Annotated in this window: 47 protein-coding genes; 19 read left to right on the top strand and 28 right to left on the bottom strand. The window is 43.0% G+C overall.

The genetic code is table 11. The features are described 5' to 3' along the window. Positions 1-150: 150 nt before the first annotated feature. From HRU23_17590 to trmJ, 9 genes are all read right to left on the bottom strand, one after another. Entirely contained in the window at positions 151-1,860 is a 1,710-nt protein-coding gene (locus HRU23_17590; protein ID NRA55954.1) for a methyl-accepting chemotaxis protein, read from the bottom strand. Positions 1,861-2,507: 647 nt separating this feature from the next. After that, on the bottom strand, positions 2,508-2,846 hold the full coding sequence (gene fdx, locus HRU23_17595; GenBank protein NRA55955.1) for an ISC system 2Fe-2S type ferredoxin: 339 nt from the start codon (positions 2,844-2,846) through the stop codon (positions 2,508-2,510). 114 nt (positions 2,847-2,960) lie between these two features. Continuing rightward, positions 2,961-4,826 carry a Fe-S protein assembly chaperone HscA gene (hscA, locus tag HRU23_17600; GenBank protein NRA55956.1) on the bottom strand — a complete coding sequence of 622 codons (1,866 nt, stop codon included), beginning with the start codon at positions 4,824-4,826 and terminating at the stop codon, positions 2,961-2,963. A 17-nt stretch (positions 4,827-4,843) separates the two neighbouring features. Next, the gene (gene hscB, locus HRU23_17605; protein ID NRA55957.1) at positions 4,844-5,371 is read right to left on the bottom strand and encodes a co-chaperone HscB; all 528 of its coding nucleotides are present in this window, start codon (positions 5,369-5,371) and stop codon (positions 4,844-4,846) included. Positions 5,372-5,386: 15 nt separating this feature from the next. Further along, positions 5,387-5,710, bottom strand: a complete 324-nt coding sequence (gene iscA, locus HRU23_17610; GenBank protein ID NRA55958.1) for an iron-sulfur cluster assembly protein IscA — start codon at positions 5,708-5,710, stop codon at positions 5,387-5,389. A gap of 35 nt (positions 5,711-5,745) precedes the next feature. Beyond that, positions 5,746-6,123: a Fe-S cluster assembly scaffold IscU gene (gene iscU / locus HRU23_17615; GenBank protein ID NRA55959.1), complete on the bottom strand. Its 378-nt coding sequence runs from the start codon at positions 6,121-6,123 to the stop codon at positions 5,746-5,748. A gap of 52 nt (positions 6,124-6,175) precedes the next feature. Further along, positions 6,176-7,390, bottom strand: a complete 1,215-nt coding sequence (locus HRU23_17620; protein ID NRA55960.1) for an IscS subfamily cysteine desulfurase — start codon at positions 7,388-7,390, stop codon at positions 6,176-6,178. Between the two features lie 78 nt (positions 7,391-7,468). Then, on the bottom strand, positions 7,469-7,948 hold the full coding sequence (locus HRU23_17625) for a Fe-S cluster assembly transcription factor (GenBank protein NRA55961.1): 480 nt from the start codon (positions 7,946-7,948) through the stop codon (positions 7,469-7,471). A gap of 123 nt (positions 7,949-8,071) precedes the next feature. Further along, on the bottom strand, positions 8,072-8,833 hold the full coding sequence (gene trmJ, locus HRU23_17630) for a tRNA (cytosine(32)/uridine(32)-2'-O)-methyltransferase TrmJ (protein NRA55962.1): 762 nt from the start codon (positions 8,831-8,833) through the stop codon (positions 8,072-8,074). 216 nt (positions 8,834-9,049) lie between these two features. On the opposite strand from trmJ, the gene suhB reads away from it, so the two are divergent. The 9 genes from suhB to HRU23_17675 all read left to right on the top strand — a co-directional run bounded on the left by suhB (position 9,050) and on the right by HRU23_17675 (position 17,653). After that, positions 9,050-9,853 (top strand): inositol-1-monophosphatase, encoded by an 804-nt coding sequence (gene suhB / locus HRU23_17635; GenBank protein NRA55963.1) that lies wholly within the window; start codon positions 9,050-9,052, stop codon positions 9,851-9,853. A gap of 726 nt (positions 9,854-10,579) precedes the next feature. Continuing rightward, positions 10,580-11,476, top strand: coding sequence for an ATP phosphoribosyltransferase (gene hisG / locus HRU23_17640; GenBank protein ID NRA55964.1), 897 nt, complete (start codon positions 10,580-10,582; stop codon positions 11,474-11,476). 3 nt (positions 11,477-11,479) lie between these two features. After that, a complete protein-coding gene (gene hisD / locus HRU23_17645; protein ID NRA55965.1) occupies positions 11,480-12,769 on the top strand; it encodes a histidinol dehydrogenase in 1,290 nt (429 codons plus the stop codon). After that, positions 12,769-13,848, top strand: a complete 1,080-nt coding sequence (locus HRU23_17650; GenBank protein NRA55966.1) for a histidinol-phosphate transaminase — start codon at positions 12,769-12,771, stop codon at positions 13,846-13,848. The genes hisD and HRU23_17650 overlap by 1 nt, the downstream gene beginning before the upstream one ends. 14 nt (positions 13,849-13,862) lie before the next feature. Beyond that, positions 13,863-14,930, top strand: a complete 1,068-nt coding sequence (gene hisB, locus HRU23_17655) for a bifunctional histidinol-phosphatase/imidazoleglycerol-phosphate dehydratase HisB (protein ID NRA55967.1) — start codon at positions 13,863-13,865, stop codon at positions 14,928-14,930. Then, positions 14,927-15,547, top strand: coding sequence for an imidazole glycerol phosphate synthase subunit HisH (gene hisH, locus HRU23_17660; protein ID NRA55968.1), 621 nt, complete (start codon positions 14,927-14,929; stop codon positions 15,545-15,547). Before hisB ends, hisH begins: the two co-directional genes overlap by 4 nt. Next, positions 15,544-16,296: a 1-(5-phosphoribosyl)-5-[(5-phosphoribosylamino)methylideneamino]imidazole-4-carboxamide isomerase gene (gene hisA, locus HRU23_17665; protein ID NRA55969.1), complete on the top strand. Its 753-nt coding sequence runs from the start codon at positions 15,544-15,546 to the stop codon at positions 16,294-16,296. Before hisH ends, hisA begins: the two co-directional genes overlap by 4 nt. Continuing rightward, complete coding sequence (hisF, locus tag HRU23_17670; protein ID NRA55970.1) at positions 16,278-17,054, top strand: imidazole glycerol phosphate synthase subunit HisF; 777 nt, start codon at positions 16,278-16,280, stop codon at positions 17,052-17,054. Before hisA ends, hisF begins: the two co-directional genes overlap by 19 nt. Continuing rightward, positions 17,048-17,653 carry a bifunctional phosphoribosyl-AMP cyclohydrolase/phosphoribosyl-ATP diphosphatase HisIE gene (locus HRU23_17675; protein NRA55971.1) on the top strand — a complete coding sequence of 202 codons (606 nt, stop codon included), beginning with the start codon at positions 17,048-17,050 and terminating at the stop codon, positions 17,651-17,653. Before hisF ends, HRU23_17675 begins: the two co-directional genes overlap by 7 nt. Positions 17,654-17,796: 143 nt before the next feature. Here HRU23_17675 and HRU23_17680 read toward each other — a convergent pair whose 3' ends face one another. The 3 genes from HRU23_17680 to HRU23_17690 are packed head-to-tail and all read right to left on the bottom strand — an operon-like array spanning position 17,797 to position 20,942. Continuing rightward, complete coding sequence (locus HRU23_17680; protein ID NRA55972.1) at positions 17,797-18,843, bottom strand: GNAT family N-acetyltransferase; 1,047 nt, start codon at positions 18,841-18,843, stop codon at positions 17,797-17,799. A gap of 1 nt (position 18,844) precedes the next feature. Next, positions 18,845-19,885: a GNAT family N-acetyltransferase gene (locus tag HRU23_17685; protein ID NRA55973.1), complete on the bottom strand. Its 1,041-nt coding sequence runs from the start codon at positions 19,883-19,885 to the stop codon at positions 18,845-18,847. After that, positions 19,872-20,942 carry a DegT/DnrJ/EryC1/StrS family aminotransferase gene (locus tag HRU23_17690; protein ID NRA55974.1) on the bottom strand — a complete coding sequence of 357 codons (1,071 nt, stop codon included), beginning with the start codon at positions 20,940-20,942 and terminating at the stop codon, positions 19,872-19,874. The genes HRU23_17685 and HRU23_17690 overlap by 14 nt, the downstream gene beginning before the upstream one ends. A gap of 268 nt (positions 20,943-21,210) precedes the next feature. On the opposite strand from HRU23_17690, the gene HRU23_17695 reads away from it, so the two are divergent. After that, a complete protein-coding gene (locus HRU23_17695) occupies positions 21,211-22,275 on the top strand; it encodes a hypothetical protein (GenBank protein NRA55975.1) in 1,065 nt (354 codons plus the stop codon). Between the two features lie 27 nt (positions 22,276-22,302). Here the strand turns inward: HRU23_17695 and tadA are convergent, their stop codons facing one another. The 3 genes from tadA to guaB all read right to left on the bottom strand — a co-directional run bounded on the left by tadA (position 22,303) and on the right by guaB (position 26,050). Beyond that, entirely contained in the window at positions 22,303-22,845 is a 543-nt protein-coding gene (gene tadA, locus HRU23_17700) for a tRNA adenosine(34) deaminase TadA (protein ID NRA55976.1), read from the bottom strand. Positions 22,846-22,929: 84 nt separating this feature from the next. Beyond that, positions 22,930-24,501, bottom strand: a complete 1,572-nt coding sequence (gene guaA / locus HRU23_17705) for a glutamine-hydrolyzing GMP synthase (GenBank protein NRA55977.1) — start codon at positions 24,499-24,501, stop codon at positions 22,930-22,932. A gap of 79 nt (positions 24,502-24,580) precedes the next feature. Then, the gene (gene guaB / locus HRU23_17710) at positions 24,581-26,050 is read right to left on the bottom strand and encodes an IMP dehydrogenase (GenBank protein NRA55978.1); all 1,470 of its coding nucleotides are present in this window, start codon (positions 26,048-26,050) and stop codon (positions 24,581-24,583) included. A 259-nt stretch (positions 26,051-26,309) separates the two neighbouring features. On the opposite strand from guaB, the gene HRU23_17715 reads away from it, so the two are divergent. Continuing rightward, complete coding sequence (locus tag HRU23_17715; GenBank protein ID NRA55979.1) at positions 26,310-26,873, top strand: hypoxanthine phosphoribosyltransferase; 564 nt, start codon at positions 26,310-26,312, stop codon at positions 26,871-26,873. Positions 26,874-26,991: 118 nt separating this feature from the next. Continuing rightward, positions 26,992-28,338, top strand: a complete 1,347-nt coding sequence (xseA, locus tag HRU23_17720) for an exodeoxyribonuclease VII large subunit (protein ID NRA55980.1) — start codon at positions 26,992-26,994, stop codon at positions 28,336-28,338. A gap of 14 nt (positions 28,339-28,352) precedes the next feature. Here the strand turns inward: xseA and HRU23_17725 are convergent, their stop codons facing one another. Continuing rightward, positions 28,353-29,891, bottom strand: a complete 1,539-nt coding sequence (locus HRU23_17725; protein NRA55981.1) for a methyl-accepting chemotaxis protein — start codon at positions 29,889-29,891, stop codon at positions 28,353-28,355. A gap of 152 nt (positions 29,892-30,043) precedes the next feature. Next, a complete protein-coding gene (locus HRU23_17730) occupies positions 30,044-31,333 on the bottom strand; it encodes an NCS2 family permease (protein ID NRA55982.1) in 1,290 nt (429 codons plus the stop codon). Between the two features lie 299 nt (positions 31,334-31,632). On the opposite strand from HRU23_17730, the gene HRU23_17735 reads away from it, so the two are divergent. Then, positions 31,633-33,090 carry an aminoacyl-histidine dipeptidase gene (locus HRU23_17735; protein NRA55983.1) on the top strand — a complete coding sequence of 486 codons (1,458 nt, stop codon included), beginning with the start codon at positions 31,633-31,635 and terminating at the stop codon, positions 33,088-33,090. Positions 33,091-33,115: 25 nt separating this feature from the next. Here HRU23_17735 and dinB read toward each other — a convergent pair whose 3' ends face one another. Then, positions 33,116-34,168 carry a DNA polymerase IV gene (gene dinB / locus HRU23_17740; GenBank protein NRA55984.1) on the bottom strand — a complete coding sequence of 351 codons (1,053 nt, stop codon included), beginning with the start codon at positions 34,166-34,168 and terminating at the stop codon, positions 33,116-33,118. Positions 34,169-34,329: 161 nt separating this feature from the next. Here dinB and HRU23_17745 point away from each other — a divergent pair, with 161 nt between their 5' ends. Together HRU23_17745 and HRU23_17750 are read left to right on the top strand one after the other, a co-directional pair. Beyond that, the gene (locus HRU23_17745) at positions 34,330-36,090 is read left to right on the top strand and encodes an outer membrane protein assembly factor (protein NRA55985.1); all 1,761 of its coding nucleotides are present in this window, start codon (positions 34,330-34,332) and stop codon (positions 36,088-36,090) included. Further along, entirely contained in the window at positions 36,087-39,878 is a 3,792-nt protein-coding gene (locus tag HRU23_17750) for a translocation/assembly module TamB (protein NRA55986.1), read from the top strand. Before HRU23_17745 ends, HRU23_17750 begins: the two co-directional genes overlap by 4 nt. Before the next feature lie 96 nt (positions 39,879-39,974). Here the strand turns inward: HRU23_17750 and HRU23_17755 are convergent, their stop codons facing one another. Genes HRU23_17755 through HRU23_17770 form a run of 4 tightly spaced genes read right to left on the bottom strand, consistent with a single transcriptional unit; the run spans position 39,975 to position 44,420 of the window. Then, positions 39,975-41,063: a hypothetical protein gene (locus tag HRU23_17755; protein ID NRA55987.1), complete on the bottom strand. Its 1,089-nt coding sequence runs from the start codon at positions 41,061-41,063 to the stop codon at positions 39,975-39,977. Positions 41,064-41,068: 5 nt separating this feature from the next. Next, on the bottom strand, positions 41,069-41,707 hold the full coding sequence (locus HRU23_17760; protein NRA55988.1) for a DUF4956 domain-containing protein: 639 nt from the start codon (positions 41,705-41,707) through the stop codon (positions 41,069-41,071). Next, on the bottom strand, positions 41,704-42,504 hold the full coding sequence (locus tag HRU23_17765; GenBank protein ID NRA55989.1) for a polyphosphate polymerase domain-containing protein: 801 nt from the start codon (positions 42,502-42,504) through the stop codon (positions 41,704-41,706). Before HRU23_17765 ends, HRU23_17760 begins: the two co-directional genes overlap by 4 nt. Beyond that, the gene (locus tag HRU23_17770) at positions 42,492-44,420 is read right to left on the bottom strand and encodes a CotH kinase family protein (protein NRA55990.1); all 1,929 of its coding nucleotides are present in this window, start codon (positions 44,418-44,420) and stop codon (positions 42,492-42,494) included. Before HRU23_17770 ends, HRU23_17765 begins: the two co-directional genes overlap by 13 nt. Before the next feature lie 257 nt (positions 44,421-44,677). Between HRU23_17770 and HRU23_17775 the strand changes: the two genes are divergently transcribed. After that, entirely contained in the window at positions 44,678-45,172 is a 495-nt protein-coding gene (locus tag HRU23_17775; protein ID NRA55991.1) for a hypothetical protein, read from the top strand. A 38-nt stretch (positions 45,173-45,210) separates the two neighbouring features. Here the strand turns inward: HRU23_17775 and HRU23_17780 are convergent, their stop codons facing one another. The 4 genes from HRU23_17780 to HRU23_17795 form a co-directional block, all read right to left on the bottom strand. Then, positions 45,211-45,897, bottom strand: a complete 687-nt coding sequence (locus tag HRU23_17780; GenBank protein ID NRA55992.1) for a response regulator transcription factor — start codon at positions 45,895-45,897, stop codon at positions 45,211-45,213. 4 nt (positions 45,898-45,901) lie between these two features. Next, positions 45,902-47,362, bottom strand: a complete 1,461-nt coding sequence (locus tag HRU23_17785) for a HAMP domain-containing protein (GenBank protein ID NRA55993.1) — start codon at positions 47,360-47,362, stop codon at positions 45,902-45,904. 127 nt (positions 47,363-47,489) lie between these two features. Continuing rightward, a complete protein-coding gene (locus tag HRU23_17790; GenBank protein NRA55994.1) occupies positions 47,490-49,412 on the bottom strand; it encodes a DNA topoisomerase III in 1,923 nt (640 codons plus the stop codon). A gap of 254 nt (positions 49,413-49,666) precedes the next feature. Continuing rightward, entirely contained in the window at positions 49,667-50,551 is an 885-nt protein-coding gene (locus HRU23_17795) for a DMT family transporter (protein NRA55995.1), read from the bottom strand. Between the two features lie 187 nt (positions 50,552-50,738). Between HRU23_17795 and HRU23_17800 the strand changes: the two genes are divergently transcribed. Further along, positions 50,739-51,914, top strand: coding sequence for an endonuclease/exonuclease/phosphatase family protein (locus HRU23_17800; GenBank protein ID NRA55996.1), 1,176 nt, complete (start codon positions 50,739-50,741; stop codon positions 51,912-51,914). Positions 51,915-51,939: 25 nt separating this feature from the next. Here HRU23_17800 and truC read toward each other — a convergent pair whose 3' ends face one another. Then, the gene (gene truC / locus HRU23_17805; protein ID NRA55997.1) at positions 51,940-52,716 is read right to left on the bottom strand and encodes a tRNA pseudouridine(65) synthase TruC; all 777 of its coding nucleotides are present in this window, start codon (positions 52,714-52,716) and stop codon (positions 51,940-51,942) included. Next, positions 52,716-53,042 carry a YqcC family protein gene (locus HRU23_17810; GenBank protein NRA55998.1) on the bottom strand — a complete coding sequence of 109 codons (327 nt, stop codon included), beginning with the start codon at positions 53,040-53,042 and terminating at the stop codon, positions 52,716-52,718. The genes truC and HRU23_17810 overlap by 1 nt, the downstream gene beginning before the upstream one ends. A gap of 191 nt (positions 53,043-53,233) precedes the next feature. Here HRU23_17810 and HRU23_17815 point away from each other — a divergent pair, with 191 nt between their 5' ends. Together HRU23_17815 and HRU23_17820 are read left to right on the top strand one after the other, a co-directional pair. After that, positions 53,234-54,274 carry a DUF3549 family protein gene (locus HRU23_17815; GenBank protein ID NRA55999.1) on the top strand — a complete coding sequence of 347 codons (1,041 nt, stop codon included), beginning with the start codon at positions 53,234-53,236 and terminating at the stop codon, positions 54,272-54,274. Between the two features lie 6 nt (positions 54,275-54,280). Further along, the gene (locus HRU23_17820; GenBank protein ID NRA56000.1) at positions 54,281-54,589 is read left to right on the top strand and encodes a DUF3301 domain-containing protein; all 309 of its coding nucleotides are present in this window, start codon (positions 54,281-54,283) and stop codon (positions 54,587-54,589) included. The last annotated feature ends 357 nt before the right edge of the window (positions 54,590-54,946 follow it).

Consider the following 54,946-nt stretch of genomic DNA (forward strand, 5'->3'; position numbering starts at 1 on the left):
CTCATAATGTCACCTAAATTAATATGAGGTGAGTATATCACCTCTAGTTAGGTGGCCAAATTCACTGTACCACTACATATTCTTGTTGTTATTAACTATGGAAGACAACACCAGACCACAGATGTTGCAGTCTGGTGTTCTTGAAAATAGTTATACCTTAAATTGACTGACCACTCCTTCTATTTGTATCGCGAGATCTGTCATCAATTCGCTCTTTTGCGCGGTTTCCCGCGAGCCCTGAGCCGTCTTTTCGACTTGCACGTTGATTTCACTAACGTTAACTCTAATCTCATTAATTGCCGCATTCTGCTCTTCCGTCGCCGCCGCAATAATGTTATTTACATCGACAATAGCGCTCACCGCATGGTTTATCTGATGAAATGACTCCCCAAGCTTTTTCGTGTTATCAACACAGTCTTTGGTACGGGTTTTACTGCTGCTCATCGCATCGACAGCTTGTTCAGCACGCTGCTGCAAGCCCTCTATCATGCTTTGAATTTCAGAAGTAGAGTCTTGTGTACGCTTAGCCAATGTTCTTACTTCATCGGCCACTACGGCAAAACCTCGCCCCTGCTCGCCAGCTCGTGCGGCTTCAATTGCGGCATTAAGTGCCAACAAATTAGTTTGATCTGCTATACCACGAATAACATCTAACACTTTACCAATACTGTTGGTCTCATTAGCTAATTCATTGATCACGCCCGACGCATTATCGATATCGCTATCTAAGCGATCAATATCAAGAACTGCTATTTCGATTACTTTAGAACCATTATTTGTTTCACTGTACGATACGTTAGCATGTTCAACGGCAAGACTCGCATTAGTGGCCACCTCTTGAATTGCTGGCGCTAATTGCTCTACAGCCACCAACAGTTGTTGCAATCCATTTCGTTGCTCTAAGATCGCGTCATCGGTAATCATCGCAGTAGAGTTAACCTGCTTAGAAGAAATTGATATTTGGTTAATAGCCCCTCTTAGTTCGACAATAACCTGCTGCACGTTGCTGGCAAATAAATTAAACCCTCGCCCTAACGAAGATATTTCATCATTACTTGTGGTACTTAACCGCTTGGTTAAATCCCCCTCACCTTGGGCAATATCATCTAACGCATTAATTGCTTTATCCAGTGGCTTAAACAAAACCCTAATCATGTATACCGAAATGCATAGCACTAAGAATAGAATGACTATTTGGCTAGATAGACTGATGTTGAGCCAAAAACGTGCAGACTGCTGTGAGTCTGTGACTTGTCCTTGAGTACGGGTATTTAACACATCAAAAAATTGAGAGACTGGCTTCATGATGTTAGTGATTTCGTAGTGATATTTACTATCAAAAACAATTCGTAACGCAAAATCGGTGACACTTTCATTGGGCAATGGCTGATGAGGTCCTTGAGCAAATTGGCCGTTTTGGGCCGACACCATTGCTTGCGTTTCAGTTTCAATAAGAGCATTAGAATTGTCGCTGGCCTGTTTGATTAAGGCAAACTCTTGCGCGGAAAAATTTAACTCGCGCATGATGTCACTTTGCTTCTTTACTACTCCGGGATAGAGGCTGGCATGTACACTGCTTGGGCGAGCCACTTCACCATTACGCCATTTAACAATATTTAGATAAGCATCAAAATATTTATTGTCGCCCGTCGCAATAAAGGTCCGACAAAGTCGCGTAAGATCTAAGGATGACTGCATGAACTCATCTGCAATTAAATAAGATAGATAGCGAGTTTGAGCTTGATTGACTTGTTGTGTATTCTTATTTCTGGTTACCGTTTGCGAACTGATAGCCCCAATAATTAGTATGGTTACTACACCTAGTATACCTACTAGACGCGCCTTAATCGTTAATCCCATCTACACCCTCCTTGTGTTAATAGACAAATCGTAATCTACTAGATATAACGTACTTTGTATCATTTGGCTAGCACAGACACAAAGACACCACTCAACGAGGTTGATAAAAAATCATTCACACGCAAAAAATGAAAAGGGACACGCATAACAATATAATTGATATTCAAAGAGTTTAAGCATCATGTTCATTTTGTTAGGCAATTTTAACCATCAAATTGGTTATTCAAGAAACACTCAATCACATAGCTTTAGTGATAAAATAAAGAAATAAGGCTGATGAGGCATGCATTAGAAAAATACCGCGAATGATATTAATTACAGTTGGAATTCATCCCGTGCTATCTCTCTTTGGCACGAAAGGTCATGATTACAATCGAGCAAACTTTATTGTTTTTAAACGCTTATTATTGTTCAGTTAGACAACGCTTATGAGCCCTACCTAGATTATTTCACAACATGCCCATCGGGCCGCAGATGCTGTCAGTGCGAGGGCGACTTCGTCGTTGTTTACAGAACGCCATTACTTGTCATTTACCCACAAAAAAAGCCTCAAAATACTTGAGGCTTTTTTTCACAATATGTCCATCGGGCGGTAGTCGCTGACGCAGTCAGTGCGAGGGCGACTGCGTAGCCGCCACCGGAACGACTTAGTGCTGCTCGCTGGCTAAGTTAACTGTGTACTTAGGAATTTCTATTACTAGGTCTTCTTTGGCAACACAAGCCTGACAACCCAAGCGAGATTCGCTATCAAGTCCCCAAGCTTTGTCTAACATGTCGTCTTCAAGTTCGTCACTTTCTTCAAGTGAGTCAAAACCTTCACGAACAATTAAATGACAAGTAACACAAGCACATGATTTTTCACACGCGTGCTCAATATCAATGCCATTAGCCAGTGCGACGTCAAGAATGGTCTCACCTTCGTTCGCTTCAACAACAGCACCTTCTGGACATAGAACTTCATGTGGTAAAAAAATTACTTTTGGCATACTGCCGATCTCCGCATGCATTAGTACTCATCCTATAATGTAGTTTCGCTACGTTATAAAATGAGTAAAGAGTTAAAAACTTTGGTTTACCCAAATTAAGTAAACCAATTTAAATTAAATATTGTCGACCGACTGACCTGATAATGCCTGACGAATTGATTGGTCCATTCGACGAGCAGCAAAGTCTTGACTCACTTTGTCACAAAGCGCTATCGCATCTTTAATTGACTTAAGGTCACTGCCAGCTTGGGCGTTGGCTAATTGCGCCATTGCTTGTTCAATCAGTGATTTTTCATCGCCAGATAATAAATGAGCATCACCAAGCAAAGCACTAACCAAGCCTTCATGAACACGCGACGCTTCTACTTTTTCTTCAGCGAGCATTCGCGCTTGCATATCATCTTTGGCATAAGTCATTGAGTCTTTGATCATGTTTGCCACTTCATTGTCGGTTAAACCAAAAGATGGTTTAACTTCAATTGAAGTTTTCACGCCGCTGCTTTTTTCCATCGCGCTAACGCTTAGCAGGCCATCGGCATCTACTTGGAAAGTCACACGGATATGAGCAGCGCCGGCAGCCATTGGTGGAATGCCACGTAATTCAAAACGCGCTAGCGAACGGCAATCTTCAACCAGTTCACGCTCACCTTGTAAAATATGCAAAGCCATCGCAGTTTGACCATCTTTAAAGGTGGTAAATTCTTGCGCTTTAGCAACCGGGATCGTGGTGTTACGGCTAATGACTTTTTCAGTCAAGCCGCCCATGGTTTCAAGACCTAGTGACAGCGGTAACACATCAAGCAGTAACATATCGCTGTCGGGTTTGTTGCCCGCCAAAATATCAGCCTGAATTGCCGCGCCAATCGCCACGACTTTGTCAGGATCGATGCTGGTTAACGGCTGTTGCTCAAAGTATTGACCTACTTTGTCTCGTACTAAAGGTACACGAGTTGAACCACCCACCATCACAACTTTAAGAATGTCGCTGGTATTAATCTCAGCATCACGTACCGCACGGCGACAAGCCATTAAAGTACGTTTAACAATCGGCTGAATTAGGCTATCAAAAACCTCGCGTGACAACTGACCGTGCCAGTCATTACCACAAGGCAGGTTAAGTGTTAACTCGGTGTTGTGTTGCGCACTAAGCGATTCTTTGGCCCGACAAGCCAATTGCATAATTTCACGCTGTAGGGCCGGAGAATGGTCGCCGTCATAACCTGATTGCTCGATTATCCAATCAGCAATTATCTGATCAATATCGTCGCCACCCAGTGCAGAGTCGCCACCGGTTGCTAATACTTCAAATACGCCTTTATTTAGCCGTAAAATTGAAATATCAAACGTACCACCGCCGAGGTCATAAACGGCAATAATACCTTCTTGATCGTTATCTAGGCCATATGCAATCGCTGCGGCCGTCGGTTCGTTAAGCAATCGAAAAACTTTAACGCCTAATAATTCTGCGGCATCTTTTGTACCTTGACGCTGCGCATCATCAAAATAGGCCGGCACGGTAATGACCACGCCATCTAGTTCACCAGCTAAAGTCGATTTAGCCAGCTCAACCAGCGGTTTTAAGATTTCGCTCGAAACTTGAATAGGATTAACCACACCGTTGCGCGTTTCAATGGTCACTAAACCATTTTCAGAAGCACTGAGGTTATAAGGAAGTTCTTTATGACTCGCTTGAATATCTTTCAGGGTCCGGCCCATAAAACGCTTAACAGATACCACAGTATTAGTGGCGTCACTTACCGCATGCGCTTTCGCTTCAAGGCCAACTTTTATCTCGTGTTCACCGTAATGAACAATAGATGGGATAGAACCAACACCTTGATCATTGAGCAAGATAGTTGCTTGTCCACTGCGAACGCTAGCCACTAATGAGTTGGTGGTACCCAAATCAATGCCTACGGCTAATCGGTGCTGATGAGGGGCGCTACTTTGCCCAGGTTCTGAAATTTGTAATAGTGCCATTAGTCGATTCTTTCTAGTTAGAAACCAAGCAAACGCTCTTCAAGTTCACGAGCTTCCGCGGCCAATTTAAGCATGAATTTTAGCTTTCGAACATTATCGGCAGCCGTGTTCAATGAGGATTGATCGCCAGCGGCAAACAAATCAACGAATTGTTGCTCAAACTCGCTAATGTGTCGATCAATTTGTTGTTGGAAATCGATAATTTCTTGTTCTGGATCAGACGAAGTCGGAATGTCTTCCAGTGCTTCTCTCAATTCCATCTGCTCCATTAAAAACGTTGGGTCTTTAATGGTTTGATATTCATGAGCCAGTTCAATTCCCGCCAGCAAGAGCAAATATTCAGCACGATTAATCGGGGTTTTGAGCATGCCAAAACCATCGTTAATGCGTGCTGATTGTTGAACCGCTAACAAACGGTTCTGCTCACTAGCATTGGCGAATTTATCGGGGTGGACTGCGCGTTGCAGTTCGAGATACTTTGCCCTTAGCTCATTGGTATCTAATACATATGAGCGAGTAAGGGCAAACAATTCAAAATAATTCATAGATAAAAAAACAAATTAGACAGAAAAACTTTCACCACAACCACATTCGCCATCAACGTTAGGGTTACTAAATTCGAACCCTTCATTTAATCCGTTTTTGACAAAATCAAGTTGGGTACCATCGAGATAAACTAGGCTTTTTGCATCGACAATCACTTTAACACCGTATTGTTCAAATACCTGATCGCCTTCATCAAGCGAATCTACAAACTCGAGTACATAAGCTAAACCAGAACAACCCGAGGTTTTCACCCCAAGTCGTAGTCCGAGACCTTTACCACGATTTTCTAAAAAACTTTTAACCTGGTTGGCCGCAGACTCGGTTACAATAATTGCCATATTCTTCTTTACCTTTTTTACCATTGCCCAACGGGCTAACTTCTGCTTTTGTAATCTGCAATCGCTGCTTTAATTGCATCTTCAGCTAAGATTGAACAGTGAATTTTCACTGGAGGCAAAGCAAGTTCATCGGCGATAGTACGGTTAGTAATTTCACCCGCTTCGTCTAATGTTTTACCTTTAACCCATTCAGTTACTAATGAGCTTGACGCAATGGCGCTGCCGCAACCATAAGTTTTGAACTTTGCGTCTTCAATAATACCTTGATCATTGATTTTTAGCTGTAACTTCATTACGTCACCACAAGCTGGTGCGCCAACCATTCCGGTTGCAATTTGTGGGTCATTTTTGTCAAATGAACCAACGTTACGTGGGTTTTCGTAATGATCTAATAATTTTTCGCTGTAGGCCATGGTCGTATCTCCTAAATTGGCTAATGAGTTGCTGGTCTAAATATCAATTGCTCTAGTGAGCAACCCATTCGACACTATCTAAATCTACACCATCTTGAAACATTTCCCATAATGGTGACATTTCGCGCAACCGTTCAATTGAATTGGTCATATCGTTGATTGCGTGGTCAATATCGGCTTCGGTAGTAAAACGACCGATGCTAAAACGAATTGAGCTGTGCGCCATTTCATCGTTTAAACCAAGCGCACGTAATACGTATGAAGGCTCTAAACTGGCTGATGTACATGCACTGCCTGATGATACGGCTAAGTCTTTTAGCGCCATCATCAGTGACTCACCTTCAACGTAAGCGAAGCTGATATTGACGTTGCCAATATAACGCTGCTCTGCATCACCATTAAGGTAAGTCTCTTCAATTTTGAACATGCCAGTCATCAAGCGCTTGCTTAATGTCTCGATGTGCGCTTTGTCTTTCGCCATATCGACTTTAGCGATATGGAAAGCTTCGCCCATGCCAACAATTTGATGAGTAGCTAAAGTACCAGAACGCATACCACGCTCATGACCGCCACCGTGCATCTGTGCTTCTAAACGGATACGTGGCTTACGACGAACATAAAGTGCCCCAATGCCTTTAGGACCATAGATTTTATGGGCCGAGAATGACATTAAATCAACTTTCAACGTTGATAAATCAATGTCAACTTTACCTGCACTTTGCGCGGCATCAACATGAAAAACAATTTTACGGGCACGTAACATTTCGCCCATTGCAGCGATGTCTTGAATCACGCCAATTTCGTTATTAACGTGCATCACAGAAACCAAGATTGTGTCGTCACGCAAAGCGTCTTCAAGTTGCGCAACGCTCACTAAACCATTAGCTTGTGGATCAAGGTAAGTAACTTCAAAACCTTCACGCTCTAATTGACGGCAAGTATCTAAAACCGCTTTATGTTCAGTTTTTACGGTGACAATGTGCTTGCCTTTTTTAGCATAAAAGTGCGCAGCACCTTTAATCGCTAAATTATCAGACTCGGTCGCACCTGAAGTGAAAACGATTTCACGAGCATCGGCATTAATTAACTCTGCAACTTGGTTACGCGCGATATCAATCGACTCTTCAGCTTGCCAACCAAAACGGTGCGAACGCGATGCAGGATTGCCGAAGTTGCCTTCCATGGTTAAACAATCAACCATTTTTGCAGCAACACGAGGATCTACAGGTGTTGTCGCGGCATAATCTAGATAAATTGGAAATTTCATTTATTACTCCACACCAACCACTCGTTATGAGGTAGTTAGTATTGTCTATTGCTATTTATGGGGGGCAAACGCCCAGCACTAACCAAGTTGGTTGATGTGCAAAATATCACTTTGTAATTCTTGAACCATATTCTGTTTATTGGAGATTTCTTTAACCTCGGCATTTTCCATTAGCTCACCCAAGGTGATACTGTCCAGAAAATGCTGCATTTTTTTGCTAAAGTCATTCCATAAACTATGGGTTAAACAACGACCACTGGGTGAACAAGGTTTTTCACCTTTGCATTTCGTTGCAACTACTGAGTCGTTCACTGCCGCGATTACTGCGCCTACAGATATATCAAGCGCATCCTTCGCTAAGCGGTAGCCACCACCTGGTCCTCTGATACTGCACACCAGATCGGCTTTTCTCAACTTAGAGAACAATTGCTCTAAGTAAGATAATGAAATATGTTGCCGCGCTGAGATATCGGCTAAACACACCGGTCCAACTGACTGGTGAAGCGCAACATCAAGCATTGCGGTTACCGCATAGCGTCCTTTTGACGTTAATTTCATACTCAACCCTTGATACTCGGTATAATAGCGCCATTACAACAAACCCGACTAAACTAGTCAAGTATATGTTTGACTAAACTAGTCAAGTATATCGCATTGTACCATACGCGAATTTAGAACTCGCTAATCTTGCCGGTCATTCTTGGTTGAGCTGCGATTAGTGGCAGTTAAAATACCACGTAAAATATTAAGTTCAACCTCTTCTGGTCTTGCTCTGTTATATAAACGCCGTAATTTACTCATTATTTGACCAGGATGAGCCTTAACGATAAAACCAATCTCATTTAATGTCGTTTCAAGATGGTCAAAAAAACCATTCATTTGCGCTGAGCTTGGATATTGCTGCTGTTCATCAGTAACAGCAACTTTCTCCGTTTGGTTTAACCAAGCCATTCGAATTTCATAACAAATGGTCTGCACGGCCATCGCAAGGTTAAGCGAGCTATATTCTGGGTTAGCCGGAATGCATACATGATATTGGCATTGTTGCAGCTCTTCATTGGACAATCCGCTATTTTCACGTCCAAAAACGACGGCGACTGGGTAGTTAGGCACTTCATCCATCAGTTTTAACCCTGTTTGACGAGGATCTAACATTGGCCAAGGTAAAGTTCGCGATCGTGCACTCGCACCAATCACTAAACCACAATCCTCAATAGCTTGCGCTAAAGTAGGTTTGATAACTGCCTGCTTAAGAATATCTGCAGCTCCAGCGGCCAGCGCAACTGATTTGTCATCGATAGCGGTTTGCGGATCAACTAAGATAAGCTGTGACAGTCCCATGGTTTTCATGGCACGGGCAACACTGCCGATATTGCCGGGGTGGCTGGTACCCACCAGAATAACTTTAACCTGATCTAGGTTAGATTGGTTGGGGGTTTCTATCTTATTTTCTTGCACAAGCGATGTCCAAACAGCTAATTTTGGCGCTAGTGTAACAAACGTGCAAAAAAAAAATAGAGTAAAACTGTGAACGTGGCTCCATAAATGCACTAGTTTTACTTGCCAATTGAAAGGGCTCTGGTATTATACGCGCCGTATTTTGCTCACATTAATAACAATTATGAGCTTATCGTTCTTTAACATCCAAAGGTAAACACTATGCATCCGATGCTAAATATTGCAGTTCGGGCAGCTCGTAGCGCAGGCAAGATCATTATGCAGGCTACAGAGCAGCTAGACAAAGTTCAGGTAGAACAAAAAGGTTCAAACGATTTCGTAACTAATGTCGATCAAGAGGCTGAGCGCGCGATTATTGAAGTCATTGCTAAAGCATACCCTCATCACGGTTTTATCTGTGAAGAAAGCGGTAAATCTGGCAACGCAGACAGTGAATACCAATGGATTGTCGATCCACTTGATGGCACGACTAACTTCATTAAAGGCATCCCTCATTTCGCTGTTTCTATTGCCTTACAGGTTAATGGCAAAACTGAACAAGCTGTTGTGTTTGATCCAGTTCGTGACGAGCTATTCACCGCCACTAAAGGTGCTGGTTCACAACTAAATAATTACCGTACCCGTTCAACTAAAGCCAAAGATTTAAAAGGCACTATCGTTGCAACTGGTTTCCCGTTCAAATTAAAACACTTCAAAGATGCTTATTTAACAATCTTCTCTGACATGTTTGACGATACTGCTGATATGCGTCGTAGTGGTTCAGCTGCATTAGACCTTGCTTATGTTGCTGCTGGTCGTGTTGACGGTTTCTGGGAAATTGGCCTAAAGCCATGGGAAACTGCAGCCGGTGAATTACTGGTTAAAGAGTCTGGCGCTATTGTTACTGACTTTACGGGTGGCCACGGTTACGTAAAATCAGGCAACGTTGTTGCTGGTAACCCTAAAGTAGTTAAGGCTCTGTTATCTAAGATCCGCCCTCATCTAACACCTGCGCTTTCTCGTTAAGCTCTCAGGCCGCTAGATAAATAAAAAGCCGATGCAGCAATGCATCGGCTTTTTTTATGTTCAGGATGAAAGGTATATCGCGGTGCCAAGGCAGGAAATTAGTTCCAGACATTTCCTAAGTACCGTCTTCCATGGCGGCAATGGCAACGAGCGATGATGTTTACGACTAAAAAACACCCGAACAATATCCATTTTTGCACTTTAATTTAAGCCCGGGTGGCAAACTGTTAACATACCACCAAGTGGACTGTTCAAATAACAAACAACGCAATAGTCAGTGCTCATCAAGCTGCTACCAGCCTTTAAAAATACTTAACACAATCATCTTGTATATACAACAAAACACAAACCAAATATAATCCTACAAATCAACAAGTAACGTAATTGTTATTTTTTTTCATAACAAAGCGCCATACATTAGCTGTTTCGGGTCTAAAAAAGAGTTGCAATTAAATCAGCGGTAACTTAATGTACGCACCTATAAACGCAACGCTATCTAACAAGGTCATTACATTAATGAACAACTTCCTTCACCATCACCGCCATTTACATATTATCCGGTAACTTTCAGGAAGTTTAGCGCTGGAAGTTTACAAATATCTTCCAGGCGGTTTTGCATACTACAATCAAACCTCTGGAAGAACCCAGAGGTTTTTTTATGTTCAGGACGAACTTAATGCTGCTCAATCAGGATGAAGATAAGCAGCGATTTTAGGAGCAAAACAAGTGTCAACAAATCAAAGATTAAGAATCGCAATTCAAAAGAAAGGTCGTTTGTCAGATGAGTCAAAAAAATTACTCAAAGGCGGCGGCATCAAATTTAATACTAACTCACAGCGTTTAATTGCTCACGCCACTAATTTACCAATCGATTTATTACTTGTACGTGATGATGACATCCCGACTCTTATTATGGATGGCGTAGTTGATTTGGGCATTATCGGCGAAAATGAATTAGAAGAAATTTTTCTAGAACGCCAACAGTCTAACGCTCCGAGCGAGTATAAAACCTTAAAGCGTCTAGACTTTGGTGGTTGTCGCTTGTCATTAGCACTGCCAACTGAAATTGAATACACTGGCGTACAACAATTTTCAGGTATGCGCATTGCAACCTCTTACCCGCACTTGCTTAAGCGTTACTTAGACTCAGAAAATGTTAACTTCACAAGCTGTACCTTAAAAGGTTCGGTTGAAGTTGCTCCGCGAGCAGGCATTGCCGATGCCATTTGTGATTTAGTGTCAACGGGTGCAACCCTTGAAGCCAATGGTTTAACCGAAGCGCAAATATTCTTTCGCAGCCAAGCGGTATTAATTCAATCAGCTACCACGCTGAGCGATGAAAAGCAGAAATTATTAGATATCTTGCTAACACGTTTTAACGGCGTAATCCAAGCGCGTGAATCTAAGTACATTATGTTGCACGCACCTAAAGCCAATTTAGACAAAATTATTAGCTTATTACCTGGCGCTGAAAACCCAACTATTTTACCACTAGCTGATGCCGACAAAGTAGTCGTACACGCGGTTAGCAGTGAAACTCTGTTTTGGGAAACCATGGAAGAGTTAAAAACGCTAGGGGCCAGCTCAATCCTAGTAATGCCAATTGAAAAAATGTTGGGGTAAGACATGTTAAAACTCATATGGTCAGCACTTAGCGAACAAGAAAGACAGCAACAGCTGCAGCGCCCTGCCCTTGAAGATTCGGCGATGTTACATCAGCAAGTCGTCAATATTATCGACCAGGTAAAAAGCAACGGCGATGAGGCTTTGCGCGACCTAGCCCAGCGTTTCGATAACATCGAGATCACCGACATTGCCGTAACACCGGCGCAAATTTCTGCCGCATGTGACAATGTATCAGATGAGTTAAAACAAGCCTTAGCCATTGCTAAAGCCAATATTGAAAAATTTCACACTGCCCAGGTGGCAACACCAATTGCAGTTGAAACAAGCCCTGGCGTAAAATGTGAGCTACGCACTCAAGCATTACAAAGTGTTGGCTTATATGCGCCAGGTGGTACTGCACCATTACCATCTACGGTCTTAATGACCGCAGTACCAGCCCAAATTGCCGGTTGTGGTCGAGTTATTTTATGCTCACCACCTCCGATCTCTGACGTCATTCTATATACCGCACAATTGTGTGGTGTTGACACTATTTATCAAGTCGGTGGCGCTCAAGCTATCGCGGCCATGGCTTTTGGTAGCGAATCGATCACTAAAGTTGATAAGATTTTTGGCCCAGGTAATAAGTACGTGACCGAAGCTAAAAAACAAGTCGCGATGGTTACCGACGGCGCAGCTATCGATATGCCAGCTGGTCCATCAGAAGTATTAGTGATTGCAGACGCTGCGGCCAACCCGGCATTTATTGCCGCTGATTTACTATCGCAAGCTGAACACGGCACTGATTCACAAACGATCTTGTTAACGCCTTGCGATGCGTTAGCTCAGCAAGTATCACAGCAGGTGACCGAGCAACTGGCCACTTTGCCGCGCAAAGAAATAGCTGCTCAAGCGGTTGCGCACAGCCGAATTTTTGTCACTAAAGATTTGGCCCAAGCGATCGACATTAGCAATAGTTATGCCCCTGAGCACTTAATTATTCAGACCGAGCAACCGCGCGATGTCTTAGCATCTATTTACGCTGCAGGTTCGGTCTTTTTAGGCAAATGGAGCCCAGAGTCTGCAGGTGATTATGCCAGTGGCACCAACCACGTGTTGCCGACTTATGGTATGTGCAATAGCTATTCGAGCTTAAGCCTAGCCGATTTTACTCGCCGTTTTACGGTGCAAGAACTTAGCTATGACGGCCTTAATATCTTAGCCGCCAGCATTTGTCCGATTGCGATTGCCGAAGGCTTAGACGCGCACGCCCGCGCCGTGACGATTCGCTTAGAACAAGGAGCGAAATAATGACTGATGTTGCTGATGTCACCGTCACTTTAGCTCAGCGTTTAGCGCGACCAGAATTATTGGCGATGACGCCTTATCAGTCGGCCCGCCGTATTGGCGGCAGCGGTGATGTGTGGCTAAATGCCAATGAGTCACCTTTTGCCAATACTGCACCGGCTTATAATCGCTACCCAGAGTTTCAACCGACTGAGTTAATTAATAACTACAGCCGCTATGCCAACGTGACGACCGACCAAATTTTGGCTAGTCGCGGCGCCGACGAAGCGATTGAGCTATTAATCAGGACCTTTTGTGTATCTGGCCAAGACAGCATTAGCATTTGCACTCCAACATACGGAATGTATGCCATTAGCGCTGCTACCTGTAATGTTGCGGTAAATACCGTGCCTTTAATGGCCGACTGGCAGCTTGACCCGCAATTAGTTAATAAACTAAACGGCTCAAAAATGGTGTTTATTTGTAATCCAAATAACCCAACTGGCTCAACGCTAACCCCTGCAGAACTCGAACCTATCGTTAGCGCGCTGAGTGAGCAATGCCTAGTCGTCGTTGACGAAGCTTACATTGAGTTTTCACCACATTTAACCATGGCTGGTTTAATTGAGAAGTACGATAATCTTGTTATCTTAAGAACGTTATCTAAAGCCTTCGCGCTAGCAGGATTACGCTGTGGTTTTATGCTCGCAAATAGCGGTATTATAGACTTAGTCAAGAAAGTCATTGCACCTTACCCTGTGCCTGCGCCTGTCGGCGAAATTGCAGGTCAAAGTTTGAGCATTGCAGGGATCGAGAAAATGACTAGCCAAGTCGCCGAACTCAATCAACTTGGTGCACACTTTAGTGGCGTAGTAGGTCAATTGTCAGGCGTTAGCGAGGTATATCACTCGGGTGCTAATTTTGTCTTAATACGCTTTGACAATGATCGCTGGTTTAAGGCGTTAGGTGAAGCAGGTATCGTAGTACGTAATCAGTCGAGTGTGAAAACATTAGAAAATTGTTTACGTTTTTCAATTGGCAGTAGCAGTGAAATGGAGCGATTAATAAGCCAATTAATCAACATTTCAATGGCCATTAAATAGAGATAATTAGAGACATGAGTAATAAAATTTTATTTATCGACCGCGATGGTACGCTGGTTGAAGAGCCTGCCATCGACAAGCAATTAGACACCTTAGCTAAATTAGTGTTTGAACCAAATGTCATTCCAGTATTGCTGCAATTACAGCAAGCGGGCTACCAACTTGTGATGGTGTCTAACCAAGATGGTTTAGGTACCGACAGCTTCCCTCAGGCCGATTTTGATCTAGCACACGACAAAATGATGGACGTATTCGCCAGTCAAGGCGTGGTGTTCCAAGATGTATTAATTTGCCCACATTTTGACGAAGACAACTGCAATTGCCGCAAACCAAAACTTGGTTTAGTGAAAGATTACCTTCAGCAAGGCAAAGTCGATTTTACCACCAGCTTTGTGATTGGCGATCGCGATACCGACATTGGACTGGCAAATAACATGGGCCTTAAATCGCTGCGTTATGATCCTAAAACCTTAAACTGGAACGACATCGCACGCACTTTAACCACCCAGCCACGCATCGCAACAGTAGTCCGTAATACTAACGAAACTCAAATTAGTGTCAGCGTTGATTTAGACCAGCAAGGTGGCAGCAGCATTAGCACCGGCATTGGTTTTTTCGATCACATGTTAGATCAAATTGCGACGCACGGCGGCTTTAAGCTTGATGTTGCGGTAACGGGTGATTTACACATCGACGACCACCACAGTGTTGAAGATACCGCGATTGCCCTTGGCACCGCGCTTAAAAAAGCCTTAGGTGATAAACGTGGCATCGGCCGATTTGGTTTTACCTTGCCGATGGATGAATGTTTATGCCAATGTGCTCTCGATTTATCGGGTCGTGGTTGGCTTGAGTTTGATGCGACATTTGCCAACGAACGCGTTGGTGAGCTAGCCACTGAAATGGTCCGACACTTTTTCCACTCATTAAGCAGCGCCATGGCCGCGACATTACACTTGAGCGGTACAGGCCATAATAGCCACCACCTAGTTGAAGGCTTATTTAAAGTCTTTGGCCGTGCATTGCGCCAAGCAATCAAACTGCAAGGTAATGAAATGCCAAGCAGCAAGGGCGTGTTATGAGTCAGCAAGAACCCATTAACAACAAGCAACTAGTGATCATTGATACTGGCTGTGCCAATATCACCTCAGTGCGCTGTGCGATGGAACGTTTTGACATTGAAGTCATTGTTTCGCGCGAGCCTAGCGTGATTAAAAACGCCAGCCACGTCATCTTACCCGGTGTTGGCACGGCAGGTGCTGCAATGGCTAAGCTTGAACAATTTAAGCTGATTGAACTCATTCAAGGCCTAACTCAGCCGGTATTAGGCATTTGTCTTGGCATGCAGCTTTTAAGCAATGCTTCGGCCGAACGTGATGTCAATTGCTTGGGTTTAATCGACTCTAGTGTTACCCCGCTAAAGCCAACTGAAGGCTTGCCGCTGCCGCACATGGGCTGGAACACGTTGGGCGATTTAACCGGGCCATTATTTAACGGCTTAGACAGCGACAGTTATGTCTACTTCGTCCACAGTTTTGCGTTACCCATTGGTGATTTCACCCTAGCAAGCTGCCAATATGGTCAGAAATTTTCCGCCGCAATTGGCAAAGATAATTTCTACGGTGTGCAATTTCACCCAGAGCGTTCGGGCAAAGTTGGTGCACAAATTCTCAAAAACTTTTTGGAGCTTAACTCGTGATAATCCCTGCACTTGATTTAATTGACGGTGAAGTTGTTCGCCTATATCAGGGTGACTACGCCCAAAAAACTAGCTATGCCTTTTCGCCGGTAGAGCAATTAAAACTCTATGCAGAGCAAGGAGCAACGTGGTTGCACCTAGTCGACCTAACGGGTGCTAAAGAACCACAAAAACGCCAACTAAGCTTAATTAGCGACATGATGAATGCCGTTAGCTCAACCGGAAAAAGTGTTGGCTTGCAGGTTGGTGGTGGCATTCGTCAAGAGCAAGACTTAATTGACCTGTTCGATGCAGGTGCTTCACGCGTGGTTATTGGCTCATTAGCGGTTAAGCAACCAGAACTTATCGAGCAATGGCTGGCTAAATACGGCAGCGAAAAAATTGTGCTGGCTCTCGATCTTAATATCGATGACGCTGGCAACAAACACGTTGCGGTTCACGGCTGGCAAGAAAACTCAGGTGTAACAATTGAAGAGTTACTCAACCGCTTTATCCCACTTGGCTTAAAGCATGTGTTGTGTACCGACATCAGTAAAGACGGCACCCTAACCGGCTCAAATGTCTCTCTTTATACCGACCTAGTGCAAGATTGGCCCCAAATTCAATGGCAATCATCGGGTGGCATTGGCTCGCTAGACGATATCGCTGCACTTAACCCATGTAATGTCAGCGGCATAATTGTTGGCAGGGCGTTATTAGAAGGTAAATTTGACGTGGTGGAGGCTATCGCATGCTCGCAAAACGGATAATTCCTTGCTTAGACGTTAAAGATGGCGTGGTAGTTAAAGGCGTGCAATTTCGCAACCACGAAATCGTTGGTGAAATTGTGCCGTTGGCAAAACGTTATGCCGACGAAGGCGCCGACGAGTTAGTTTTTTATGACATTACCGCCTCAAGCGATAATCGCATTGTTGATAAAAGCTGGGTTGAGCGCATTAGCGAACAAATCAATATTCCATTTTGCGTCGCCGGTGGCATCAAAACCATCGCCGATGCCGCTAAAATTCTTGAATTTGGTGCCGACAAAATATCGATAAATTCACCGGCATTAGCCAACCCAAAGCTTATCTCTGAGCTGACCCATGAATTTGGCCAGCAATGCATTGTGGTGGGCGTTGACAGCTATTTCGACCAAGCCACTGGTTTATATCAGGTCAAACAATTTACCGGTGATGCGACAAAAACCCGCACCACGAAATGGCAAACCATTGATTGGATCCGTGAAGTTGTTGAGCGAGGCGCTGGTGAAATAGTGCTAAATGTGATGAACAAAGACGGCGTGCGTGACGGTTACGATATAGAGCAATTAAGCTTGGTCCGTGAGGCATGCTCGGTGCCTTTAATCGCCTCAGGCGGCGCAGGAACCATGGTACACTTTAAAGAAGTCTTTACCGACGCTAAAGTTGATGGCGCATTAGCGGCCAGCGTATTCCACAAAAAAATTATAGAGATTGCTGATTTAAAGCAATACCTCAGCCAACAAGGGATAGTAATCAGACCATGTTAAATATTGAACAACTAGACTGGGATAAAGTCAACCAACTGATGCCGGTCGTGGTGCAAGACGCCACTAACGGTAAAGTGCTAATGCTCGGTTACATGAACCGTGAAGCATTGACCAAAACCCTAGCGATTAAAAAAGTAACCTTCTATTCACGCACTAAACAACGCTTATGGACCAAGGGTGAAAGCTCTGGCAACCACCTTGAGCTAACCGACATCAGTAAAGATTGTGATAACGATACTTTGCTTATTATGGCTAAGCCAGTTGGCCCTACTTGCCACCTTGGCACCACCAGTTGTTTTGCCGATAGTGAAGGTTTTACCCTTGATTTTATCAGTCAGCTCGATGGCGTCATCAACCAACGTTACCTCAATCGCGATGACAAAAGCTATACCAGCTCATTGTTTGACAGCGGCGTAAAACGCATGGCTCAAAAGGTTGGTGAAGAAGGCGTTGAAGTGGCTTTAGCTGCGGCGACCGATGATCGTGCAGAATTAGTTAACGAATCATCAGATTTACTCTACCACTTATTAGTGCTGTTACGCGGTAAAGATGTGCCGCTAACTGAAGTGATTGAAAATCTTAAGCAACGCCATAAATAAAGCGTGTCATTATGCCAGACTCACAGCCTTGAGCCATGAGTCTGGTATAAGCAGTCATGATCTGTAAGTCTGGTATAAACAGTCTTGAACCATGAGTCTGTATAGACAGTCTTTAACCGTGATTCCCTATAGACAGTATTGAGCTAACAAGTACTTTTATTCCCGTGTAAACGAGTTTTTAACGTCGAAAAATGATGTCTTGCTCGCTGTAAATTACCATGCACAGTCTGCTTATTACAGCCAATCATCCGATACAAATTACGCTGCGATTGCATCCAATCTTTTTTATAATTGTCATCTCCGGTCAAAAAATCGATGCTACTTACCCGATCAACAGCGATCACCTGTTCGATTAACGCGGCCGTTAACACTGTGCCAACACTGGTTTTTCTATAACTGGTTCGATAGGCCAATTTAAAGATATAAGCCGTACCATTACTCACAAACCATATTTGTGCAGCGACTGGCACTTCTTGGTGATAAATCAAGCCCAACCTTAATTCATCTTTTTTCCAAGCATCAATGACAATGGCATCGATAAAGGCAGGAAAAGGCTCTATTATTTTCCAACTGTCGTAATAAACGTGATGATAGTGCGCTAAATGTTTTTTTAACGATTGCAATGATTTCGGTGCAACGATTTTTATTTGATAACCACCTAACTGTTCAAGCTTGCGCTGCTTTCTCTTGAGGGTATTGCGTAAAATACTCGGTCTGAGCGACCAATAATGATCTAAGTCTTTAATGTTATCGTGATACCAATTAACCGAATATGGATAAACAGCAGCACTAAAGCCGGTTGCCTCAAGGGCCTGCTGCCAAACCATTGCATCATTTTGATACAATGGAAAAAAATCAATCACATCAAATTTTTCGATCTCGGGCTTAGCCGCTAACATCGCAGCAACATGATCTTGATTAGATACAACTTGGTTGCCAGTCATTTTGAAATTTGGGCTGTAGTAATTGGTTAAACTGTTGAGAGTCTTCATGCCATGTACTTGACTGATCGCTAGCGGTAAAAAAAACTCCTTATTATGCTGTGAAAATACCAAGGTGGCGGGGGAAAAATTTTGATCACAAATGTGCTGTTCAAACCGCTTAACCCAATCAAGACGATTAAATAGTGATACGGTAGTTAGCTGGGCACAATTGGCTTCATTATTTGTTTCAAATAGTTGATAGTTCACTTTATTTCCTTGTGACGCCGTCACTTTTTTTCAATTTTTTTATTAAACCAATGCCTCGTTCAACCACCGGAAAGCGGTAACACGAACCGTTATACATTGAGCGCTGCTCAGTTGACCAATACAGCTGTTCCTTACTAGCATTGGTATAAAAATCAATGTACTTGCTAACTTTTTCAATAAACAAATATTCAATTAATTTATAACGATTAACATTGCCTAATGAATAGCGGCTGTATTGCTCGTCAAAAGTTGTTTTAAGGATAATCAAAGTCTGTTGATTAAAGATGCACAGCCGAGAAGCCACTAAGTTATCGTCGATATAACTCTCGAACACTAACGCTTGCTGGTTATGCGAAAAAAGCTCAAGCAATGCCCCATAAAATTGGCCCTGAGTATTGGCCGGATGTATTGCGGTACCATTGCGCCCTTTCCACCCTTGGCTTTCTAACATGCCATAACGGTCGACTGCAGCCGCAATTTCGTGCAGCTCAGTGGTTACTTTATTGCTTAAATTGATATTGCTTTTTACTAGTCGATTAAAGCTTTGAGCCATATCTTTACGCAGCCGTTTGGAACGGCTACGCCAATAGGTTTCAAAATCGTTTTCTAGTACTAACTTTATATTTTTAGCATGATGTTGTAACTGACTAATATTATTAATTGCGCCATGATGTTCTTGTGGATCTAAACTTAATAAATCGAGCTTAATCGCTTGACCACCCAACGCACTAATTAGTCCGGCGCTGTTAAAGTCGACCTCTGGGGCCAATAACAAAAAAGCAATTTGACTTTGGCTCGGCATATAGTTTTTCCAACAACCGAACCCTGTTTTTTGCAATAATAATATTGCCACCAGCTCAGAATCAACGTGACCAATAACAACGTCAATGTCCCCAGGGTAGTACTTAACTAAGGTCGATACAAACCGAGGATCTAACATCGGATTATGTGAATGAAACTGCTGATACAACGTTTGCCATTGCTGCCATAATTGATCTGAACATTGTGCTATCGGAGTGACCTTCCAATTAACTCGCTTCATCAAAATTCCCCTTTAAGCATGCAACAATGCAATCAAGATCTGCGGGTGATAAATCCTGATGGCAAGGCAATTGAACCAACCGAGAACGATAACTGCGGCTAATGCGGCACGCGCTTGGCATAAGCTCTTCCCACCGATATATTTGAATAGCTTGCTGCCTAATATGACTAAAACCTGCCTCACTATGTAATAAAAAAGGCACAACATAAGGCGTAACGTGATCACCAAGCTCAGGCATTAACAGCTCACCCCAACTACTATTCGCTAAATGAGTCGCCAAATATTGGTAATTACTGCGCCGAGCGCTGACGATTTTAGCCTTATCCGTTTGACAGATTTTCGATTTAGTAACGTCCGCGATATTTTTACTCATTTTGTCCTGATTAAAATAACGAAAACTGCTGACCTTTTTATCACTAAATTTATTGTATAGTCTGCGCCACCACTGCTTTACCTTACTAACTCGATAGTCTGGCAAACATGTTAATATTTGTTTGTATTGACCAATAGTTAAATTATCGGATCGAAGCAGTATTTCGGCGCCCTGCGTGACCGGATAAAATTTAATTAAACTCGTTACTGCAACATCACCATATAGTTGTTCAAAAAACGCAGCATGCGCTAAGTCTTCAATTAACAGTAAATTATGCTGGTGACAAAATTGTGCCAATCGCTTAATTTCACAATCAAAGCCAAAATATCGAATGCCTACGACCGCATCATTTACTTCGATATTTTGGCTTAAAAAATCAAAATCAGGCGTTAACAGCTTTGTTACCGGATAATATTTAAGCGTTTTATTGGCAGCTAGTAAGGGTTCAACTAGTGCTGGGCAATGATAACTGGGCAGCCAAACAGTTGCCGACGCTATCGCTTTCGCAATGACATACAGCCCAGTACGGGCATGGTCTAATAGGCCTAAACTAATAATGTTATCTGGTAAAAGACGAGTGTCGTTATTGGTCAATAAAAGCTCTGTTGGCTGCTGGGTTGGTAAAGCTAAGATTTTGGCCGCGACAAAATCCTTAGCGTCGGCCAGCGGCGATGAAAATTCCATTTCTTGACTCTCGATAAGTTAAACATTAATTGCTCATATAATTAATGTTATTGGTATTAATACAGTTTAGTAAAGTCCCGTCTTTAATGTTTTTTATTAAGCAGTTAATTTTATATATTAAAAAACAATTAACCAAAGGTTAAAATATCAGCGAGCATTTTGACTGAGAACGATGCAAAAAATTAGATTTACGACTAGTATATTGATTAATAGGGTCAGCATTAAAATAGTATATTGTCGACTCGACAACCATAAAAGGAATTATATTGTGTTAAGACAATGGAGTAGACAACTCGCCTCGAGTCATAAAATTAGCTTATTTAGTCAAATAAAAGCCATTTCCCATTGCCGTATGGTCAGCCGGATTGGAGTATCAGAGTATTTTGAACTTAAACTATTTGACCGGGCCACTTTCCCAGAGCCACAACGTTGTATTGGCCGGGTTCTCAGTGCAAAAATAGACAAAGTACTTAATAGCGATGCATGGCGGGCAACTGCTAACAATAAAATTCTCAATTATTCTTTGCTAGCCCATTACAATTTACCTATTCCAACCACTGTTGCCACATACAAAGCAATGCCTCTGGGCATAGCTAATGAAAAAAAACTAAATGACGCGCAGCAATTGAGCGATTTTTTTGCAACAAACACTGACTATCCTTTGTTTCTCAAACCAGTTCATGGAAGTTATGGCCAAGGCACTTTTTCGCTCACTGCGTTTAATCCCAACACCCAAAGCTTCACTAGTAAAGCGGGTGCAGACGTTGAGCTGTCGACTGTATTAGCGGTCGCTGACAATCCCAAACACCAAGGTTTACTGATCCAGCGTTGTTTAGTGCCCCACCCACGGGTTCTTGAAACAGTAGGGCCTAATACTAGCTGTGTTCGATTTATCTTAATTAAGGATGGTTCGGATGTATTCATTCATCGGGCATTTTGGAAAATAGCCACCAAAGGCAATATTACCGACAACTTTTCCTATGGTAAACATGGTAATTTATTAGCAGATATCGATGTTGATACAGGAAAAGTAACACGGGTTATCGGTGGCTTGTGGCCTGATACCACGCAGCATGTTAATCACCCCGACTCGGGGATGGCGTTGCTCGACTTTCAATTACCCGACTGGCAACAAGCAGTCGCACAGTGTATCCAGGCATCTAATATCTTTTCAGGTTTATCGTTGCAAAGCTGGGATGTTGCTTTTTGTGCAGACGGCCCGGTGTTAATGGAGCTCAATACCGAACCCAATTTGGAAGTACCGCAGATGTTATCCGAGCAAGCGTTTCTTGATGACCGTTTATTGGCCATATTAAAACAACGAGGCTGGTAAAGCAGCTAGTCCGCGCAGGTAGCGAGCTCAGTCATCGTGGTTAGGCTTAATCATTGGATGATTGAGTGCTTGTTGTTTAAGTGCTTTTTTTTCTTTGCGACGGCGGCTAAAAAAATCACTAATTTTATTGGCGCATATTTCAGCCATTAATCCAGATTCTAGTTCAACTTGGTGGTTCAATTGAGGATGAACCATGATATCGAACACTGAGCCACCAGCCCCAGTTTTTAGATCGCTAGCACCGTAGACAACCCGTTTAACCCGACTATGAACAATAGCACCCGCACACATTGCACAAGGCTCCAGCGTGACATAGAGCGTCGCATCAAGAATTCGGTAATTATTAATTGTTTTTCCGCCATCGCGTAACGCCATAATTTCAGCATGAGCACAGGGATCGTTTTGGTTGATTACCAAATTCCAACCTTGACCGATCACTTGATCATTTAAGACTAAGACTGCACCCACTGGTACTTCGCCCAACTGCTCGGCTTTATCGGCCAAGGTTAAAGCATACTCCATCCAATGCCGATCTTTTTGTGCGGCCGACATCTCGACTAAATTACTCATAACGTCCTTAAACTACGTTTCATCAATAAAAAAGCCTGCACACGGCAGGCTTTTTATCTACTTAATCAAAGTAAAATTAAGTATTTATTCCCACTCAATCGTTGCTGGCGGCTTACCACTGATGTCATAAACTACCCGAGAGATACCATCAATTTCATTGATAATTCGGTTAGAAACATGTCCTAACAATTCGTAAGGAAGATGCGACCAAATGGCCGTCATGAAATCAACAGTTTCAACACAACGTAGTGACACTACCCAGTCGTACTTACGACCGTCACCCATTACGCCAACCGACTTAACCGGTAGGAATACGGTGAATGCCTGACTTACTTTGTGGTACATGTCTGCTTTATGCAGTTCTTCAATGAAGATTGCGTCAGCGCGGCGTAATAAATCACAGTATTCTTTTTTCACTTCACCAAGTACACGCACACCTAAACCAGGCCCTGGGAACGGGTGACGGTATAACATGTCGTATGGTAAACCAAGCTCTAAACCAATGCGGCGAACTTCATCTTTAAATAACTCACGTAATGGCTCAACTAAGCCCATTTCCATGTCGTCTGGCAAACCACCAACGTTATGGTGTGATTTAATTACATGCGCTTTACCCGTGCCAGCAGCAGCAGATTCGATAACATCAGGGTAAATAGTGCCCTGTGCTAACCATTTAGCGTTTTCAAGCTTTTTAGATTCTTCATCAAAGATATCAACAAAGACATGACCAATGATTTTACGCTTAGCTTCTGGTTCGTCTTCACCTTTTAAGGCATCAAGGAAACGTTGCTCGCCTTCGATATGAATAATCTTTAAGCCGAAATGATCGCCAAACATGTCCATTACTTGCTCAGCTTCATTTAAACGTAATAAACCGTTATCAACAAAAACACACGTTAGCTTGTCGCCAATCGCGCGCTGAAGCAGCATAGCGGTAACAGACGAATCAACGCCGCCAGACAAACCAAGAATAACTTCATCATCGCCGACTTGCTCTTTAATGCGAGCGATAGCATCGTCAATGATAGAACCCGCAGTCCAGTTCTTTTCACAGCCACAAATATCAACCACAAAACGCTCTAATAAACGACCGCCTTGCTTGGTATGTGTAACTTCAGGGTGGAATTGAACCCCGTAGAAACGACGTTCTTCATCAGCCATTGCCGCATAAGGACAGCTATCTGTTTTAGCAATTGTTTGAAAGCTTGCTGGAATAGTCGCGACTTTATCACCGTGGCTCATCCAAACATCTAAGAAAGAGTTACCGTCGATAAGTTCGTCTTCAATATTTTTAAATAATGCTGACTCACCAACCAATTCCACTTTAGCATAACCAAACTCACGTTCATTTGATGTTTCAACGCTGCCGCCAAGCTGTGCTGACATGGTTTGCATGCCATAACATACGCCTAATACCGGTACACCAGCTTCAAAAACATAAGCAGGTGCAGCAGGTGAATCTTTTAGTGTTACTGATTCTGGGCCACCTGATAAAATGATACCGTTTGGATTAAATTCACGGATTTTTTCTTCCGAAACATCCCAGCCCCAAAGTTCACAATAAACGCCAAGTTCACGAATGCGGCGAGCGATAAGTTGAGTATACTGCGATCCAAAATCAAGGATTAATATACGATGGTCATGTATGTTGCTCATGAGAAACCTTTAAATTATTAAGTTAAAAGGCAGAGACCGCTAAAAACAGCCCCTGCCCTATCTGCTATGTACTTGGCGTTTAGCCCATGCGGTAGTTTGGTGCTTCTTTAGTAATGGTCACGTCATGAACGTGTGACTCACCCATACCTGCTGAAGTAATCTTAACGAATTCGGCCTTAGTGCCTAGCTCGACAATCGTGGCACAACCGGTTAAACCCATCGCGCTGCGGATACCGCCAAGCTGCTGATGAATAATCGCGGTCATTGGGCCTTTGTAAGCTACTCGGCCTTCAATGCCTTCAGGAACAAGCTTTGATGCTTCGTTACTGGTTTGGAAGTAACGATCAGATGAACCGTCACGTTGATCCATTGCGCCAATAGAACCCATACCACGGTAAGATTTGTAGTAACGACCTTGATACAGTTCAACTTCACCAGGTGCTTCTTCAGTGCCCGCGAACATAGAACCCATCATCACACAACTAGCGCCAGCAACTAACGCTTTAGCGATGTCACCAGAAAAGCGGATACCGCCATCGGCAATAACCGGAATGCCACGACCCACTAGCGCGTCAACCGCGTCTGAGACTGCAGTAATTTGTGGCACACCAACACCAGTAACAATACGCGTGGTACAGATAGAACCCGGGCCGATGCCGACTTTAACCGCATTGGCACCAGCATCAGCAATTGCTAATGCACCAGCGCCAGTAGCAACGTTGCCACCAATAATCTGTAAATCTGGGTATTCACTGCGAGTTTTCTTGATCCGGTCTAACACGCCTTGCGAATGACCATGAGAAGTATCAATCAGTAACACATCAACGCCAGCGGCAACAAGTGCTGCAATCCGTTCATCGGTACCTTCGCCACAACCTACTGCAGCACCAACACGTAAACGACCTTCGTCATCTTTACAAGCGTTTGGTTTGTCTTCAGCTTTTTGGAAATCTTTTACTGTGATCATACCTTGTAACTTAAAAGCATCGTCAACAACCAGAATTTTCTCAATTCGGTGCTCGTGCATTAAGTGCAATACTTGGTCTGATTTTTCACCCGCTTTTACCGTAACAAGCTTGTCTTTTGGCGTCATTAGTACTGACGCTGGCTTATCGAGGTTAGTCGCAAAACGAATATCGCGCGAAGTGATAATACCAACCAATAGGTTATTTTCATCAACGACTGGGAATCCAGAGAAACCTAGTTTTTTACGCATTTCATTGATTTCGCGGATCGTTACGTTAGGGCTAACGGTCACGGGTGAAGTAACAACACCAGATTCAAACTTTTTAACTAACGATACTTGATGCGCTTGCGCTTTGATCGTCATGTTTTTATGAACAAAGCCAATACCACCCTCTTGAGCCAAAGCAATGGCTAACCGAGCTTCAGTAACAGTATCCATTGACGCTGATAGCATCGGGATATTCAAACTGATTGTTTGGGTTAATTTAGTTCGTAAATCTGCGGTGTGGGGAAGGACAGTAGAATGTCCTGGAACGAGTAGAACGTCGTCAAACGTTAGTGCTTCTTGTGCGATTCTTAGCATTGCAACATCTCACCAAAATAAGAGGAAAAAGGTATAAAATATTGCGGACATATTATAGGAGATATGCAGGCGTTCGTAAATCACTATTTGTAATTATTTTAAACTTGGTACTGTTCGTTAACTATTGAAAATGAGCATTTGGTGGAAAAAATCGTGGAAACGGCAATTTATCAATGTAATGATAAAAACAATTCGTTATAATCTCGCCAAATATTTACATAGTCTATAATCATTATTTTCCAGCGGTAGAGTTCACACCATGACAAAAAAATACATTGATGCGCAACAATTACTCGACGATTCTTATAACTTGGGTTTAAAAGTCCTCGACAGCGGTTGTCGCCCAGATTACATCATCGGCGTGTGGCGCGGGGGCACCCCTGTAGGCATTGCAGTGCAAGAGCTGTTGGACTTTTTTGGGATTAAAACCGATCACATTTCAATCCGTACTTCATCGTACACAGGAATTGAACAACGTGTATCTAATGTTCGTGTTCATGGTCTTGATTACATTATTAAAAATGTTAATGCTGAAGACACCTTATTGATCGTTGACGATGTTTATGATTCGGGCTTAAGCGTGGCGCAAATTATTGAAGATTTAACCAAGAAATGTCGCCGTAATACGCCTATTATTAAGATCGCGACTCCGTATTATAAACCTCAAAATAACAAAACTGACCGAGTACCTGATTTTTATCTATATGAAACAGACGAATGGCTAGTTTTTCCGCATGAGTTAACCGGATTAACCAAAGAAGAACTGCTTAATGACAAGCCAGGTCTTGAAGTGTTAAAAGAACGTATTCGCCAAATGGACTAAGTACGAGTTATTTTCAGTCTAAAACTAAAGGCCCTCTGGGGCCTTTTTTATTGTTTCAACTACAGTGACGCTATACACTACTGACCATATATCGCCGACTACTGATGAATCCCTAACGATGCCACTAAGTCCATCACAAAATATCTATAATGTTTCCAAGCTAAACAATGAAATTAAGCGTTTGCTCGAAGGTAATTTTGGCCGGATTTGGTTAAATGCTGAAATTTCGAATTTTGTCGCGGCGTCATCTGGGCATTGGTATTTCACCCTTAAAGATGCGCGTTCGCAAGTTAAGTGTGCAATGTTTAAAAGTCGTAACCGTGCTGTTAAGTTTCGACCTCAAAATGGTCAGCAAATTTTGGTCAAAGCTAACCTCAGTGTTTATGAACCCCGCGGTGATTATCAGTTATTGGTTGATGTAATGGATGTCGCTGGTGATGGTTTATTACAACAGCAGTTTGAACAGCTTAAAGCCCAACTCACTAGCGAAGGTCTGTTTGCCAGTGAGCATAAAAAGCCACTACCGAATGCACCGAAGAAAATAGGGGTTATTACCTCACCGACTGGCGCAGCCATCCAAGATATTTTAACCGTATTAAAGCGTCGAAACCCGACCGTTGATGTCATCATTTATCCCGTTTTAGTGCAGGGTATGCAAGCGGCTAACGACATCATCAACGCGATTAATCTTGCCAACCATCGTAATGAAGTTGAACTGCTGATTGTCGGCCGTGGCGGTGGTTCGCTTGAAGATTTATGGTGTTTTAATGACGAGATTTTAGCGCGGACAATTTTCGATTCTAATTTACCAATTATTAGTGCCGTAGGACATGAAGTTGACGTCACTATCAGTGATTTTGTCGCCGATTACCGCGCGCCAACACCGTCGGCCGCGGCTGAAATAGCGGTCGATACCACCGAAGAACTGCGTCAACGCATCAGCTATTGTCAGCAATCATTAAACGCCGTAATCAATGCCAGCATTGCTGCTCGGCAAATAACATTGCAAGGGCTGACTCAACGTTTAGTGCAGCAAGATCCTAAATATCGGTTGCAACAACAAGCCCAGTATTTAGATGAATTATCAAGTAAGTTAAGTCAAAACATTAGTCGACGACTTAAGCAGGACAACCACAGATTAAACCAGCTTAGTCAGCGCTTGCTCGTCCATACACCTCAGCCAGCGCTGAATCAATTCATAGAGCGCCACCAGCAACTGGTAATTAGGCTTAAACAGGCTGCAACTGGGTTGCTAGCAACCAAACAAGCGGCGCTGCACGCAAAATTGCGAGAGCTCAATAGTGTCAGTCCATTAGCGGTGCTTGAACGTGGCTATAGCATTACTTATGACGAACAAATGAATGTCATTAAAGACAGCAGTCAATTACAGCCTGATCAAATTATTGTTAACCAATTAAGTCAGGGTAAAATAACGTCGGTAATCACCAAGCTTAGTAAATCTTAAATAGCTCAGGTTAATTATTCAAAGGTACTGGTTAAATCTTTAAGATTCTGGGCACTTTCTCTTAACTTATCGCAGTTTATTTGGATTTGTTCAGCTTGCTCGTTATTATCTTGACCAATTTTTTCAACGGTCGATACACTACTGCTAATTTGGCTAGCCACCACACCTTGTTGTTCGGTAATGCTCGAAATTTCAATCGCTGCACCAGTTGCTTGATCCATTAAAGTTGAGATCTGGATCATCGCCTGACGAATGTCTTGACTTTGCTGGCAGCTCTGTTGTGCTTGAACCTTGTTTCCAAGCATCATTTCGCTCCAGGTTGATAAAGTTCTCTGTAAAGTAACCACCGAATTTTGAATTTGCTCCGTCGCATTTTGAGTCCGACTAGCCAATGTTCTGACTTCATCAGCAACGACAGCAAAACCTCGCCCTTGCTCACCTGCTCTGGCCGCCTCGATAGCAGCATTTAACGCTAACAGATTGGTTTGGTCAGCAATCCCCTTTATTTCGCTCATGATATTGGATATTGCATCGGCTTCTGAAATAAGCGATTGAGCAGCCTGCGCTGCTGATGCGACATTTTCAGCCACTTTAGAGATAGTTGATTCAGTTGTATCGATTAATACAATGGCCTCCTGACATTGCTCACCAACGCTAGTCACACGTTGAGTTGAATCATTGGTATTGAGACTTATTTGCTCAATTGATTTACTCATTTCGCTTACTGCTGTTATTAATTGCTCGAGGTGCTTACCCTGTTCAATTAACCCCGCTAATGTGGACTTTGACGACGTATCTAGTGTGTGTGTCACATCCACTATATTCACACTATAGTCGGTACACCGACCCAACACTGTTCTTAATTTAGCTTGCGACAACTGCAATGCATAATCTGCGATTGCCACCAAGCCTTTCCCACTAAAGATAATACTTGAAGGACTGGCTATTTTTTTCTGGAGCCGCATTAAGTATTGCGGTAGCTTGATAAGCTCCTCGCTAAAAATCACCAGCAGCAATACAAAAGACAATAATGACAAGCCGACTACCGACAGATTTTTAGTAATCCAATATTGCCCAATCAGCATACATAGTAATACTAAACTACCTAACATTTGCTTCAGGGGTAGATTAGCGTGAAAATCGGTAATTTTCCTGCCTGCATTCAATTGCGCATAAAGCTTGACTGCAGCACTAATTTGCTCAGCGCTAGGGCAGGCTCTAACCGATTGATAACCAACAGTAACACCATGTTCAGTTAGCGGCGTAACGTATGCATCAACCCAGTAATAGCGACCATCTTTACAGCGGTTTTTCACCATTCCACGCCAAGCCTGGTCATGTTTAAGCTTGCTCCACAAATCAGCAAACGCCGCTTTGGGCATATCAGCATGACGCACAATATTGTGTGGTTTACCGATCAACTCTTCTTGGCTGTAACCTGAAATTAGCGCAAAAGCATCATTAACATAGGTGATAATACCGCGCTTATCTGTTATTGAAACAAGCTGTTGGGACGGAGGGAATTTTACTTCTTGAGAGTTATTTTGAGCCATAACATATCAAACCTTAATAGGGGCTAGATATAAATTATAGCAGTCATTTTATAAATAACAGGGGATGACAAACGTGCGGGTAATAATAAGAAATAACTAGCCGATCAATAAAGAGATATATCTTTTATTGATCGGCTTATGTGCTTATTTATTTAGAAAAAAGCAATTTTAGCGACAAACAATACTGACAGAGCTACAACACTAACCGTTAAGTCAGCGAAACGACCTGAGAATGCTTTAACGCCAACGTAAGCAATAAAACCAAAGATAATGCCATTAGCTATTGAAAATGTTAGTGGCATCATGATTGCTGCTATAACAACAGGAACGGCTTCGGTTAAGTCTTCCCATTCAATATTAATCAGACTCGACATCATCAATACTGCAACATAAAGCAATGCACCAGCGGTTGCATACGCAGGAACCATACCGGCAAGAGGTGCAAAGAACAGCGCTAGCAAGAACAAAATACCAACAACTACTGCGGTTAAACCAGTACGGCCACCAGCAGCAACACCAGCGGTTGACTCAACATAACTAGTTGTAGTTGATGTACCAAGTACAGCGCCAGCCATAGTCGCTGTAGAATCAGCTAATAATGCCTTGCCTAAACGTGGTAATTTCCCTTGCTCATCAAGTAGACCGCCGCGTTGTGCAACTGCAATCAGGGTACCCGAGGTATCAAACAAATCAACAAACAAGAAAGCAAAAATAACACTGATCATGCCAACTTCTAATGCACCAGTCAGATCCATATGCATAAATGTTGGAGCCAACGATGGTGGCATAGAGATAATACCGTTATATGAGATATCTCCAAATGCTACGCCCAGAACGGTAATAAGCAAGATTGAGATCATCACAGCACCGTTAATACCACGGTGAGTAAGACCAACAATGATAAATAAACCCAAGGCAGTCATTATCGCAGGGAATGCTGTAACATCACCTAAAGTCACTAACGTCGCTGGGCTATCAACAACAATACCTGCATTTTTTAGTGCAATAATTGCTAAGAATAAACCAATACCAGCCGCAATGCCGTAGCGTAATGATTGTGGAATGCTATCGACAATCCATTCTCTTACTTTAAATAAGCTCATGATTACAAAAAGCACGCCAGAGATGAAAACACCACCTAGTGCTACTTCCCAGCTATAACCCATTTCCATAACAACGGTATAGGTGAAAAATGCATTTAGACCCATACCAGGTGCTAAAGCAATCGGGTAGTTGGCGACAAAGCCCATAATAAAACAACCAATCGCGGCCGCTAGACAGGTCGCTACAAATACAGCGCCATTATCCATTCCGGCAGCTTCAAGCATTGAGGGGTTAACAAAAATGATATAAGCCATAGTTAAGAACGTGGTGATCCCACCAATAACTTCTCGTTTAACATTGGTGTTGTGTTCATTTAACTGAAACAGTTGCTGCAACATGACGCGCATTACTCCAAATCGTAAAGATAGATTGCAATGTATTCTTGAACTCCAAGATAGACATTGCGGTGTTTTAAAGCGCGCGATTATGCGCTTTAGGTCACACTTTAGCAAGCATATTTGACTATTTAGGTAAGATATCTCGCAAGATCGTACTAAAGCAGTTTGAATTTTATTTGACAATCAACTCGATAGCGTAAAGTTTGACTTACAGTATCTTCAGAGTTTATTTACTATAAATAACGATATTAATCGTGAGGTGTGTATGCTGTTAATATTTTTGTTTTAAGGACTTTCTTGTGACCATTTCAACCCTTGCTCCAAAACCAGTTTGGGACTGGTTCGCCCAACTTTGTAGTATTCCTCATCCATCAAAGCACGAGGAAGCATTAGCACAGCATATTGTGCAATGGGCGCAATCAAAGTCGCTCGATGTTTGCCGTGATAGCGTTGGCAATATCATTATCAAGAAACCAGCAAGTCCGGGCTTTGAAAATCGCAAAGGCGTGATCTTGCAAGCGCACCTAGACATGGTGCCACAAAAAAATAATAACCAAGTACATGACTTCACCAAAGATCCAATTAAGCCTTATATTGATGGCGATTGGGTTACAGCTCAAGGCACCACGCTTGGCGCTGATAATGGCATCGGCTTAAGTGCTATTTTAGCCGTATTAGATGATCCGACTATTGAGCATGGACCACTAGAGGCACTGCTCACCATCGATGAAGAAATGGGGATGACTGGCGCATTCGGTCTTAAGCCCGGTTTATTAGAAGGTGAAATATTACTAAATACCGATTCAGAAGATGAAGGTGAAATCTATATGGGCTGTGCGGGCGGCGTTGACGCCAATATCCGTTTTAACCTAAATTTTGAACCAACACCACAACAACATAGTGGCTTTAGTCTGGTTATCGAAGGACTACGTGGTGGTCACTCTGGGGTCGACATTCACCTCGGTCGTGGTAATGCCAATAAAATACTCGCTCGAGTATTGTTTGAGTTAAGCAAAACCTACCCGATCCGTTTAGTCAGTTTTAACGGCGGTAGCTTACGTAATGCCCTGCCCCGTGAAGCGACAGCTGAACTTGTCATTCCAACAGCGTTAGTAAAAGCATTGCAACAAGATTTACAGCTTATAACCACCACCCTACAAGCTGAGCTTGCTAAAACAGAGCCCGAGTTAGCTGTTTTTCTCGACCCTGACGATTTACCCGAACAAGTATTAGAACAAGGGCTGCAAACGAATATTTTAGCCGCCCTATATGCCTGCCCGCATGGCGTATTGCGAATGAGTGATGATGTTGACGGCGTGGTCGAGACATCAAACAACTTAGGTGTTATTCAAACGCGTCACAACGAAATTTATATTCAATGTTTGATCCGCTCTTTGCTTGACTCACGCCGAGTCGATGTTCAAAACATGCTTGAATCTGTTTTCACTTTAGCGGGTGCAACAATCGATTTTTCTGGTGCCTACCCCGGCTGGCAACCCGTAGCAGACTCAAACATAATGCAAGTGGTACGTAATACTTATGAGGAGTTATTTGGTCAGGTGCCTAAAATCATGGTCATTCATGCCGGCCTTGAGTGTGGCTTATTTAAAGATGCCTACCCGCATTGGGATATGCTGTCTTATGGCCCGACCATTTGTTTTCCACATTCACCGGATGAAAAGGTAGAAATAGCCACCGTTGACCGCTTTTGGCAACTGACGTTAGCTATTTTGAAAAATATTCCAGAGCGTGCATAACTAAACTTACTATATATAGTATGTATTAAAACAAATCGAGCTGGTGAGTCGATGCTGACTCACTGCTTAAACCGACATTGAGCCCGATTAGTCGAATACTGCGACCATTGCGCCGCTTAAGTGCCTGCTCTAGTAATAGTAGATATAAGTCATAATTTGCAGTTGCGCTGATTTTTTCCACCGTGGTCGATTGAAAATCATTAAATTTCAGTTTAATGCCTTGTTTGGCGATCACTAACGTCGAGTCTGACTTTGCTATGCGGCGGGTTAACTCTATATAGAGCTGCTCAATCAATGCAATGCACTGCTGTGGCGTTGAAATATCACTCATTAATGTCGTTTCAACCCCAACCGACTTTCTGGGCCTGCTCGGCTCAACAGGCCGCAAATCAATACCTAAGCAACGTTGCGCAATGGCCAAACCTAATTTACCAAAGTTATCGAGCATAAATTGTTGGTCAACAGCGCGAACGTCACGCCCGGTTAATAGACCGAATCGGCTTAGTTTTTCTTGCGTCACCGTACCGACCCCTGGGATTTTGCTCAGAGGCAGGTTTAACGAAAATTGATCGACCTGATCGGGCGTTATCACATATTGACCATTGGGCTTGTTTAAGTCTGACGCAATTTTTGCCATAAACTTATTGGGCGCAATGCCCGCCGAAGCAGTTAAACCTGTTTGTTCAAATATCTGCTGCCGAATTTGTTCTGCAATTAAGGTTGCACTCCCCTGACATGCTTGACAGTCAGTGACATCAATATAGGCTTCGTCCAGTGATAGAGGTTCGATTAACGCGCTATACTGATGGAAAATAGCCCGAATTTGCTCCGACACTTGTTGATAAACTTCCATCCGCCCTGGCACCAATATTAGTTGAGGGCACAGTTGCTTGGCTTTAGCCGTTGCCATAGCACTGCGCACGCCCCACTCACGAGCCAGATAATTACAGGTCGAAATAACACCACGGCGCTCACTATCACCACCAACGGCAACAGGTTGGCCAGCTAGCAGTGGATTATCGCGTATTTCGACCGCCGCGAAAAAACAATCCATATCAATGTGAATAATCTTAACCATTAGAGAATAACCCGATATACTTATTTATTGCAGCACCAAGCACCACTGTATATTAACACAGTAGCCATTGCTAGTGTTTTAATCTGAGATTCAGCTTCACGCGGTTAACATGCTATTTCCATCATGTAATTTCACTCAAGCTTAAGGATATTTTACGGTTAATGAAGACCATTTCGATACTTGCATTATGCTGGGTGTTATTTTCTATCACCTTTGCTGCACGTGCTGCTCAAACTTCCGCTTCAACCGAGTTTGAGATTAGTGCCCTCAATGATCAACTTAGCAGTGAAGCGCAAGATAATGTTCAACTCTATGTTGAGAATATTTTTGCTAGCTCGCCTAAAAATTTAAGAGCATGGCAGTTAGAACTCAAAAAAAACACGATTAAAGCACTGCAAGCAATTGGGTATTATCAACCGATTATCGCCATTACCACCAGCTACGATGACCAAGAGTATTTAGCCAAAATAATCATCGATCAGGGCCCAGCAACCACAATTTCCAAACTGAACATTTCACTTGTTGGCATGGCCGAAACCGATCCTCAATTTAGCGACTTAATTCACAGCGAAGCGCTCAAACTAGGGGATCGATTTAACCACGGTAATTATCAGAGTTTTAAAAATGCTTTTAGTGATATAGCTGTCACCAAAGGGTATTTTAAAGCGCGTTGGCAAACCAGCACCGTAACTATTAATCCCCAATTGAATCAGGCACAGATTACGCTGATATTTCACAGTGGTGATCGCTTCTCTTTTGGTGAACTGATATTTCAACAACCAAGCCCAGCTCAAGAACTTATTTTATCGATGTTGCCCTTTGCGGTTAACGAACCCTATGACAGTGTGCTGCTCGCGAAATATAATACCGCGCTATCACGCAGTAAATATTTTTCAGCGATTGAGGTTTTCCCTGACTTAAATAAAGCGGTCGACTCAACCGTGCCGATTTATGTCAATTTAGTTGAAAAGCCAGCTAATTCCGTCGAAGTAGGCGCGGGGGCATCTTCTAACTCTGGTCCTCGTGGGCGCATCAAGTGGACTAAACCTTGGCTCAATAAATACGGCCACAGCATTACCAGCGAACTCAAACTTGCCAAGCTGGAGCAGTCTTTTGCAGCCAGCTACAAAGTACCGATTGAAGATCCCAACGACAATTACGCGACGGCGACTTTAGGCTGGCAAAATATTGATCAAAATGACACCAGAAGCACCATCTATTCATTTCAACTGCACCACAATGAACTGCTAAACAGTGGCTGGAAACGTGGCACATTCCTCAAATTCGAGCGCGAAGATGCCATTCAAGGCGAACAACAATTGTTAACCACCAATATTATTCCTGGCATTAGTTACGCTCGCACTCGCTTAAAGGGTGGCTTCACTCCTTATTGGGGGGATAAACAGATCATGAGTCTGGAGCTTGGTCATCAAGGTTGGGGCTCTGATGCTAACTTAGTTAAGTTTAAATTACGTTCCAAATGGCTGCGAAGTTATCAGACTAAACATCAATTTATTGCCGCTGGTGATTTAGCGGCCATTTTGGCCAAATCCATTGAGGATGTTCCTGTCTCTATGCGCTTATTTGGTGGGGGTGATGAGAACTTACGTGCCTATAAATTTGAGAGCATTTCGCCCAGTAAGCAAGATGAATTAACCGGTGGTTTGTATCAAGTTAACCTCTCGTTAGAATATAGTTATTTAATTGCACCAAAATGGCGACTGGCCACTTTTATTGATGCTGGCACCACCACCAATAATTTTTCCGAGGCGCTAAAAACTGATGTCGGCTTTGGGGTGCGCTGGATAACACCAGTAGGTCCAATTAAGGTCGATTTTTCCTTTGGCCTCACCAGTGATGAGAGTAACTCTGATTACGATAAACCTTTTAGACTAAGCTTTTCAATTGGGCCACCGTTATGAGTAATAAACAAACCGCTTATAAAGTCGTCCGTTATTTGGGTTGGTCCCTATTAACCTTACTATTATTAATCTCTGTATTAGTCGGCAGTCACTGGGGCAATCGCCTGCTCATTAAAGCCGTGCAGCAAATTGAACCCGCGATCGACATTAAGCTTAGCCAAGGTTCGTTATTTAATGATCCCGTTTTAAATGACATATCTATTAAGTTAGCAACAATAGAGCTTAAAGCTGCTACGTTGAAGATTAATTGGGATTGGCGATGCCTACGTAATGGCGGCATTTGCATCGACGATATTACCCTCGATAATCTGACGATTGATGTAACCCCAGCCACATCGCAACCTCAACCTAAGCAGCAACAGCCAGTCACTAACATTGATTTACCACTGTGGTTTAAGCTCAATAACCTAGCGATTAATCAACTCAAACTAACCGTTAATAGTCATCAAATTAGTTGGCAACAGTTGCAGCTAGCCTTAGCGTTTAGCGACTCAAGCTTAACCGTGAATGATTTAAATTTAGTCGGCTTAACCGCAAAATTAGCACCGCCGAAAAACGCCGTCAAAGTCAGCACTGCTCAAACATCAAAACAAGCAGCAACCAGTGATAACAACAAAGCAATTGAACTGCCTGAAATAACTCTGCCTTTGGCCATTGTTATTAATCGCTTAGCCATTATCGATACCACGATCATTAACGGTGATAAGATTGAAAAAATTGCCAGACTGACGCTTAATGCCAATGCAAAGCAACAGCAACTTACCATTGAAAAGTTAACGCTTGAGCATGCTTTCGCAAAGATAAATCTTGAAGGCGCTGTCAGCTTAACCAATAATTATCCACTAAAATTCACCTCAATCATTAAAACCGAACCAGCACTTGGTGTTGGTGAAAACACCATTGATATCAATCTATATGGCTCATTAAACAAGCTAAACACTAAGCTTGCCAGTCAGGGCCAGTTCAATACAAACATCAACGCCACCCTCGATCTATTACAGCCACATTTACCCTTTGATCTCGCCGCCAACTGGTTAGCTTTTACTGTACCTAACCAGCCGATTAAAGTAGAGCCCGGTCAACTCAATGCGAGTGGCAGTTTGCAGCAGCTGACTTTCAGTTTGGCGACAGGTGTGGTTGGCGATCAAATTCCGGCGACCACAGTTTCAGCGCAAGGCATTGCCAGCCAAGGTGGCTTAACCCTAAATACGTTAAAAATTAATACCCTCAATGGTCAGATAAATAGTAGCGCAACGCTCAAGTGGCATGACGGTTTAAGCTGGCAAGCCAAACTGAATTTAGCCAACATTGAACCTGATAAAAAATGGCCAGCGATAAAAGCAAAGCTCAATGGCGATTTTCACAGCATTGGTCAATTGAACGGTGAAAAGTGGCAGGTTGCGCTTGATAAGATCAATCTGAATGGCCACTGGCAAAATAACCCGTTGCAGCTTTCAGGTAAAATCAACGGTCGTTCGGTAAATACCGCAACTAACTCAGGTAAAAAATCACCTTACGGCTTGTGGCAAGTGCAGCAGCTACTGCTTAAGAATGGCAGTAATAGCCTGCTAGTTAATGGCACTATTGACCAAACTATCGCACTCAAGGCTAACATTAATGCCAATGATTTAAGTCAATCAGTGCCGCAAATAACCGGCAGTTTATTGGCCGATCTCGAACTGAGTGGCAACACAACGAACCCGACCATAAAAATAGCTTTGCAAGCCAGCAATATTAACGCCAACGCTGAGCAATTAACGCTTAAAAAGCTGTCAGTTAATGGCACGATATCAACCAATGCGCAATCGAAGAATAATCTTGCGATAAAACTCAATCAGCTTGAACTCGCCCAGCAACAAATCTCGCAAGCGTCGGTAAATTTTAACGGTAGCTGGCTTAAACACCAAGCAGAGGTGCAACTAACCAGTAATCAAGGCTCAGTACAATTGGCGCTTAAGGGTGGTTATCGTCAGCAACAGTGGTTAGGTAAATTATCTCAAGCGAGTATCGATGCGATACTCGGTCGGTGGGCAATAACCGCACCATTAGCGATTGGGGTTAATACAAAAACTCAACAGCTAAAAATAGCTAAACATTGCTGGCTGCAGTTAACTAGCCCCACGACAGAGCAAGTCGGTATTGCTCCTAGCCTGTGTTTAACCCAGCCCAGCACTATAGGCACAGCAGGTCGGCTAAATCTTGCGTTAAATAATTTTAACATTAGTCAGTTAGCTCCTTTGTTAGAGCAAACAAACCTGCAGGGTTTAGTCGAACTTAGTGCCACAGCGAGCTGGCAACCTAATGCAGCGCCAAAACTAGACGCTACCTTGTCAAGCCCACAAGGCCAAATTAAAGTTGAAACGCAACAAGGTGACTTTATAAGTCATTATCAACAATTACTGGTCAAGCTAACCGTAAATTCGCAGCACAATAAGTTACATGTTGCCGTTCACTCGCCAGAGATTGGTTCTCTTTTATTAAATGCCAGTGCTGCGCGGTTAAAACCTAATGCGCCATTGCAAGGTAAGCTTGAGTTATCGCAGATTAATCTTGCGCCGTTTAAAGCATTCTTACCTGATGTTGAGATCTTAACCGGTATTATCAATAGCCAAACAACCCTTGGTGGCACGCTCGAAGCACCGCTGTTATTTGGTGACATTACGCTTAAGCAAGGTCATATCACGGGTCAATCACTGCCAACAAATATAGATAAACTAACCGCAAACATTACTCTTGCTGGCAACAAGGCCGACATTGTCAGTAACTTCATACTAGGTCAAGGCACAGGTAAAGTGACTGGCCAGCTGCAGTGGCAGCCCGAGATAAGCGGCGATTTGACCATTTCAGGTTCGAATATGACCGTTGCACCGACCAGCGATTTGTCGGTTACCTTTAGTCCAAATATCAATATTAATTACACCAAAGCATTATTGGCGATTGGTGGCGATGTCAGCATTGATAAAGGCAAGGTCAAAATAAACAAACTACCACAATCGGCGGTCAGCCTATCCGATGATGTCATTATTATCAGTGACGCTCCACCCGTTGAACCACCCGCTAATAAACTGGCGTTAGCGCTTGATGTTGATGTACTGATTAAAGAAAATTTCAACATTGATGCCTTTGGTCTAACGTCATCGTTAACTGGTCAACTAAAATTAGCGCAATCGGTCAAGAGCCCCTTAACCGGTCATGGCGAGCTCAATTTAATTGATGCAAAGTATAAAGCAATGGGACAAAACCTTGATATTCGCCAAGGAAAAATGCTGTTTACTGGAGCGTTGAGTCAACCCTATCTAGATATTGAAGCCATTCGAGAACCAGATTTAACTCAAGATAATGTTATCGCAGGCATTAATATTACCGGGCCAGCCAAACGACCCACCCTAACGATATTTTCTGAGCCAGCGATGTCACAACAAGAAGCTATTTCGTATTTACTGCGGGGGCGCCAGATCAACAGTGAAGACTCAACCACGGGTGAAAGTATGTTAATTGGCATGTTACTTAGCAGTGGTATTGAAGGTTCTGGTGATTTAGTTAACGATATTGGTAATAGTGTCGGTATTTCAGATATGAGCTTTAATACCAAAGGCAGTGGTGATGATACCGCCGTGGAAGTCAGTGGTTATATTGCGCCCAACGTTGAACTGCGTTACGCGATCGGCGTGTTTGACTCGCAACCGGAGTTAACTATTCGCTATCAACTCATGCCAAAATTATTTGTAGATATCATCAAAGGTACCGACGAAGCACTTGATTTACTGTATCTGTTCGATTTCGACTGATAACAAGTATGCCAACTTATCCATTTATCATAAAAAAGGGCAAACTGTAAAAACAGTTAGCCCTTTTAGTAAGCTAAGTAACTAAGAGAAAATACGCTACAACAGGTACTGAATTCTTAAAGATACTGCTCTACCCGACTGTGATATCGGCGCTAGCATTGTAGAATAAGTAAAGCCTGACATTATTTTTAAATCCTTAGCAAAATAATAATTTAAGCCCAAAGACCAATTTTGAACCTTAGTGCCATTCGTACTTTCTAACGTATCGAGCTGACTGTAGCGACTGACCAATTCCCAATAATTGTGTTTGTTCGATAAACGAGCTCGCGCCAGTTTACCTCGGCGTACTTGATATTGGCCGTCATTTAATAAATATGACGTTTGAACATACCAACCGGTATGAGTAATATCATTGAAGCTGTCGGTTAATGATAACTGCTGCCAAAACCATTCTCCTGCGATTTTGACCTTGCCATTAGACCATTGAGCTTCACTGCCAAATAGCGAGATATCATCCACGGATTGCTTTTTAGTATCAACAACATCAAGTGCACTATGGATCTCAAGCGCCGATTTAATATCCAACTCAGTGCCATCAAGCCTGCGACGAGAAAAGGAAGCACCTAGCTGCAAGTTATTGTCTTGCAGCTGCAGCACCTGATAATTCACGCGTCCGGTTATTGCAACATGGTCACTCTCGTAACTGTCATTATTAAACATACCGAGCCACCATTTAAGCTGGTCCGTTTCGCTATTTATACTAATGCCGTCGTTACGTCCAGGCGCAAAGGCCCCAGTAGACATCGCGCGCTCAATCGTCGCCAGTTGGCTAGCGCTCGTTGAGTTTTCAAGACCAAAAACTTCCTTTTGTTTACCTATTTTCACTTGGCCCCAGTCCCAGCCGCGGTATTGATAATATAGATCATCGACGGCTACCGCTTTGTTATCGGTGTCAAAATCAATCTTTGCTTTAACTGACCAGTTTTGCTGCTTTAAGCTTAAGCTGGTTTTTAAGCGCCGTGTATCACCACTAAAGCCGTCTGGTTGATCGAACCACCCGGTTAAGTAATCGCCATCGAGCATCAATTGATGCCCGATGGTGAATGTTAACGGGTCGTCTTTTTGTTGCGCCACAGCTTGACTACTAAGCAGCGTGACGGCAATAAACATAATTGGTTTATTCATCACGATTAACTTATGACCGATGAACTGTTCACCAAGGTTAAGTCAGCGCTTTCGGTTGGTTGTTCAATCGCCAGTTCATTGTGGTAAAACACGGTTAATTTCGCCGCATCTTTAAGAAAATCAATCTCACCAATTTCAACACGAATAATATCTAACCCCGTACGCTCAGCTAAATCAGCAAGCAAGTGTTGATGATTTTCTGGCTTAATATTGTTGATGTTTTCATAATAAATTGCTTTTTCGCAAACCCGTGCTGCTAACCATTTGGTTTCACCGAGTGCTGCAAGACCACAAATAATCAGATCAAGCCCAATCAGGTCAAGTGGTGGCAGTTTACTGACTGCGGTCATCAATGACATTACAATAACCAAGAACAGATAGGTCATATCTCTCAAGTTCAGTGCCTCGGTGCGATAGCGCAACATTGAAAACACGGCAAATAAGCCAAATGCAAAACCCATCGACATATCAATGTTGTGTAAAAAGAAGGTGACTAAAAAGACCCCCATCGCAAACATCATTAAGCCAAATAACGTCTCTCGGTTACTGGAATGACGGTAATAGATCCCCCGTAATAAGAGCAAAGTGAAACATAGGTTAATTAAAAATAATTGGATAAAAGATAGATTGATAATTGTGCTCATAAAGATACTCGCTGTTGTTCTATTTTATTAAGATTAAGAAGGTTTTTCTTGAAACGGTTAACGCGAAGACTCGGGTCACGAGTCAATGCCATACCGATACAATATTTGCTAAAAGACTGCGGCCGCACCGCCATGGTCCGCATCAGTTGGTATAAGGGTGAACGGCGATTATGCCGGTGCTGTTTTAACTCTAAAATCACCACATTGCTCAGCGTCTTAGACTGCCAATTGGTCAAATTAAAAAAACTTAAATCGCTATCAATGGTCAGCCGTTCACCAAGGGTTTCATTGGCTAAGCTGATCCGACTATATTGGCCGGTTTGCACCGCTTTTAAGTCGTCGAGGTTACTCACCCCTTGGTCAATAAGGAAAGGCTGTGCTCGCTCCAGTGCTACTATTGGATTGTCACCAGCTGCGACTCTCGTTTTGATTGTACGACCTTTATTATTTTTAAATTTGAGCTCGACAAAAGAAGTGCCGGTATCAACATAGCTGCGATGGCGCAGCTTAATTCGATTAAGCTTGCCTTGATGATGTTGGTAAAAAAAGGTCAAATCACCGGTATCGTAATAACAACTTTGATATTTAAATCGCTGGCGTTGCTCGATCTCTAAGACCGAATATTGATCACGACAATGTTGTAATATCAGCGGTAATTGGTCACGATTAACCAAGAATTTACTATCAACACGATTCATCAATGAAGCGTTATTTAAATCACTAAGACCGTGGCTGGAAAATGTCGATAGCACGCTATCGACATCATCGGCTAACGGTAAGTCAATTAAAGACTGCATCCGCCGACCACCTCACTGTTAGTGCTGGGTTGTTCGCCGCTCAATTGCTTGCCTACATTTTCAATTCGACCGATTAAAAATTCTCTCAGCCCAATGATAGTGGTTTCTTGATTGGCAGGCATTTCGCCAATCGGCGGTAGTTCACCACCTGTTGGTGGTAAAAACCCGTCCATCGGGGGCAGTTCACTGTCAACTGGCCCAGCTTCGCCATCTATTGGCTGAATTTCACTATTAACGGGTTCTGTTTCACCAGCGATTGGCAGTGCCTCACCATCTGCTGGCGGGCCACCACCCTCATTAGGTGCACCACCCATCGACTGACCTTCAACCGTGTCAGTTAGTGATGTTTGCCACGTTTCATAATCAAAAAACTTGGTTGGATCTGCGGCAACATATGGATCAATAAGAGCGGCAACCACGTCAATTTTATCCGACATTTTCTCATATTCGCCAGCCTCGTTAATCACTTGGGTTAAATACTGGTGGTAGGTCGCTTTGTACGCCTCAACTTCAAGAATTTTCGCCACTAAAGGTCGATCAGCTAACGCAACGGTGGTTGGTTGATCAATCAAAAAATTGGTCGCAATTTCGACGCTACAACCGGCAGGAAAGCCATTGATCGACATATTGTAATCCCAAGGTAACATGGTGATTTGATCACCTTGTTCATTACTATCTTGATAAAGATAAAAATTATGAGCAAAGGGCCCCTGATAGCTGTCTAAATTAACCAAGAAAGTATTTACCGCTAAATATCTCAAGAATAAATCAAGGTTAAGCAAGCTGGCGGGTTCACTGCTTTGCAACGCTGCAATAAACTCGACCAATATTTGTTTTTGACTGGTGTCTTCGTTGGTTTTTAACTCAAGCCCGCTGTAACTCTCACTGGCGTAATCAACAAAGGCTAACGTTGATGTGCCTGCCGCTTTATATAAATCGCCCTCTTCATAATCAAAATGGCGCTCGATAAATTCAGAGTCAATCGCTTCCACAACATTATAAAGCCCCATGTGTTGGCCTTTAATGTAAAGGTCGACATAAGCGATTCTGGGCGCAGGAACGCCCATATCATCCATCATTTGATAAGATAAATACTCTCGCATCATGCTTGGATCCGCATAAATATTATTGAAATTTAGTTTCTTTAGACCTAGCAGTTTTTGGTCTTGCTGGTAGTAGTTAAAGTCGGCTTTAAAGCTGTAGCGAATACTGTCTGGGTCATTGGCCACCCCACTTAATGATGAGTTACCCTTGGTTCTAAACGCGATATCGGCAATCTCAATGCCGTTATAGGTCATGACGGCAGTTTTGTATTCTTCGGCTGTTGGATCGGCCAAAATCGCCTGCCAGTCTTCATCGCTTAACTCAAGTTCGACTTTAACGACCTCGTCGGTCAAAAAGGCATTAAAAGGGATATTGGCTTCACCTGGCGTTGGGTAAAGTCGTTGTACTAACCCGTTGTATTCGCCATAAGTTCGCCCCGTTTTAACATCGCTATCTTGCCATGCCAAGCTGTCGATCACGGTGCCTTCATAGGTAAGAGCAACTGAGTCATCACTGCTTAATTTAAAGGGCACATAGTAACTGCCGTCGGTCGGTACATCGTCGGTCGCTTGAATCACTAAATATTGACCCGCTTGCAAGGTGATTTCAGGTAGCGAGGCAGGATCATTGGTGCTGTCGCTCAGCGAATAACCCGCTAAATTGACACTTTGATCGCCAACAACCTCAATCTCAATCCAATCTGGCCCCCCCTCTTGGTCTTTAGTCAGTACTTCCGATATCCTTAAAACTTGGCTTGCGCCATCAGTCTCTGTCGCTGTCGCATCTTCGGCACTGTCATCACTGCCACAGCCCCCTAAAATCAATGCGCTAAGTATTACTGGATATATTTTATTAGATAACTTTATTGTCATTATGGTAGTCACTCTAGTTATTACAGTTGTGGAGGTAACACCGAGTACGTTAACAATAAAATATGGTTAGAATATGGAGGTAGAGTGGTTAAATTACTGAGTTTTAAGCAATATTTGATTTATGTATGCCACATCATACTCTCGCCACACTTTCTCCACAGTTAAGCCGGTAATAACACAATTTCTCCACCAGCTCTTGCACGATATTTGCGTAAATTATAGGGCCGGTCGGCACTATAATTTACAGGAGCACTACAATGGACATTTCAGGCAGTTATACGGTATCACCCTATACTTCAGTTTCTCAATCGAGTAGCGAGATGAAGGTCGGTTCGCGCCCACCTCCACCACCGCCCGAACCAGTAGATGGTGAGTTATCGGGTTATTTATCAGAGGTTGAAGACACCGAAGAAGTAAAGAGCTTTATGCAAGAAGTGATGAGCATGAGTTTATCTGGCGATTTTGATGCTGAGGAGTTAGCCGAAATGGCACCCGATTCGTTAAAAGCCTATGCCCAGGAACAAGGGGTAGATTTAGAAGACATGATGCAAAATGCCCATGATCATTTACAGCAAATGGGCAATAAAATGCCGGGTGGTGGCGGACCGATGCCACCACCCGCACAAGAAGACGAACAAACTAGCCTTGATAGCGCCACATCATCATATGCTAGCATTGCCCAACTTGGTGATAGCGAGAATGACCTGATGGAATCGTTATTGTCGTCTTTATCGATAAAAACGACAGCGTAACGAAACACGGCATTAACCAAGCTTATTTTTAAGTTTGGTTAATGCGCTTTTAACGAATACCCAATCCCGTAAACTGATTCGATGTAGTTTTGGGCTTCAGGCGCTTCCGATAACTTTTTCCGCAAATTTTTAATATGTGAATCGATGGTCCGTTCATAGATATCAAGTTCATGCTGTTTAACCGCGAGTAATAACTCTTTACGTGAAAAGACTTTCTCAGGATACTCCATTAAGGTTCTTAAAATATTAAACTCGTTGCCCGTTAACTTGATTGGGTACTGTTTGATATAGACAGTGAACTTATCAATGTCTAACGTTAGGGATTTAAACGACAGCTGATTCGACACGGTATTTTTAGGCGCGGCTCGTTTTAGTAACGCGGCGACTCTGGCCATCAGTTCTTTGGGACTAAAAGGCTTGCAGACATAATCATCAGCGCCATGTTTAAAACCTAGTAACCTGTCTACTTCGTCAACCCGCGCAGTTAACATGACAATAGGAATATCACTAAATTCTCTCAGCTGCTGACAAATCTCTAAGCCGCTAACGTGTGGCAACATCAGATCAAGGATGCAAAGATCAGGATTAAGCGCTCTTACCCGCTCAACAACGCCTGCGCCCGTACTCATACAGGTATATTGATATCCCTCTAGATCAAGGTACTTACTGATTAAGGTCAAGATCCGCTCTTCATCCTCGACGACCAGCACATGCTGTTGACTCATTTTTCTACTCACTTAAATCCTTAGGAATGTGAATGGTAATTTTTAACCCACCATGTTCACTGGCACTGGCCACAATGTCACCATGGTGGGCAATAATAATGTTTTTACAAATAGCCAAGCCTAGACCAGCGCCACCATTTTGGCGACCACGGTGCGAATCCACCCGATATAAACGGTCAAATAGTTTGTCTAATTTAGTACTTTCAACTCCGGGACCGGAATCTTCAATGGTCATCACCAGCTGCTGATTCACCTGCGCACAAGAAACCCATACCGAGCCGCCCTCTTCGGTATATTTATGGCAATTGTGTAAAATATTATCAATGACTTGCAATAAACGGCTGTGATCGCCTCGGGCGGCGCATGAGGTAACATCGGTCATTAATGAAATGTTCCGACTGCTTAATTTAGTATGAAATCGGCTCGCACTGTCCAAACAAACGTGGTCGAAACGGATCATGGTGCTATCACTGTTTAGCGCCAAATTATCGGTTACCGACAATTGATGTAAATCATTGAGTAAATGGTTCAAGCGTAAAACGTCTTGCTGTAACAGCCGTAAATTTAGCTCAGTTGGCGGGGTTATGCCGTCAACCATCGCTTCTATTTCGCCTCTTATCACCGTAAGTGGGGTCCGCAATTCATGTGCAATGTCTTGCAACCATTGTTTTTGTTGCACTTCAAATTTGGATAACCCTACCCCAATATCATTAAAATAATGTGCTAATTCAGCGAGTTCATCATTTGAGTTTATCTCAATTTTGGTATCAAATTTACGTTCAGATAAACCAATCGCCCCTTGAATTAAATTACGGATTGGCGCGATAAAGTGTCGTGCCAGGTAAAAGCTAACCATGCAAGATAATACCAATCCGATGAAAGCCATAAAAAAAACTCGCTCTAATTGATGTTTTAGCAATGCATCACCATGGCGCTGTGCTGGATGAGTTTTAACCAAACCAAGCCAACCAACAATAGTACCGTTACTTTTTATCGCAAAGTAATCTTCGATGTTATCGCCGTGTTTGACCTTTATTACAATCTTTTTGTACCGATCGATTAACTCAATGCGAGACACCAGATGTGGTCGTCTAAAATGCGGTTGCGGGACGTCTTCATTAAACATGAGTGGCGGTGGCGGATTAAACTGCGATTGTGGACGCGGACGAAAATGCTCAGCCCGAGGTGGTGGGAAATCATTAAACACCATGACATCGTCAATAAACAACCGCCAATAATCCCGGTCGAGTTCGAGCGCACGCCAGCTATTAGTTTTGGTGTAATAATCACCTAAATCAGCCGCTAAATCATTGACCATATATTGGTCTTCTAAGTAAGCAGAGTCGTCGATATAGCTGCTCATCTTCTTGAAACTATAATAACTGACCGACAATAACACGATCGACAACAGACCAATTACGGAGAAGTTGGCTAAAAAGACCTTATGTACGAGCTTTAATTTCATAATTCTTTAAACACGCGCTGAAAACTTCATTTAGTTTGCCTATATTGTTCACTAAGCTCCACCAAGATAGCCAATCTCCACAAAGATAACATATTGTGATAATAGCGACCACAGCCAGCGCTAGCTGTTACTTTTTCCTTACTGAACGCGCATTCGTCTTCTTGCGATAGGGTTTTTTGACTGTTTGCGTTGGCAAACCAACAAAGCTAATGTTTTTCACTTGGCCAATCAGCAAAGTAAGATTATTTTCAACACCAGTGATAAAAGATTGATAGCTTAATGATTTTGTAGAAATTGATTCTAACTGAGATTCCCACATCGCCGTCATATCGGGTTGCGATATTTGTAATGGCAACGCGGTGATTAATTTAAGCCCGACTTCGGTCGCATGGATCTCTTTGCCTTTTTTGATTAAATACCCACGTTTAAATAGCAGTTCAATAATGCCTGCTCGGGTCGCTTCCGTGCCCAGGCCATCGGTTTCTCGTAATGCTTTTTTAATTTTGGCATCGGTTACATACCGAGCGATGCCGGTTAAAGCCCCTAACAAAGTAGCATCGGAAAAATGTTTGGGGGCGCTGGTGTTTTTTTCGAGCAAATCGCCGTGCAAACACTGTACTACATCACCGCTGTTTACGACGGGCAAATTAACCGCTGAAAATTCATCCGCCTCTTTACGTTGTTTTGAGACGGGAAATAAATCTTTCCAACCATGATGAATAATGTCTTTTTGTTTGCTGACAAACAAACCCGCCGCTACTTCGGTCTTAATTTGTTTATCAAGATATTCGAACGCAGGATAAAATTGCGCAACATATTGCCGGGCGACTAACTCATAAACCTTAGCTTCGTCACCGGACAATATACCGGTCGGCTTGTTTTTTGCCGTTGGGATAATCGCATGGTGAGCCCCCACTTTACCGTCGTTCCACACTCGGCTTTTTTTAGTGAGATCTGCTGACTTAAGAGCGTCTGCCATTTTACTTGAAACACCACTAATCGCCTTGGTCACCGCTGACACATCATTTAAATGTTCTTTCGGCAGATATTGACAGTCGGATCTGGGATAAGTAATAAGTTTATGTTTTTCATACAGCTGCTGACAAATGTCTAACACCTGTTTCGCACTCAAGCCAAAGGCTTTAGCGGCAGATATTTGCAGACCAGACAAACTAAAGAGTAGCGGCGGCGGTTGCTGCTTTTTGTCTTGACTTACCTTAACGATTTTCCCTGGCTGACCTTTAATCCGCTCAACCACCTTAAGCGCCAGTTTCTTCGATATCACCCGATTTTCCTCATCCATGTAAGGTTCGCAGGCAGCACTAGGTTGCCACTTTCCTTGGTAATGGATGCCATCGCTGGTTTCAAGATTGGCAATCACTTCATAAAAAGGTTTAGAGACAAAACGTTGTATTTCAAGGTCGCGATTAACCACTAAGCCCAGAATCGGCGTTTGCACTCGGCCAATTGATAGTACGCCCTGGTAACCTGATTTTTGCCCTTGCAACGTGCAAAGCCGAGTCATGTTAAGGCCATACAACCAGTCGGCTCGTGCTCTGGCTAGCGCCGACACGGCTAAAGGAATGTAGTCTCGATTAGGTTTTAAGTTGTTCACCGCTTTGGTGACCGCGGCGCTATTCATATCACTAATTAAACAACGCTTGGCATTAGTAATTTTAGTTTTTGATGCTTTACAATAACTGATCACTTCATCAACTAAAATTTGCCCTTCACGGTCAATATCACCGGCGTTAACCAATGTTTTAGCTTGTTTGATTAATTTTTTGATTACCGCCAATTGCTTTTTGGTTTTTGGTTTGGGTTGCAGCTGCCACTGACTTGGGATGATGGGCAGGTGTTCAATCGCCCATTTTTTATATTTTTCGTCATAAGCATCGGGTTCAGCTTGTTCTAACAGATGCCCAATACACCAGGTTACAACGTCACCATTGGCTGCTTGGATATAACCATCATTCTTTTTGAGAGGCTTGGGCAGTGCGTCGGCTAAAGCTCGGGCTAAACTTGGTTTTTCAGCAATGTATAAAATCATGACTTATGATACTGTACGAAAAAACAGTATCATAACAGTATTTGTCTGCGCGGTGCAAAACAATCATCAGACTCACGCATGGTTACTCAGGGCAAGCGCATTATAATTTAGATATCGAACCATATTACGTAAACTCGCGGTGAATATATCCCTATACGCTCATTTTTCGTCGATGAAAAATACGGTTTACTCCACATGCACCAATATCGTAAGCAATAGCCACGTTTTAGTTAAAACGCGCTTGCCGTGCATGGTTACTTTGCGGGACTTGATTGTGAGTCTTGGTGCTGAGCGTTAGTCCAGCGTTGATTTAACCATAATGAGCCGATAATAATCAGTCCGCCCACGGTCAATCGCATTAAGTCAGCTTCGCGATTCCAAATCACGATATTAACCACTAAACCTGCCGGCACCAGTGCATTATTCATCACGGCTAAAGTGCCAGCGTCGACTAACGTGGCGCCTTTATTCCAGAAAAAATAGCCCAAGCCTGACGCAAAAATTCCAAGGTAAGTTAAAATGCCCCATTGCATAGCTGTGGTCGGCAATTTGCTACTATCGCCAAAGATCAAATACATCGGCAGTGCGACAGCGAGCGCGCCGACATAAAACAAGCCAAAAATACTCGCTTGATTAATCGGCTCAGGCTGTTGTTCCATAATGCGCTTGTAAGCAACTTGGCCAATAGCAAAACTTAAGTTCGCGCCTTGCACAATCAAAAATCCCGTCAGAAAACCACTGTTAATGCCTTGATATTTTATGGTCATTGCCCCGATAACGGCGATAACAGCACTTAATAAAAATACCGGACTAAAGCGGCGCTGACCAAGATCATAGAGCAAGGTGACATAAATTGGGGTTAACACGGTAAAGAGCAGCACTTCTGGCACGCTCAAATAAAGAAAAGATTGATAATAGAAGCAATACATTAAACCCAGCTGAAAGGCACCCACCCCAGCAATTTGTAACGCCAGTTTAACGCTGAGGTTTTTGAGTCGAATAAAGGGCAAAAAGACCAACCCAGCCAGTGCTATCCGGCTAGCGGCCGAAAACCAAGCGTCAACCTGCCCCGCCAAATAAACACCAATTAAACTAAATGAAAAGGCCCATAATAGGGTTACTGCACTTAAATATTTCATATTTCTCATTATTGTACGGATTAATCAATAAAACCAAGGGATTGGTTAAGCTTTAGCAGCAATGATAACAAGTATTATTTACATTTCAATACCGCTGTTACATCATCACCAAATTATTGTTCGCAGCTGATACGACCAAATATTGTATACTGGCCCAATTACAGCCACCAAGTCACGCTATTGATTAATGAACCAGTCCATGAATAAAAAATCGCTCACGATTGCCAGTTTTAATGTCAGCATGGAGGCGACCAATTATGTTGGCCGCGCTGCACGCAATTTATCAGCGCAGGTGCTAAGCCAACAATTAGCCAATAATAGTCAGCAAATTAAAAATATTGCCCAGATAATTCAAACCATAACACCCGACATTATTTTACTTAACGAGTTTGATTATATTGACGATGCCAGCCAAGGCATTGAATGTTTTATTAAGCAGTATCTTGCTACCAGCCAAGGTAATTGCTTAACCATAGAGTACCCCTATTATTATTACGCACCAGTCAATAGCGGCCAGCCTAGTCCGCATGACTTAACGGGTGATGGCAGCGCAACAGGCATCCTGGGAGACGCTTGGGGTTTTGGCTTTTTTCCCGGCCATTATGCAATGGTTTTGTTGTCGCGTTACCCTATCGATGTCAAAAACATTCGCACCTTTAAAAATTTCAAATGGGCTGATATGCCCAATGCCCTGCGGCCGGTCAAACCTGATACGGGTCAGTTTTTTTATCGCGATGAAATTTGGCAGCAATTTCCGCTGTCGTCAAAAAGCCATTGGGATGTGCCGGTATTAATTGATAATGAGATAGTTCATGTGCTGGCTTCTCACCCTACGCCTCCAGTTTTTGATGGCCCAGAATTGCGTAATCGCTGCCGTAATCATGATGAAGTCAGGTTTTGGTCTGATTATATTGCAAACGGTGCGGCTGATTATATTTATGATGATAAGGGTGGCTATGGCGGGTTAGCCGAAAATTGTCGTTTTGTGATTGTCGGCGATTTAAACGCGTCGACCACTAACGGTAACTCTAATCCTGAGGCTATCACCGCCCTGCTAAGTCACGATAAAGTCAACGATGACTGCATCCCTCACAGCACAGGCGCTAATAAAAAATCCGGCGCAAAATCGAAAGCCTCTTCTAATTTAATAGAGTCAACTGAATCAACTGCCAAATACCATACCGCGCAATGGGGCATGCGAGCAGATTATGTGCTGCCATCTCGCTATGGATTTAAGGTGATAGATAATGGCGTTTTTTGGCCGAACAAACACAGCACTCACTATCACTTAATTAAAAATCGGCACAGCTCTTCAGACCATCGACTGGTCTGGAGTCAGCTGCAATTAACCCCTGTTTATTAGATCAAGTGTATTAGGCCAAGCATCATTAACCTAAATCTAATTGCTGCTTGACCCAGCTCAAACTGTCTAGTGGCACATTAGACCAACCAAGCCGCTGACAAACATCACGAAACTCGTCATCTATCGGTGCTTCGATTGCAATTTGCTGTCCGGTCACCGGATGAACAAATTGCAATTGTGCGGCATGTAACATTAAGCGTCGATAACCAAAATGTTCTCGTAAATAACGATTTTGCGCGCCATCACCATGGGTAGTATCACCTAAGATTGGGTGGCGTAAATGCGCTAAATGTCGTCTTAGTTGATGTTTTCGACCAGTCTGTGGCGCTAGCGCAATTAAGCTAAAGCGCCCTGCCGGATATTTACCAATTGGCTGTGGAAATTGTGCTACTGCGATATTGGCCCAGTGAGTTGTAGCCTCTTGCGGGGCTTTATCTTGCTGAGCCTTCTTGTCGGCAATTTTGTCCAGTTGCTCTTTTAACGCATAATCAAGCCGGTCTGCACCTTCGAGATAACCTCTAACAATCGCAATGTAACCTTTGTAAACAAGACGCTCATTAAACAGGTCGTTGAGCTGACGCGCTATCTCGCTCGATAAAGCAAACAGCAAAACCCCAGATGTCGGGCGGTCAAGTCGATGGATCGGATAAACATATTGGCCAAGCTGATCGCGCAACATGATCATTGCAAAATGTGTTTCTTTGCGGGCCAAATAGGTTTTATGCACCAACAAACCTGACGGCTTATTTATCGCTACCATGTATTGGTCTTGATAAAGAATTTCTAACGGTTGCTCAAACATCAATCGTTAACTGCAAACAAAGCATCAAGCTGAGCGATTAAAGCCAATAAGGTAGCAGTGTCAAAAGGGACCTGCTTAAACGACTCTTGTGCCATCGGTAAAATTAACAATTTATCAGGTAAGGGTAAATCAGAAGCTACCAGCATGCCCATTTTTGGCAACAAGATAAATTCTAACCACTGGGCAAACGTTAAAGTATCGCAACAAAAAGGTTCAGCGCTGCGCAATGCCTCTTTGGAAGGCATGGTACTTTGCCATAAATCTAATCGGATCATTTCTTTATTTATTTGTTCTAAAACTTGTTCAACCTGCGCTGCTTGTGACATCTTAATTTCCAATTATTAATAGAAGCGAATATTGGGGATCCATTCACGGCAAGAGCGTTTTATATAAAACGCCTATATCTAAATTCTAATGCACTTGCCCTAGGGGCCCATTCTACGAGAAAACATCCTTATTACCAATAGTCGCTAATGATTGCTACAATAGGTTAACTTTTTTTCGTGGTACTTTTTTCGTGGATAATATCAACTCTATTAGTGAATTTCTGTTACAAGCAGGCAGCCAATATCGAATTTTTGATATGGGACGTCGAGTTCAAAAAATATCAACTGAGTTATTTTTAGATTTTGAACATGGCAATAGCCCCTACCCTTATCCCATTCAGCAACATGCCTTAGTTGCCGTGCTGTTTTGGAATAAAAACCAGAATGATAATCACTATGTGTGGTTTTTAAAATTGCCACTTGATGAGCAGGGATTATTAATGCAGGGGGCCCGTAACCAATTTTTAGAATTGGTCGTCACTGCATTAGGCAATAGCATGCAGCAGCAACCGGATAAAGAGCAACAATCGGCGTTGGATCATAATCCGTTAATCTTTAAACCGTCGGAGCAAAAACTTGCCGCGTTCACCAGTCAATCTCGTTTGGCGATGGAATTACCTGCCAGCCAGTATATGGCTCCGGCGTTAAGTTATTTAGCGGATAAAGCCAATTATCAACAGTGGCAAGAATTAGGTTTTCAAGGCTTAGCGGATATTGCTAGCCGCTTAAATGAAAATGATAATCTTGATATTGTGGTCAATGCTATATCGTCGCTGCCAGCCGAATCCTTTTGTGCCTTATGTTGTTGCTTAGAAAACAGTTCCATAGATCAGCACTTAGCCACTAAGCTATTAGAGATCCTTAGCGATGCGTTAGCAACCAACAACATCAGTATTGCTATTCATGCTTTAAGAGCGCTATCACATGCAACAGATCTATCTCAGCAACGAGCAGCATTACAATTGGCCCTAAACAGCGAGCTGATTAAAGAGCAGCTTGATGTTGTGGTTATCTTGGCTGCTCGTTATTGGGCGGTATTAAACACCACTCAAGCCGCTGTTAGTTATTTAGAAGCCGTGGTTGAAGTTAGCGCTGAACCTGATGTTTTTCACCAATTATTTGGTGATTTGGTTACAATCCCACAGACCAGAGTCCATTTTTTAAATGCGTTACGCCATCCGCATCGCAGTAATAAATTAGCGTCAGCGATTGCTCTGTTAATTGGTGGGTAAATAACTATGTCGTTAATTGAAATTATTGCTTTGCTGGCGCTGGGTTTAATTGGCTGGCTGTTTTGGCAAACCCGCTCGATGGCCGAATTAGCTAAAAAAGCAGTCAATGAACATTGCGACAAATTCAGCTTACAGCTATTGGCCATTGCAAGAATAACACTTAAACCTTCGCGTAATAAGCGGGGAAACTTTTGTTGGCGAGCGACTTATCAGTTTGAATTTAGCAGTGACGGCGACAGTTTATATGTCGGTTATCTGGTTATTAATGGTGACATTATCGTTAAGATCGATACGCCGGTTTATCGCCAAGCTTAATCATTAAAAAAGAACAATAAAAAAGGGTACGGCGCTTAGCGTCATACCCTTGATAGTTCTGCATAGTATCGAGCAAATGAATTGCTGTAACTTCCTTTGCACGGTCACTCCTTAGAACCCTCCCCTTACTACATCCTGTAGCCAATCCTTCTTTGCTATCTAGCAAGTCCTTTTCGTCCACGAATGTTAATCTTCCTTGATTAACAGCAACACATCCTGTGTTGGTCCTTGCCCTATCCTTAGGTGTTAATCTTACCGATTAACTTCAACACATCCTGTGTCGGTCCTTGCCCTATCCTTAGGTGTTAATCTTACCGATTAACTTCAACACATCCTGTGTCGGTCCTTGTCCTGTCC

It is taken from the genome of Gammaproteobacteria bacterium (genome assembly GCA_013214945.1).
In the GTDB taxonomy this organism is placed as follows: Bacteria; Pseudomonadota; Gammaproteobacteria; order Enterobacterales; family Psychrobiaceae; genus Psychrobium.

Coding starts and splice junctions, on each gene's coding strand:
- xseA (NRA55980.1), top strand. CDS start 26,992: ATGCCACTAAGTCCATCACAAAATATCTATAATGTTTCCAAGCTAAAC.
- HRU23_17765 (NRA55989.1), bottom strand. CDS start 42,504: ATGCAGTCTTTAATTGACTTACCGTTAGCCGATGATGTCGATAGCGTG.
- HRU23_17755 (NRA55987.1), bottom strand. CDS start 41,063: ATGAATAAACCAATTATGTTTATTGCCGTCACGCTGCTTAGTAGTCAA.
- suhB (NRA55963.1), top strand. CDS start 9,050: ATGCATCCGATGCTAAATATTGCAGTTCGGGCAGCTCGTAGCGCAGGC.
- HRU23_17750 (NRA55986.1), top strand. CDS start 36,087: ATGAGTAATAAACAAACCGCTTATAAAGTCGTCCGTTATTTGGGTTGG.
- HRU23_17745 (NRA55985.1), top strand. CDS start 34,330: ATGAAGACCATTTCGATACTTGCATTATGCTGGGTGTTATTTTCTATC.
- HRU23_17690 (NRA55974.1), bottom strand. CDS start 20,942: ATGGAATTTTCATCGCCGCTGGCCGACGCTAAGGATTTTGTCGCGGCC.
- truC (NRA55997.1), bottom strand. CDS start 52,716: ATGTTTGAGCAACCGTTAGAAATTCTTTATCAAGACCAATACATGGTA.
- hscA (NRA55956.1), bottom strand. CDS start 4,826: ATGGCACTATTACAAATTTCAGAACCTGGGCAAAGTAGCGCCCCTCAT.
- HRU23_17675 (NRA55971.1), top strand. CDS start 17,048: ATGTTAAATATTGAACAACTAGACTGGGATAAAGTCAACCAACTGATG.
- HRU23_17770 (NRA55990.1), bottom strand. CDS start 44,420: ATGACAATAAAGTTATCTAATAAAATATATCCAGTAATACTTAGCGCA.
- HRU23_17650 (NRA55966.1), top strand. CDS start 12,769: ATGACTGATGTTGCTGATGTCACCGTCACTTTAGCTCAGCGTTTAGCG.
- HRU23_17760 (NRA55988.1), bottom strand. CDS start 41,707: ATGAGCACAATTATCAATCTATCTTTTATCCAATTATTTTTAATTAAC.
- HRU23_17780 (NRA55992.1), bottom strand. CDS start 45,897: ATGAGTCAACAGCATGTGCTGGTCGTCGAGGATGAAGAGCGGATCTTG.
- guaA (NRA55977.1), bottom strand. CDS start 24,501: ATGAGCAACATACATGACCATCGTATATTAATCCTTGATTTTGGATCG.
- HRU23_17795 (NRA55995.1), bottom strand. CDS start 50,551: ATGAAATATTTAAGTGCAGTAACCCTATTATGGGCCTTTTCATTTAGT.
- iscA (NRA55958.1), bottom strand. CDS start 5,710: ATGGCAATTATTGTAACCGAGTCTGCGGCCAACCAGGTTAAAAGTTTT.
- hisD (NRA55965.1), top strand. CDS start 11,480: ATGTTAAAACTCATATGGTCAGCACTTAGCGAACAAGAAAGACAGCAA.
- HRU23_17730 (NRA55982.1), bottom strand. CDS start 31,333: ATGTTGCAGCAACTGTTTCAGTTAAATGAACACAACACCAATGTTAAA.
- HRU23_17625 (NRA55961.1), bottom strand. CDS start 7,948: ATGAAATTAACGTCAAAAGGACGCTATGCGGTAACCGCAATGCTTGAT.
- HRU23_17715 (NRA55979.1), top strand. CDS start 26,310: ATGACAAAAAAATACATTGATGCGCAACAATTACTCGACGATTCTTAT.
- dinB (NRA55984.1), bottom strand. CDS start 34,168: ATGGTTAAGATTATTCACATTGATATGGATTGTTTTTTCGCGGCGGTC.
- hscB (NRA55957.1), bottom strand. CDS start 5,371: ATGAATTATTTTGAATTGTTTGCCCTTACTCGCTCATATGTATTAGAT.
- HRU23_17685 (NRA55973.1), bottom strand. CDS start 19,885: ATGAAGCGAGTTAATTGGAAGGTCACTCCGATAGCACAATGTTCAGAT.
- iscU (NRA55959.1), bottom strand. CDS start 6,123: ATGGCCTACAGCGAAAAATTATTAGATCATTACGAAAACCCACGTAAC.
- hisF (NRA55970.1), top strand. CDS start 16,278: ATGCTCGCAAAACGGATAATTCCTTGCTTAGACGTTAAAGATGGCGTG.
- HRU23_17800 (NRA55996.1), top strand. CDS start 50,739: ATGAACCAGTCCATGAATAAAAAATCGCTCACGATTGCCAGTTTTAAT.
- HRU23_17775 (NRA55991.1), top strand. CDS start 44,678: ATGGACATTTCAGGCAGTTATACGGTATCACCCTATACTTCAGTTTCT.
- tadA (NRA55976.1), bottom strand. CDS start 22,845: ATGAGTAATTTAGTCGAGATGTCGGCCGCACAAAAAGATCGGCATTGG.
- HRU23_17820 (NRA56000.1), top strand. CDS start 54,281: ATGTCGTTAATTGAAATTATTGCTTTGCTGGCGCTGGGTTTAATTGGC.
- HRU23_17620 (NRA55960.1), bottom strand. CDS start 7,390: ATGAAATTTCCAATTTATCTAGATTATGCCGCGACAACACCTGTAGAT.
- HRU23_17810 (NRA55998.1), bottom strand. CDS start 53,042: ATGTCACAAGCAGCGCAGGTTGAACAAGTTTTAGAACAAATAAATAAA.
- guaB (NRA55978.1), bottom strand. CDS start 26,050: ATGCTAAGAATCGCACAAGAAGCACTAACGTTTGACGACGTTCTACTC.
- fdx (NRA55955.1), bottom strand. CDS start 2,846: ATGCCAAAAGTAATTTTTTTACCACATGAAGTTCTATGTCCAGAAGGT.
- hisB (NRA55967.1), top strand. CDS start 13,863: ATGAGTAATAAAATTTTATTTATCGACCGCGATGGTACGCTGGTTGAA.
- HRU23_17725 (NRA55981.1), bottom strand. CDS start 29,891: ATGGCTCAAAATAACTCTCAAGAAGTAAAATTCCCTCCGTCCCAACAG.
- HRU23_17590 (NRA55954.1), bottom strand. CDS start 1,860: ATGGGATTAACGATTAAGGCGCGTCTAGTAGGTATACTAGGTGTAGTA.
- hisH (NRA55968.1), top strand. CDS start 14,927: ATGAGTCAGCAAGAACCCATTAACAACAAGCAACTAGTGATCATTGAT.
- HRU23_17785 (NRA55993.1), bottom strand. CDS start 47,362: ATGAAATTAAAGCTCGTACATAAGGTCTTTTTAGCCAACTTCTCCGTA.
- HRU23_17790 (NRA55994.1), bottom strand. CDS start 49,412: ATGATTTTATACATTGCTGAAAAACCAAGTTTAGCCCGAGCTTTAGCC.